Origin of the sequence: Chryseobacterium edaphi (assembly GCF_025628985.1) — a bacterium.
Classification (GTDB): Bacteria; Bacteroidota; Bacteroidia; order Flavobacteriales; family Weeksellaceae; genus Chryseobacterium; species Chryseobacterium edaphi.
In genome coordinates this window covers 57,672-115,342 of record NZ_JAOTEM010000006.1, presented here as the reverse complement: position 1 = coordinate 115,342, position 57,671 = coordinate 57,672, and the positions used below count along the sequence as shown (strand labels likewise).

Genomic DNA, 57,671 nt, shown 5'->3' with positions numbered 1-57,671 from the left:
GATTTGAAGATGAGCTCATATTGTATGTTTTAAATAATTAAAATCCCATTAGAGAAATTCCTATATAGAAATATAAAATTGCGATGGGAATATTGATGCAGATAATTAATGATGCTTTCATACAAATTTTAAATTGAGATGTATCAGCTAACCCATAAGTGATCAATCCTAGGATGAGTAATAGATTAATGATTGTTCCAAAAATTACAAGAAGATACCCAGCAACTGCGAATTGATCATTTTTAGAAATCAAATAACCGAAGAGACAGATGTTTCCCAATATGAATGGAATCCAAAAGAAGAATTTACCTATTGAAAGAATGTTTTCGTTTTTCATATTAATAGTTTTAAGCTTGAGTTAAAGTAAAAACCGCAATCTCCGGGCGCACCATAAATCTCACCTGAAACGAATGTCCTATTGCACGGTTAATGTAGAGCATTCTTCCGTCTCCCAGATCGATTTCGCCTGAGACATATTTTTTGTTATTGACAGGAAGAATAGGTGTAATCACTCCCGGAATTCTGCATTGTCCGCCGTGAGTATGTCCGCTGAGAATCCAGCCTTGGTAACCGTTCCAGACATCTTTATCACAAACATCGGGATTATGACAAAGGACAAGGTTGGCTTTTGAAGCATCATAATCTTTCATCACTTCCATCGGATCAAAGTTGGGTGACCAAAGATCATCGAAGCCGATTATATTCAAACCATGTGATTCTATTTGTTGATTTTTGAGCATCGTAACACCAGAATTTTCAAGAATTTCGCAAATCGTTTCTGAAGAACCAAGATCTTTCCAGTTTTTTCCGTAATCGTGATTTCCGAGAATTCCGAAAGTTCCCAACTTCCCGTAGATTGCTTTTTTCATTACCTTTCCAAGACTTTCGTGATCTTCCGGAGTTCCATGATTGACGAAATCTCCAGTGTAAACCACAAAATCAGGGTTAAATTGTTGCGCTTTCTGAAAAGATTCGATCAAAAAATTCCAGTCAAAACGGTTTCCGACATGCAAATCTGAAATCTGCATCAGAATTTTCCCGTCCAATTCTTCAGGTAAATTTTTGATGGGAAGTTTTTTTTCGACAAATTCTACCCAGAAAGGTTCAACTTGCCATGAATACAAAATGGGTAAAGCTCCGACCGCAGAGAGCTGTAATAGCCGCTTAAGGAAATGTTTTCTGGTCATTTAGTAAATCTATTTTAGTGAAATTTGAATTTTAAAATCTCGCAGATTTAAGGGATTAGGCAGATTCTTAATTTCCAGCGAAAGGAGTTCCGAATAGACCGACCGCTAATTCTACCCAAGTAAGAATAAGTAACAAAACAATTGCTGCACTTATCAAAATCTTATAAGTTTTGTTTTTGACAATTCTCTGGATCAAATCAATCAGAAAAGCAGTTCCAAATAATAGAACCGCAGCGATTCCAAAATCACTTGCCGACCAATCAAATTCCTTAGAAACAACATTTCCTATTAGTGGAATGCATAGTAAAACTGCAGGGGCAGCATAAATGAACGTCGTTTTTTGTTTTTGTGTCATCATAATTTTTATATTTTAATTTATTAAAGTACTTTGCAATTCAAAGTTAATTTTCAAAAAAATATAGTTTTATCTTCCTATTAATTTTTCTAATGCGTCTAAATGCTGTGTGAAAGCAATTCTTCCGGATTGCGTCACCCTGTACGAAGTCTTTGGTTTTTTTCCGACAAATTCTTTTTTAACTTCGATATAATTGGCTTTTTCCAAAGCATTGCTGTGACTTGCCATATTCCCATCTGTGATTTCCAGCAAACTTTTCATTTCAGAAAAATCAACCCAATCGTTCACCATAAGAACGGACATAATGCCCAATCTTACACGGCTTTCGAATTCTTTATTGAGTTGACTGATGTTAATCATTACAAGTTTGATTTGTTATACAGTTAATCAGTTTTTTAGTTATTTAAACTGATTAATTTTTTTGTTGAGTGTTTGTTGCTTTGTTATTATAATAATTTTTCATGTTTTTAGCATAACCGCTTATTAGTTTTGAAACTTCTTCACAGCACAATTCTAGTTCCAAATATTTTTCTAAACTGATATACGATAAATCTTTAGCCAAAATTAAATAGTATTTTACCTCTTCTAAAGAACCGTCTGAATGTGAAAGAAAATTCAATTTATTTGCTAACGTTTTCTTTTTAAATCCTTCAGCGATATTTGCAGGAACGGAAACTGCTGCTCTCCTAATCTGGCTCGTCAATGCATAAGTTTCTTCTTTCGGAAATTGAGAGGTTACCTTATAAATACATAAGACAAGTTCATGAGATTTTTGCCAAACAATCAAATATTTAAAAGAAATTATAGTACTCATATATTTTAAAAACTAACTAACTAACTAACTAACTAACTAACTAACTAACTAACTAACTAACTAACTAACTAACTAACTAACTAACTAACTAACTAACTAACTAACTAACTATTTATACTTCTTATGCATAATCAAACCATATACAATGTGCAAAACCCCAAAACCGATTGTCCATGCAACCAATCCCCATCCTAGAAAAAGGAAGGAAAGTAATCCCAAAACAATCTGACAATATCCTAAATATTTTATGTCTGTCAAAGTATATCTTTCTGCACTTACCAAGGCCAATCCGTAGAAAATCAATGTTGCAGGTGCTACCAAAACAAATAGATGATGATAAAGCAATACGAGACAAAATAATCCACCCGTTACCAAAGGAACTGCGAATGTTATTAAAAGCCTTTTCGTGGTTGCATCCCAGATTTTCAATCCTTTCTTTTTGCTTTTGTTGGCAGTAAGAATATATCCGCTTAAAATTGCAACTACCAAAATAACGGCTCCGATTAGAACAAGTTCACTCACCAGTTCTTTACCGAAAATATTTCTGTCGCCGTCAAAATAATCAATTCCTTCTCTTTGGAAAACAAAATAGACATAAACCGCTCCGATAATTGCAGCCAATCCCGCAACAACACCGGACAAACCACTTAATGAAATAAAACGTGAAGATCGCTCCATCATAGAACGGATGTGTAATAAGTCTTCGCGATAGTTTTTCGATTCCATATAAAAGAACTTTGAATTGCAAAGTTATATTTTATTTTCAAATAGCAAAACTTTTCTTCAAATAATTTGTTCAAATTGTTAACTTTAGAAAAAACATATATCATGGATAAAGAACTTTTGCGCTCAGAAATTTTCAGGCATTTAGATGGTGTTGTAACCGCTCCTGTTGTCATTTCATTCTTGAAAAAAGAAATTATAGCTTTCATTATTGAACGTAAAAACATTTCTCTGACTGAACTTACTGAAGAGTTTAAAGCAAATGAAGGCTACTTGAATGTAGCAATTCGGACATTGGCTTCGCAAGGTTTTTTAAATTATCAAGTAGAAAATCAGAAAGACGAAATTTTAGTTTCGACAAATAAAAACACTCAATTGCTTCAAAAATACAGTCCGCTTTATCTAAAAGTAATTCCTTTTCTGAAGCTCTCTACGGATATTAAAAATCAAATTACGCAAAATTCTTTCATTGAAGAATTTACACAATTGAGCGATTCCATCAGAAATAATTTTGGAATTCAATTTTCTGAAGATTTGGAAGAAAAAAATGTTCAGGAGCAAATTTTAAAACATATTGAAGGCTGCATGATTGGTCCGGTTATCGTTTATCTGGGAATGACAGGAATGTTTCACAAATATTTTATGGAAACTTCTTTTCAAGCAGCAGAATTTCATAAAAACTCAGAGAATTTTGAGGTGATTTTAGATTTTCTTACTTATTTAGGATGGTTTAAAAAAACCGGAGACAATTATAAATTTACCGAAACAGGAATTTATTTTGCCAAAAGAGCCGCATCTTACGGAGTTACAGTTTCCTATCTTCCGTTATTAAATAAAATGGATGAACTTCTGTTTGGAAATCCTTCAAAAATAAGAGAAATTTCGGAAGGTGAAGATGAAATTCATGTAGACAGAGCGATGAATGTTTGGGGAAGTGGCGGATCACATTCCAATTATTTTAAAGTGGCCAATGATTTTATCATTCAGATTTTTAACCAGCCTATTCATCTGCAACCGAAAGGAGTTCTTGATATGGGTTGCGGAAACGGAGCGTTTATTCAGCATATCTTTGAAACCATTGAAAGGTACACTTTGCGCGGGAAAATGCTTGAAGAACATCCCTTATTTTTAGTGGGTGCAGATTACAATCAGGCTGCGTTGAAAGTAACAAGAGCCAATCTCATCAACAATGACATTTGGGCGAAAGTAATTTGGGGAGATATTGGAAATCCTCAACAATTGGCAGAAGATTTAAAAGAAAATTATGAGATTGACCTTTCAGATTTACTGAATATCAGAACTTTCCTCGATCACAACAGAGTCTGGAAAGCTCCTGAAAACAGCCAGTCAGAAAGAATCAGCACTTCAACCGGAGCATTTGCGTATCGTGGAAAAAGACTTCCTAACAACCTCGTGGAAGAAAGTTTAAAAGAACATCTTGAACTTTGGCTTCCGTACATCAGAAAAAACGGACTTTTAATTATTGAACTCCATTCTTTAGACTCAAAACTTACGAGCCAAAATTTAGGGAAAACTCCTGCAACGGCTTATGAAGCGACGCACGGATTTTCGGATCAATATATTCTAGAAGTCGATGTTTTCAAAAAAATCTGCTTAGAAACTGGATTGAATATTGATAAGGAACTATTCAGAAAATTCCCGAATTCTGAGTTGGCAACTGTATCTATTAATTTACTTAAAAAATAAAAAACTTACCGCAAAAGAAACAAATGATTTAATTACAATTTAAGGTTCAAAAGTGAGCAAAATAAAACCTTTTCCATTTTGGGAACTCTCAAAATTGTTGTGGCTTCAGTGGTGAAAATTTAAATTAAAATGACATTCGAAACAATAGAAACCGACCGTTTAATTCTTCAAAAAATGGATTCAAAAACAATGAATCAAATTTTTGAAACGAAAAGCGAAAACGAGATTAAAAATATATTGGGTATTACAAGTGAAGAGGAATTCGCCCGACATAAAAAAATTTATCAGTATGGCTATGAGTCTTACAACCAAAAAATGATGAATTTCAAAATTATTCATAAACAGAGTTCACAGGTCATTGGGAATTGTGGTTTTCATACCTGGAATCCTCAACATTGTCGTGCGGAAATTGGTTATGATTTGAACTCTGATGAATTTAAAAATAAAGGTTATATGAAAGAAACGCTCAAAAAAGTAATCGAGTTTGGCTTTCGCGAAATGAAACTCAACAGAATTGAAGCCTTGATTGACGAAAACAACACGCCATCAAGAAAATTGCTAGATCATTTTGGCTTTACCAAAGAAGGAATTGTGCGTGGACATTATTTAGTTGATGGAATTTTTGAAGATTCTGTTTTATATTCTTTATTAAAATACGAATACGAAAGGAAATAGTGAAATCATTTTTATTCCAAAAAAACCATTCTGAAATCCAGAATGGCTTTTTTGTGATCTGATGTAGTTTGGTTTTTAGTTTTTAAGTTTAGTTCCAGAAATTTCAAATGGGAAACTTACTCTTTGTCCGCCGTCATCCAGATTCACCCATGTAGAACTAGCCACTACAAACTGCTGTGCATTGTTTACTTTGGATGCATCATGAGGGAACTGCGGGTAGAAATGAGTTCCGGTAGAAGTTTTGGAACCCCATTTGATCCAATAGGTTCCGGCGGTAAGATTAAGATCCGGCGCATTTATTTTCATTTTATAAATTTTTCTGGTCGTATTATCTGTCTGACCTTGAAGAATTCTGTACCACTTGGTTTCTTCGGATGAGGCGTATCGGTTGGAAGTTGTGTCGCCATAGACTTTCACAGCTCCTGCAACAGAAGGATCAGATGAATAAATTTCAAAATAAAACTCGCTTATCGGTAATGATGCACCAGAAAAACCGGTTTGGTACGCATAGAAATAAAAATTCTGTATGTTCCATTTTTCACCCGCAGGAACCTGAAAATCGTCTGCAAGCATACGATCAGTGATTGTTCCGTTTAATCCCCAAGTGCTTTGTGGCGCTTTTACTTCGCTCCAGTTATATCCTGCCGGAACACTTGTTCCTGCAACAGAAGTAGTTCCTGTACTCATCCCCGTCACAGCACTGTAAGTAAATGCTTCAGGTTGTGGTACAGCTTCGTCATCGTCATTTTTACAGCTAAAAACTAAAGTTGCGACTGTCATAAGACATAAAAAAAATCTTGCTTTCATAATAAAAAGTTTTATAAATTATTTGATTACAAAACTACTTTACCCGAAAGCAAGATCTTAAAGGGAAAACACCCTTTTTATACAGTGCCTTTTCCTTATTTTACTTTGCTCGCAATCTTTCTTTGATTGCCTCGATGTTTTTCTTTGCAGAATCTTCAAGGATCAAACTTGCACTCATGTGGATTCTTGCAGGCATCAATTCATTAAAATACTCTGTACCTTCCCAGGAAACTTTTTTGATTAAAGCTAAAGCGTCTTCACTTCTTGAAGCCAATGTACACAGGAACTTTTCAAGTTTTGAATCCATCTCAGTTATGTTTTCTGAAACTGAGTGATAGATATTATGTTGCTCTGCCCAATCTGCCGATCTGAAATCTGCATCGATTGCCATTGCAGAAAACTGAGATTTTCCGATTTTTCTTTCAACATAAGGTCCGATTACGAAAGGTCCGATTCCCAGATTGATTTCAGTTAAAGCTAAAGCCGAATCTTTGGTTGCAAAACAATAATCTGCTCCACAAGCCAATCCTACTCCACCTCCTGTTGTTTTTCCTTGAACTCTTACAACTACAATTTTGCCGCAGTTTCTCATAGCATTGAGAACTTTAGCAAAACCTCCGAAGAATTTTGTGGAAGCTTCAAGTTCTTCGATTGCTAACAATTCGTCGAAACTTGCACCTGCACAGAACGCTTTTTCGCCCTCACTTTTTACTAAGATCGCTTTTACTTCTTTTTTGGCACCTTCATCTAAAATGGTTTGAGCCAATTTTTCAAGAATTTCACCTGGAAGAGCATTGCTTTTTTGAGTTCCGAATGTGATCTCGGCAATATTGTTTTTAATTTCTGATGTTACAAAATCGTTCATTCTTTTTTTAAATATAGTTTGAGATTTATTTATTACAAAAATAGTTTAATCTGATTAATTACCGTTTATTTTACCGTTTATGATTTAATTAGAATAACGAGTTATTATTGAAATTTTTATTAAAATTGCATTAAAACAACATTAATTTAGTAAAAAACACTGACTATAATTTTGATGAAGCCGTTTATTTCTATAATTTTATAGATAAATCAAAAGTATATGAATCGTTTACAATGCGGATTTACATATACCTTTGATTATCAAACAACAACACTTCTTTATGAAGATTTTTTTCTACTCATCCATTTATCTAAGCTATGTTTTTCTTTTGATTGCCTCAATTTTTGGCATTCTGAAGTACAAAAAACTGCATACCTATGAAAAATGGTATGTTTACTATTTGATTTACACTTTTCTGATCGAAGCTTCTGTCACGATCTCAGTAGATTTTTTTGACGCAAAAGAGACAAACTCAATCTATCCCTTTTACATTGGCGGAATTTTTTCTATCCTGACTTTTTTATTTATTAAAAAATTAAATCTTCCAAAATTTTTATCGATACTTATTCCGATGCTTGGAATTTTATATCTGATCGTACAAGTTTTCCTGACAGACCTGAATCATGACCATGTAAAGGTGGTTTCCAATATCATAATTTTTGTGCTTGCCGGAATTTCTTTGCTTCAGGAAATTAGAAAAACAAATTCAGACGACCGTTTTATTGCCGTTGATGCCTTGATATTTTTGTATTATGCTGTTTCGGCTTTTATTTTTATCCTGCACAATCAGTTGGGAAATATGGTTGCAGAACACGCTTATCTTATTTGGGGAATCAATAATATGCTGACCTGCGTTTTATATACATCATTTATTTATACATTTTCAAAATTAAAGAAGTAAGCTTAAATATCGTTTTTTTTATTATTTTAATTATCGCTTTGGTCATAATTATGGCTTTCGTATTGTTGGCTTACAAGCTTTTTACAGACCGCATTATTAAAGAAAAAAACAGGCAGCACGAGTTAGAAATTCAGCATCAGAAAAATCTTGCTCTGGAAGGAACTCTCATACAGGAAGAAGAACGAAAAAGAATGGCCGTCTTGATACATGATGATATCGGAAACCGGCTTAATATTCTTTCTTTATGGATTCATAATCTAGACGCAGAAAACAAAGTAGCAGCTGAAAAAATCATTTCAAAGCAGATTTCCGAACTGATCGATTCGGCCAGAAGTATCTCTCACTCACTTTATCCTGTAAATCTTGAGAAGCTTGGACTCCTTTTATATATTGAAGAATTGATCACGAACCTCTCACAAACGATAAAAATAAATTTAAATGTAAATTCAGAATACCGGAAAAAAGATGTCTTTACTGAAGTTCAGCTTTACAGAATTATTCAGGAATTTACAACCAACGTAATCAAACATTCTACCGCAACAGAAATTACGATTTACATCAAAGATAATCCTGAAAATCTTGCAGTAATTATCAAAGATAACGGAAATGGCTTCATTTATGATGAGATGAACAGAGGAATGGGCATTAAAAATATAGAATCTCGCCTGCAATCGCTTGACGCCAATTATAAATGGAAAAATACAATCGGAAAAAGAACTCAACTCATTATTAAAATTCAGCAAAAAACAATCTCATGATTACCAATATTGCCATCGTAGACGACGAAGAGCTGATTCTGGAAGGTGTGAAAATGCTGCTTTCTATGGAGAAGAGCATTTCTGTAACCATCACATCCAATAATGGGAACGATTTTCTGGAAAATTTAACTAAAATTACTCGTGAAGAATTTCCTCACATTGCTTTGGTTGACATTCAGATGCAGCCAATGGACGGTTTTGAATTGGTAGAAATTCTGAGAGAAAAATATCCTGAACTAAAAATCATCATCCTTTCTTCCCATTACAAAAGCAGCGTTTTGGGATATATGGTGAAATTAGGAGTTTCTGCATTTCTTCCTAAAAATTCGAACAAAAAAACTTTTATAGAAGCTATAACTCAGGTTCATAAAAACGGTATTTATTTTACTACCGAAGATCACAATATGTTATTATCGTACCTCAATGACACTCAAAAAAACAAAGGGTTGTTTGAAACCGGAGATGAACTTTCTGACCGTGAAAAAGAAGTTGTGAAGCTAATCTGTAAAGAACTCACCAATCAGGAAATTGCCGAAAAACTTTCTCTCAGCCCAAGAACCATTGAAAGTCACCGTCAGAGAATTTTAGATAAAATCGGTGCCAAAAACACTGTCGGACTCGTTATTTTTGCAGTTGTGAACGGAATCTACGATCTTCCTTTGAAGCTTTAATTTAATTTGATCAAAATTAACATTACGTATAAATACTGAATGCCCAATTTGGTATTTTATACTGATCTTTTATCACGGTAAAAATTGTTTCTTTGTGATATGATTAAGTAAAACTAAGTGATGAGAGTAATGTTTAATCATAATTTGCAGATTAGAAATTGACGAAGATTTCCGGTCTGCCGACAAAACTATCAGCCATGAAAACTTAAGAAAATAGTTTTCATATTATGATTCTATGACATGAATGATTAAACCTTTGAACTCCCTCAAAGGTTTTTATTTTTTCTAAAGAAATTTATTTTTTCCCATAAAGTAACAAACGCTTAAAAGCATAAATTGCCGGGAATCTCCTGAAATGTTCGCCAATTCTTTTCTTGTATTCTGAAATGAACTTCTTTTTATCTTCTTCATTCAATCTTTCCAAATAAGGAATTAAGGCTGAACCCGAAATAAACTGAAAAAGCTTTTCAGCATCGTCTGCAATAATTGGATATATTCTTACAGAGATATTCAAATCTTTTAATCCTGCATCAAACATTATCTGAGCATATTCATCCGTACTCAAAACCGGTGACACTCGGTTCCAGTTTTGAAGTTGTGTTTTGAATGGCTCTTCCGAAGCGAGTTTAAATAAAATCTGATTCAGAGTATTGTCTGATTGTACCGGCATTTGTACGGCAAACTGTCCGTTCTCGCTCAACATTGATAATAATTTTGGAAACAAAATTTGATGATCATCTGACCATTGTAGAGCGGCATTGCTAAAAATCAAATCAAATTTTTCTTCTGATTTAATAACATCTTCAACAGCGATTTTATTAAAATGAAGTCTCGCATTCTGAAACTGATCGGCTTCAGCAAGCATTTCCGCAGAAGAATCTATTCCTAGAAAATCGGCATTTTCAAATCTTTCAGATAAGATGTGAGTTTGTTCGCCAGTTCCGCATCCAATATCGATTGCTTTTGTCAGATTTTCAGATGAAATTAAATTCATCAAATCAAAGAATGGCTGATAACGGATATTTTTAAATTGATTGTAGATTTCTGGATTCCAAGGCATGATTTAAATTTTAATTAATTGAATGATCAGATTTTTCAACGCTAAAATATATTTATCAACATACAAATCTTTTTCTTTCGATTTATATTGCTGAATATATCTTGGATGTTCCAAAACCGTCATTTTACCAAATAATTTTGCTTCAGAATTTAATTTAGAAATAAAATCCGCATTTTTCTTGCCGAGAACAAAAACTTCAGAAACATCAAGACCTAAACTGATATGTTTTCGTAATGATTCTATCATAAAATCTTTCACATCATTAAATAGCGACTTGTCATCATAATAATTGGCATTGACCCAATTGCCTTTTGATTTCCTGATAATTGCCAAAGGAAATGGTGAATTGATGTAAAAATTTTTGTAAAATAGATCAGCTCCGCCGTAAGCTGCGATCATATCGTATATAAAAACGGAAGAAATTTCGTGCGTGTGAGCAGATTTCATTGTTATTCCGCAAACGCTTTCAAGTCTTTTAGTATCGGTAAAAGGAACTCCAGTAACTCCTGCTCCGTGACGACTCGGATTGATACCGATCATGAATCTTCTCTGATGATAGTCGTCGTAATATTTCTGATAAAACTTCTGCATCACTTCTATCGTTTCAGGATTGTTTAGATAGGGATTCAGAACCAGAAAGTCTATGGGTAGCTTCCCTGAATAATGTAGATTCTTATTAAAGTCAACTACCTTATCAGCAAAGGTTTTTCGAAACATACTACTCTGTCTCGAATTCTTCTTCGGCTTTTAAATTTTTAACGAAGGTTTCGAAATCTTTAGCCAAAAAAGTTTTCTTAAAATCATTTTCCTGATCTACATGTACAATTTCCGGCTCACCATCTTTACCGCAGTTTGAATAGTCGAACAAAACCATATCATGTCCCGCTGAAGGGCAGTCTGCAAAATACACTCCGATTGCAGGGTATCCCCATTCGTCAATCATAAACTTGCTGCCTCGTTCGCCGCAAAGAGAATAAATTCTTTCTCTTCCAATTCCCATAATTCCCGTGATCGCAACATGGTCATCTGCCCAGGAATTTGCTTCATTAGTAGGAAAAATTGATTTATTTGCCAATCCCCCATTCTGCGATTTCATCAGTTGTATGTAAGAGCCCGGAAGTTTGTAACCAAGTTCTTTTTCAACAGAATCAATCATTTCATCATCAGGAATATCCCCAATATAATCTCTTGCAGAATAGCTGCACTCACTCCAAAAACCTTTGAAGTCGAAATCCTTAAAAAATTCTTTTTCCATAATATTTTGTTTAAAAAAGAAGCAATATAAACTTCCCCCCAAATATCAATAATTTATTTGATTAAATCACTCCAAATTGTTTAAAAGATGTGTGAATTATTTTAAAAAAAGTTTAATAATTTATTCAAGAAATAAAATCTGTATCTTCAGTTTAAGAGATAATTTTTTAAATCATTTTTCTAATGGTTTGTAATTTGAATATCCGGAATAGAAATTTTCATCGTTACCGTCAAATTTTCTCTCTTCAATTACTTTAAATTTTCCTGATGAATCTCTTTCTTCTACCAATATTTTATCTGAAACATCAACTCTTGCAAATTCAATTAAAGAATCTTTTTTGATTTTAAGAAATAGCGTTGTCGTAGATCCTGTCAGAATAAGAGAATTAACACAGTTCAATTTGGAATTAAAACTCAAATTGGGATAATCATCAGAATTTTTAATATGAATAAAATCCTTATTTTCAGGATTATAAATAAACAATGTCTTAATAACATTACCTCCTCTTGCTGCAATTCCGCTTTCATATAAGAAGTCTTTATATCCGTCGTTGTTAAAATCTGAAATTTCAGCGTCGATGCCAGTAACTCCATCTTTATCAAAATAAAACCTGTTAGTTTGTTTCCATACATTCCCAGTATTTTTTTGCTTTTTAAAATTCCAAACACTGTCTTGTTTATAAAAATTCAGAATAATCAGATTGTCTTCTGTACCGTCATTTCGAAAATTCTCAATCTCAACTTTGGTTTTTCCTTTCAAACCCACATTTAAGCTGTCAACAAACGTTTCTTCCGAGAAATAAGCATTTGTCTTTTGTTCATTGTTTTTCGTACAGGAAAAAACCACAAGCATAATTACAATAGAAATAACTAAAATCTTCATATTTAAATATACTAAAAATCCCTTTCAACAAAAGCTAAAAGGGAATGTAATTTTATCATTTAATTTTGAATTAAATCAATCCAAACTGCTCAAAATGATGCGTAAAATGCTTTCTCTGGAAAAGCTCCATCATCTCTTTATTTAAATGTCCGAATCGTGGATTATAATGTTCCGCAAAAGGATTTTCCTTGAAATAGACGGTAAACTCTTTCAGTGTTTCTACCAGCTGAGTTTTAGCTGCATCCAGATTTTTATTTTTATTCTGTGGAACTTCACCTTCTTTCCACAAAGGATATTGTGCTCCCGGACGGATCTTTTTGTCGGTGTACAGCCAATCCTGAAGTTTTTCTAATTTTTCTTCCGGAATTTCATCAAAATCGTCCGGCTTCAGATCGCCGAATCCATTTCTTAGGACCTCTTCCAAATGTTCAACCATCAATTGCGGGGTGAAATCTCCGAAAATGGGTTGCGTATTTTCAGTTAAAGCATTTAATTTTTTCTGAATATTCTGAACTTTAAAATCAATAAATGGAGAATGCTTTGCCACCAATGTTAAAATTGTCGCTACACAAACCACCTCATCTCTTTGGTTGACTACTTCAACCAACCATTTTACAACGCCTGAAGGAATATTTCTTCCTTTCACACCTCGGTTGATTTTTTCTTTTGCCGTTAAATAAACCGTAATCGTGTCTCCTGCATAAACCGGTTTGAAGAACGAACAGTTTTCCAATCCGTAATTGGCGATAACAGGACCTTTTTTGCCTGAAACAAACAATCCAGCTGCTGCAGAAAGAATGAAGTATCCGTGAGCTACCGTTTTATCGAAAATCGTTCCTGATAAACTTGTCGCATCTGTATGAGCGTAGAAATGATCCCACGAAACATTGGAGAAGTTCACAATATCTGCATCAGTAACCGTTCTTCCTGCTGTTTCCAGAGAATCTCCAACCTCAACTTCCTCAAAGTATTTCTGGAAAGGATGTTTGTCTGAATATTTTTTCTCAGCGCCTTGCTGATACACTTTTGTAATCGCCGTCAAAATATCCGGTGAACCCTGAATGGCTGTTTTTTGAAGGAAGAAATGAAGACCGTTCAGTCCGCCCATTTCCTCGCCACCACCGGCTCTTCCCGGACCTCCGTGCATCAAAGTCGGAAGCGGAGAACCGTGACCTGTGCTTTCTTTTGCATTATCTCTGTTTAACACGAAAATTCTTCCGTGCTGAGAAGCCATTTTCCATGAGGTTTCAGCTACGAATTTTTCGTCGTGAGAAACGATTGAACCTACCAAACTTCCTTTTCCTCTTTTAGCCAAAGCAGCCGCTTCATCCGCATCTTTGTAAGGCATCAGCGTAGAAACCGGACCGAAAGCTTCGACATCGTGAGAGATATTTTTGGTAAATGGAGAGTCATTTAAAAACAGTTTCGGAGACATAAATGCGCCATTGTCATAATCTGCATCTACAAGCTCATGCTTTCCGTCATAAATCAGTTCGTTTTCAGTTTTCAGAATATCTACTTTTCTTAAAACCTCGTCATACTGCTGTTTTCCAACCAAAGACCCCATTCTCGTTTCTCTGCTTAACGGATTTCCAATTTTTGTCTGGTCTAAAGCTTTTGACAAAGCATTCTGAACATCACCAATTAAGTTTTCAGGAACCAAAATTCTTCTGATTGCTGTACATTTCTGTCCGGCTTTAGTTGTCATTTCGGTACGAACTTCTTTGATGAATAAATCAAATTCCGGCGTTCCCGGTTTTGCATCCAATCCAAGGATTGAACAGTTCAGTGAATCGGCTTCCATATTGAAACGGACAGAATTTCCTGAAACGGATGGTAAAGATTTTAATTTTCTACCCGTCGTCGCGGAACCTGTGAACAGAACGGAATCTCCATCCTGAACATAATCAAGAATATTTCCGGGCTCACCGCAAACCAGTTGCAGCGCACCTTCTGGAAGAACGCCACTTTCGATCATATCCTGAAAAACAGCATTCGTCAAGTAAGAACCATAAGGCGAAGGCTTCACAATTGAAGGAACACCCGCCAACAAAGAAGTCGACAGTTTTTCCAACATTCCCCAAACCGGAAAATTGTATGCATTGATTTGTACAGAAACACCCTCACTTGGTGTTAAAATATGAGTTCCTAAGAAAGTTCCGTTAGCAGAAATTTTCTGAGTTTCCCCATCTACCCAAAACGGTGTATTTGGAAGCATTCTTTTTGCCAATCCTGAGTACGTGAAAAATGTTCCAAAACCACCTTCAATATCAACCCATGAATCTGCATGAGTTGCACCGGTTTTATAGGATAAATCATAATATTTTTTCTTTCTTTCCAAAAGATACAGCGCAACCTTTTTTAACATTTCCCCACGATCGTAGAACGTCATGGATGAAAGATTTTTATAGCCTACTGTTCTTCCATAATCGAGAGCCTGTTCAAAATTCAGCCCTTCTGTATCTGAAATGGCAACCTGCTCTCCCGTCACAGCGTTGTACAAAGGAATTCCGTTTCCGGTTCCTTCAACCCATTCGCCGTGAATATAGTTTTTTAATTTTTCCATAAAATATTTTATATTTTAATATTTAATTTTAGCTTCTTTATTCACTTTTGGATGCTTATCCAACAAATAAAGAATTCTGTCAGATTCAGAAAAAGGAATATTGTAGGTAATACAAGATTCTTTTAAATCAGTAAGATACTTCTTATACAATTGAATCTTCTTGGGTTTACTGAAAGGAATTTTTAAATTTTGTCCGTATAAAATTCTATAAACTCTTTGATCAATAATCTGAAAATAATTTGGACTAATAAATCGTAAAAATGTTGAAGCCATAGGTAGATCAAAACCTCTGGAATCTAATAATTGCATTAAAATATAGTCAGATAAGTTTTCATTATAACCTTTTCTTAACTCATTAATTTTTAAAATTAAATCATCATTAATTTCTGGAAATCTGTTTGTCTTCCAAAGAACAATTTCCAGAATCGTTTCGTATGTGAAATCATCTTTTTTAGCATCAAGCTTCTCAGTTAATTCTTTCTGATATTTAAAGTCAGGAAGTTCATCAAGAAGTTCCTGTAAATTTTCTAAATTTTCAATGTATTTAATTTCATTATTCTTCATAAAACATGAAATTATTTTATTTCCTGATACGGAAACAATTTCACCAAACCTTCATACAAACTTCTGTGAAGAATCGTTGCGTGATTGTCTAAATCCATCATTTTATATTCTACCTTCCAGTTTTTCTTGTTTGAATTCTGAAGAACAGTATAGAAATCTTCGGCATCTTTTACCATCACTTTATGCTCTCCTTTTCCGACAGAAACGTAGACAAATTTTTTGGTATCCTTAATTTTCGCTAATAGTTGCGGAGACTGCTTCAGAAGACTTTCATCATCCCACCACAAACTCGGACTAATGATAAAATAGTTATTGAACATTTCAGGTTTTTTTAGCAGAATTTCTGTTGCTAAAAGTCCACCCAAAGACTGTCCGAATATATAGGTTGTGTCAGTTTTAAACTGATTTTCGATATACGGTTTTAATTCTTTTTCAAGAAAGCCAATAAACTTGTCTGAATGTCCTGTTGTAGGATAATCTTTCTGTAAATCTTTTAAATCCGTATGAAAAGTGAAGTCTCTTTTTCTGTCTACATTTGCAATTCCTACCACAATCGTTTCCGGCATTGCGTACATCTGATTAAAGAACTGCACCAACCCTGTTACATGAATAAAATCTTCATTCATACTTCCATCCAAAAGATAAATGATAGGATAGGATTTTGTTTTGTCGAAATTCTGCGGAAGATAAATATTCAGAGTTCTTTCTTCTTTTAAGATTCCAGATTTTAATGTTCTGATTTCCCCAATCGTCAATGGTTTTACAGTTCCATTCTGGGCAGAAACCGTGAATTGGAATGTGAATAAAATGGCGGCGAAAAAGAGGAGTTTATTAATCATATTTAAATTGAGTGGTAAAAATTATTTCACATCATCCCAAATCCCATAATCAACAACCTTCGTAGGAATTTGCTGAACATATTCCGTAAAAGGTTCACACAGTTGAATCGCATCCTTCCCTTCTCTCGCCAATTCCTGATACAATTTTGTTCCTTCCGTTTTCCATTTAATCATTTCATCAGAAACATCACGGATAATTTTTGCCGGACTTCCAACGATCAATTTTCTCGCATCACATCTGAAATTTGCAGGAACAAAAGCCAATGCACCGATGATGCACTCCTCGCCGATAATGGCTTTGTCCATAACAACAGTATTCATTCCAACCAAACAGTTTCTACCGATATGTCCGGAATGAATAATCGCTCCGTGACCGATGTGTGCAGATTCTTCCAAAATGGTTTCAATCCCCGGAAAAACGTGAAGCGTACAGTTTTCCTGAACATTAGCACCGTCTTTCACAATAATTTTACCCCAGTCGCCACGAATCACCGCATTGGGACCGACATAAACCTCTTCGCCGATTTCCACATTTCCAATGATCACCGCCTGTGGATGAACGTAAGCAGAAGGTTTTATTATTGGACGAATTCCGTGATATGAGTAGATATTCATAAATTTTTAATTAAAATTTAAATCTAACGATGTATCAATGTATTAGTTTACCAATGTAACAATTTGAAAATCACTCTTCAATATTGTTACACTGTTACATTGATAAAGTGCTACATTATTAAAATTATACTTTTTCAATCACCATCGCATAACCCTGACCGACACCGATACAAAGCGTACACAACGCATATTTTTTATTTTGTTTCTGAAGTTCCAAAGCTGCAGAACCGATAATTCTTGCTCCGGAAACTCCAAGTGGATGACCGATAGCAATTGCGCCTCCGTTCGGATTTACTCTTGAATCATCATCTTTTAAACCTAAACTTCTGGTTACCGCCAGAGATTGAGCAGCAAAAGCTTCGTTTAATTCGATCACATCCATGTCGTCCAATGAAAGATCTAATCTTTTCAATAGTTTTTGAGTCGCTTCAACAGGTCCGATTCCCATGATTCTTGGCTCGACACCAGCAACTGATGATCCTAAGATCTTAGCTTTTGGTTTTAAACCATATTTTTTTACCGCTTCTTCGCTTACTAAAATTAAAGCTGCCGCTCCGTCGTTCATTCCAGAAGCATTTCCAGCCGTAACTGTTCCGCCGTCTTTTCTGAAAGCCGGACGAAGTTTTCCTAATCCTTCTATAGAAGAGGTCGGCTTGATAAATTCGTCTTTATCGAAAATTTTCACATCGCCTTTTCTTTGCGGAATTTCAACTTTTACAATTTCTTCCGCCAGTCTTCCGCTCTCCTGAGCTTTAGTCGCTTTTTGTTGAGACCAAAGGGCAAATTTGTCCTGATCTTCACGGCTGATGTTGTGCATTTCTGCCAAATTTTCAGCGGTGTCTCCCATCGTATCTACACCGTACATTTCTTTCATTTTGGGATTCACAAATCTCCATCCGAAAGTAGTGTCAAACATCTGACTGTCTCTCCCGAAAGCCGTACTTGGTTTTGACATCACATAAGGTGAACGCGTCATGTGCTCAACGCCACCTGCAATGTAAATTTCGCCTTCTCCGGAAGCGATCGAACGGAAAGCATTTGCCACCGCCGACATTCCTGAAGCGCATAGTCTGTTCACCGTTTCACCTCCGATTTTGTACGGAAGTCCGGCCAATAAAAGTCCCATTCTTGCTACGTTTCTGTTATCTTCTCCTGCTTGGTTTGCACATCCGAAAATAACATCTTCAATTTCCTCAACAGGAACTTCAGGGTTTCTAGCTACGATTTCTTTCAAAACGATTGCTGCCAAATCATCGGCTCTCACTTCTGACAATCCTCCGCCTAATTTTGAAATGGGAGTTCTGATGTAATCTATGATGTATACACTATTCATTTTTAGGATTTTTAAAATTTATTACTTCAATTGGTGTGATTATATCATTCTTTGGAGCAATACTTTGGAGCAACAACTCTTTTTGCATTTCTTCAATCTGTTGCAAATAAAGCATGTAAGACGTATCCATCTCTGTCTCTAATCTATCAAAACAAACAAATCTTATATCTGTCGCCTTTTGTATTTTTTCACAAGCAATAATAGGATCAACTCTTCTGTGTTCTAAGTTATATAATAGTATGTTGAAATTAATCAGCATGTCGTGAGGGTATAAGCTCTGTCTTGGACCAACGATATAGGAAATTTTTGTACAATTATAAAATAAATCATAAGCAACTTGGTTTAGTCCTCCTCTGCAACAAGATAACATAATAACGCAATCTTCATTCATACACATTGAAGAACATAGTTCAGCCCCAAATTCAAACCAGCTACAATTTATTTCACCAACAGAATCACAAAAACCGGTAGAATCACCATGAGAACTTATATAAATATAATCATATTGAATACCTTTATTAAGTGAATCAAATAACTCGTGATTATTTTTAGGACAATAATCGTGAACTTCTATTCCATATAATTGAGCTTGATTTTTTATAATATCACATTCCTCTTTTTCTCCAGGAACACCACATGCTCTTATGATTAATATTTTTTTCATATTATAAATCAACGACTTTTTTTCCAATTTTATAAACTGTCCCCACAAACTTTGCTACCAATTCATCATTCTGATTGGTAATTTTAATGTCGTAAATCGCTGTTTTTCTTGTATCATTTACCAAGATGCTTTCGGCTCTGAAAATATCGCCTTCTCTTCCTGCTTTTGTAAAGTTGATAACACAGTTTAATGCTACCGCGGCATCACCGGAATTGTTGGAAGAAAATGCCAATGCAGAATCTGCAAAAGCAAACGTAACTCCGCCGTGAACCGTTTTAAGCCCATTAATCATATCTTTTTTGATGGGCATTTCTATTAAACAATAATTTTCTTTGACTTCGATCAATTTGATATTCATCCATTGGGAAAAATAATCCTGATCGAACATATATTCTGCAACCTGTCTTGGATTCATATTTTTTATTTGAGAATTTGAAAATGAGAAAATGTGATAATCAATTTCAAATTATCTAATTTAATTTATGTAATAATGGGCTTTGTCTATATCTTTCCTCCTGATATTCTCCATAAAGATTTTCTAATATATCTGAAATTAAATCATAACCAAGTTCTTTTCCCCATTGCAAAAGACCTTTCGGATAATTTACACCTTTCTGCATTGCGAGTTCAAGATCTTCATCGCTCGCAATTCCTAATCTTTTAGCCTCTACAGCTTCGTTAATTAGCATTGCTATGATTCTGTGAAAGATATCATCATACAATAATTCGTCTTTCTTAGCAGTTGGTTTTACAGCTCCTTCACTGTAGTCATAGAAGCCTTTTCCTGTCTTTCTACCGTGGAGTTTTGCTTCAGACATTCTTTGCTGCAATAAAGATGGTTTGTATTTCGGATCATAGAAATAATCTTTGAAAACGGTTGTTGTTACTGAGAAATTTACATCAACACCAATTAAATCCATCAGTTCAAAAGGTCCCATTTTGAAATTTCCTAACGTTCTCATCGCTTCATCAACCTGTTCCGGAGTTGCGATATTTTCCTCAACAATTCTTAATGCTTCACCGTAATATGGACGAGCGATTCTGTTGACAATAAATCCGGGAATATCTTTAGCAATCACAGGAACTTTACCCCAATCTTTCATAAGATTATACATTTTTTCGGCTAAAGATTTTTCTGTGAGTAAAGAAGGAATAATTTCAACCAAAGGCATCAGAGGAGCCGGATTGAAAAAGTGAATTCCGATGAAACGCTCCGGTTTTTGCAGTTCTGCACCGAGAGAAGTGATGGAAATGGATGATGTATTAGAAGCAATCACACAGCTGTCAGAAACATGTTTCTCTAATTCCGTGAAAACTTTTGTTTTGATTTCTTTATTTTCAATGATGGCTTCGATAACGAGTTCGCAATCTTTGAAGTCCTTCAACTCTGTAGCAATGGAAATATTAGATAAAATTTCGACCATTTTTTCTGCTGAAATTTTTTGTTTATCCACCAATTTAGTCAATGTTTTTTCCAAACCTACGGTTGCCGTTTCTACCTGTTTTGCGTTGGCGTCATAAACCCAAATTTTGCATCCGTTGGTTGCGGCCACTTGTGCGATGCCAATTCCCATCGTTCCGGCACCTATAATTCCTACATTCGTCATAATGTAACAGTCTATCAATGTAACAATGTAACAATCTCTGTCATGCTACATTTATCAAAGCATTCCATTGGTAAACTGGTACATTGGTACATTGTTATATTAATTTTTATTTTCCTTTATAATCTGGTTTTCTCTTTTGCAAAAAAGCACTCACCCCTTCTTTAAAATCTTCTGTTTCTGCGGCTTCCTGTTGCAAATCACCTTCCAATTCCAATTGATCTTTCAATGAATTATTGTAAGAAGCGGCGAAAGCTTTTTTGGTTAATTTTAAACCAATGGTCGGCATATTCGAAACTTTTTCTAAAATTTCCATTGATTTTGAATTAAATTCTTCTTCAGTGAAAACCTCAGCAACCAAACCGTAAGATTTTGATTCTTCAGCAGATAATTTTTTGCCTGTAAATGCTAAATAATTCGCCAATTGCCTTCCTAATAATTTTGGTAAGAAATACGTTCCGCCTGTATCCGGGATCAATCCGATATTAGAGAATGCTTGTGCAAAATAAGCTTTATCATTCGCCAAAACGAAGTCGCAAATCAATGCCAACATCGCACCGGCTCCCACTGCAGGGCCGTTGACCAAAGCAACGACAGGTTTTTTGCAACGTGTAATTTCCAGCACCAGAGGATTGTAATAGTCGGTCACAATTCTTCTGATAATATCGTCATCGTGATGGTCATTTCCCTGAACGAAAGCATCGTCAAGATTCTGACCGGAACAAAAAGCTCTTCCTCTGCCAGAAATCGCCACACATCTTACTGTTGGGTCATTACTGCATTCCTTTACAAAATCTTTGAGGTCTGCCAAAGATGGCTTCGTTAAAGCATTCATTGTATCAGGCTGATTGAGGTAAGCGATTTTTAATTTTCCGTCAAAATGCGATTCAATATCGAGTTGTGTGTACATAGTTTTAATTTTTTAATTTGAAAATTAGTCAATTTGAAAATTCTGATTTCACTACTAATTTACTCATTTTCAAATTAGCACATTTTCAAATTGTTTAATGGCATTTAAAATAATCAAACGGCTCCAGACAGTCTAAACATTGGTAAGAAGCCTTACACAAAGTAGATCCGAATCTGCTGATCTGTTTTGAATTCATCGAGCCGCAGCGTGGACATTTTTTTGGTTTTCCTATGTGGTTTTCGTCGGCTCCTTTTTCGGGAGGCGTAATTCCGTAGACACGGAGTTTTTCTCTCGCTTCGTCCGTCAACCAGTCTGTCGTCCAGATCGGAAACATTTTGGTGACCACTTTTGCATCCCAACCGTTTTCCTTCATGATCTTGATGATATCTTCCTCAATGGTAAACATAGCGGGACAGGCAGAATAAGTTGGCGTAATCGTCACTTCACAAGAATTTTCGCTGGTAATTTTCGCTTCTCTTACAATACCTAATTCCACGATATTGATTACCGGAATTTCCGGATCGGGAACTAATTCTAATATTTCTAAAGGATTTTTCAATTTCAAATCTAACAATTTAACAGTGTATCAATGTAACAATCATCACTAGACTGTTAGATTGGTATATTGGTACATTTTTACTACCACGTACATCCCGGATATGCTCTCTGCATATACTGCAATTCGCAAAGGATAAATCCAAAGTATTCCGTGTGATAACCTGTTCTTGATTTTGGCTGCATGAAAGGATTGGCAGGATATTCCAAACCGAAATCTGCAAAATCTCTGGTGGTAATTGATACAAAATCTTCATACAAGGCATCAACATTCGGAGCGATGTTTAAAGCAATTAAATCATCTTCACCTTCTGTTTTTGCAAATAAACCTTTGGTGTATTCCCAGATATTTTCGATGGATCTTTCAAGACGCATTTTGCTTTCTTCAGTTCCGTGTCCGAAAATTTTCATCCATGACGCAGCGTGCGTGTAATGATATCTAACTTCTTTCAGAGATTTCTGAGCGATAGCAGATAGTTCTTCATTCGTAGAATTCGACAAAGCTTCATACATCAACTTTTGATACACTGCGAAAACATATACTTTCAAAATGGTCTGAGCATAATCTTCGTTGGGAAGTTCTGTCCAGTGTGCATTCAAATATTCGTGCTCGTATCTCAGGAAAGCCAAATCATCTTCACTTTTCCCGTTGTCGGCGACTCTCGAAGCGTACACGTAAAAGTTGTTGGCTTGACCAAGCTCATCCAAAGCAATGTTTGTCAAAGCGATATCTTCCTCCAGATAAGGACCTTCACCGCACCACGCAGACAGACGCTGTCCCATAATGAAACTGTCATCTGCTAGTTTTAATAAATAATTATATAATGGGTTCATTTTTTAATTTTTGTAAAATGTAAATGTCGGAAGTACAATGTACTTTTTACAGCCGACATTGTACAAATGAATTACATATTTTTTACATCGTTTGGTATGTCGTAGAACGTCGGGTGACGGTACAATTTGTCATCAGCCGGATCAAAGAAAGCTTCTTTGTCGATTCCTTCTGAAGTCACAATATATTTACTTGGAACTACCCAAACAGAAGTTCCTTCTTTTCTTCTTGTATAAACGTCTCTTGCATTCTGCAAAGCCATTTCTGCTGTTGGTGCCTGTACAATTCCAACGTGTTTGTGAGATAATCCCGGTTTAGTTTGAATAAACACTTCCCACATATCTAAATTTGCCATAAATAAAATTAAATTTAACAATGTATCAATGTACCAGTTTACCAATGAAATGCTTCGACAAGCTCAGCATGACAATGATTGTTACATTTTTACATCGGTATATTGTTATATTGAAATTTTTTTCTGTTTTTCCGCAAAAGCCTTCGCTGCTTCTTTTACCCAAAGGTTCTCCTGCTGTGCTTTTACTTTGGTCTGCAGTCTTTTTTTGTTTGCGGGACCGTTTCCTTTTAAGATTTCCATGAATTCATCCCATGGAAGTTCTCCGAAATCGTAATGCTGTCTTTCCTCGTTCCATTTTAAGTCTTTATCCGGAACGGTTAAGCCTAAAAATTCAGCCTGAGAAACCGTAACGTCGATAAATCTCTGACGTAGACTGTCGTTGCTTTCTCTTTTCACTCTGTAGTTCATCGAGATTTTAGAGTTGGGCGAACTGTCGTCATTCGGACCAAACATCATTAAAGCCGGCCACCAGAAACGGTTTAACGAAGCCTGAGCCATTTCTTTCTGCTGTTTTGTACCACGGCAAAGTGCCATCAAAATCTCGTAACCCTGTCTTTGGTGGAAAGATTCTTCTTTACAGATTTTCACCATCGCTCTTGAGTAAGGACCATAAGAATTCCCCATCAACATCACCTGATTCATAATCGCTGCTCCATCAACCAACCAACCGATGGCACCGATATCTGCCCAGCTTAAAGTTGGATAATTGAAGATACTTGAATATTTTGCTTTTCCTTCCAACATATCTTCGTAGGTAGCATCTCTGTCGGCTCTGATGGTTCCGTTTCCTAAAGTTTCGGTGGCAGAATAAAGGTATAAACCGTGACCTGCTTCATCCTGAACTTTAGCCAAAAGCGCCATTTTTCTTCTCAAAGAAGGTGCTCTTGAAACCCAATTGGCTTCCGGCAACATCCCGACAATCTCAGAATGTGCGTGCTGTGAAATCTGACGAACCAATAATTTTCTGTAATCATCAGGCATTACATCTTTCGGTTCTACTTTATTTTCGTCGTGTACGTATTGTACGAATTTTTCTAAGTTCATAATTTTTCCAATTTAACAATGTATCAGTCTAACAATGTACCAATGATTGTTACACTGGTAAATTGATATATTGTTACATTAATTTAATTACACATCATAATTTAGCATCACCACATTTGTTGTCGGGTGACACTGGCAAGTCAGAACAAAACCTCTGGCTACTTCGTCTTCGGTTAATGCGAAATTTTTCTCCATGAAGACTTCTCCTTCGAGAACTTCCGCTTTACACGTACAGCAAACTCCTCCTTTGCAGGCAAAAGGCACTGGAAGATTGTCTTTCAATGCTTTATCTAAGATACTCTCTTTTTTTGAATTTAGATGGAACGAATATTCATCATCATCGATAATCACCGTCACCATACTTTCAATATTGGCAATGGCCTTGAATTCATCGCTCATTTCCGCGGAATCTTCTTCGTCCGGAGCCGAGAAATATTCAAACAAAACCTGAATCGCAGGAACTTTTTTGTCTTTCTTTAAATAATCGGAAATCCCTTTAATCATCTCCGAAGGCCCACAAATAAAATAAGTAGCTTCCTTCACATCAATATCGGTATATCTTTCAAATAAATGATCTAGTTTTTCAGGAGAAATTCTTCCCTCAAAAATCGGGTCTACATGTTTTTCACGGCTTACCAGATAAACCACTTTCAGTCTACCGTTGAACTGCTCTACTAACTTATCGATCTCAGCTTTTTTCATCACATGATTCATGCTTCTGTTGCTGTAGAAAAGATATGCATTGGAATTCGGTTCCTGGTAAAGACTTTCCTTCAAATTAGAAAGAATCGGACTGATTCCGCTTCCTGCAGCCAATCCAACGTAGGTTTTTGTGTTGGTCGGATGATAAGAAGTATTAAAACCGCCCATCGGAGGCATCACTTCCAAAACCTCATCCATGTGCAGATGCTCATTGAAATATCCGGAAACTCTTCCGCCTTCCAAAAGCTTCACCAAAACTTCAAGCGTATTGCTTTTTTCGCTCGGCGCATTGCAGATAGAATAAGAACGGCGCTCTTCATTACCGTTAACCATCAGTTTAAAATTCAGATACTGCCCCTGTTTGAACCTGAATTTATCCTTCAGCTCCTCAGGAATTTCCAATGCCACATTCACCGCATCATTGGTATCTTTCTGAACTTTTACAGTTTTTAATTTATAAAATGAATTCATTTTGTCTTTAGTATTCTGTTAATTTTTCCACCTTCGCATTTCGGTAAGCTGTCCTGAGCGTGAATTTTCACTTTCGTGGTAATTCCTACTCTCTTTTTTATTTCGTTTTCGATGCTTTTCCCAAAATTTCCTGCGAAAATAAGATATTCATCTGAATTTATATTTAAATTTTCTGAGGTCACCAATTCATCATCAATTTCTACGTCGATGTCGAGTGCCACACACATCTGTTCTTTCTCAATTGGCGTCAGATAATAATTTGGAACCACGCCTTTTACATGAGAAAAAGCTTCCTCAATCTGACTTGGGTAAACATTTACGCCTCTTACAATCAGCATATCATCCGCCCTACCCAAAATCGGTTTCATTTTAACCATGGTTCGTTTGGCATTTTCGTCGTAGTACAGACTTGTGATATCATTCGTCCAGTAACGGAGAAGCGGCATCGCTTTTTTAGTTAAAGTAGTTATCACCAACACACCTTCTTCACCGTATGGAAGCGGTTCTCTGGTAACCGGATCTAAAATTTCAGGATAAAAATGATCTTCCCAAATGTAAGATCCACCTTTCTCCTCAAAATCTTCCATCGAAACTCCGGGACCGATAATTTCACTTAAACCATAAATATTGGTGGCGTGAACGCCCAGTCTTTCCTCGATGTGATGTCTTATAATTTCCGTCCAGGGTTCTGAACCTAGAACGGCATATTTTAAACTGATTTCGTCAGCAGAGATTCCTCTTTTTGCAAATTCATCAGCGATGGTTAGTGCGTAAGAAGGCGAGCAACAAAGAACTTCCGGCTGAAAATCGATAATGAGATCAACCTGTCTTGAAGTCATTCCTCCTGAAATCGGAAGAACGCTCATTCCTAATTTTTCTGCACCGTAATGCAGTCCGAGTCCACCAGTGAAAATTCCGTAACCGTAAGCGTTATGTAACTGCATTCCCGGTTTTGCTCCGGCGGCATTTAATGATCTGGCCACCACTTCGCTGAAAAGATCAACATCTTCTTCAGTATAGCCGACAACTGTCGGTTTTCCTGTTGTTCCGCTTGAACAGTGAATTCTCTGCAGTTCATTTTTCGGAACAGTAAATAATCCGAAAGGATAGTTATCTCTTAAATCCTGTTTGTAAGTGATAGGTAGTTTGGAAATATCTTCAATGGTCCTGATATCCTGATTGGAAATTCCCAATTCATCAAATTTTCCTTTATAAAAATCTGACTTCTCTTCAAGATAAATAATTAAATTCTTCAATCTTTCAGATTGTAGTTTTCTTAACTCATTAATTTCTAAATACTCAACATCAAACCTCATCACTAACTAACATTTGTTAGGAACAAAATTAATAAAGTTTTTCTACATGACCAAATTTTTATGGCTTCTGTCAGATTTTAAGTGACTTTCAATAGTTTTAGATTGTTGCTGAGGTTGAGATTAAGGCAAATCTTGCGTTGAGTTTGTTATTATTAAAGAAGAGTAGTAAAGAATCTAACATACATAAAATACTTGTACCGAGATTCCTCCGGAATGACAAACCAAATGCTTATTTTTTGAATTAAATAAATATAGATTCTTTCTTCGTCAGAATTACAAAGAAGTTTATTATTTATGATTCCCCAAAAGCCCAAAAAGAATTTTATCTCTGATTTCCTCTTTGATGTCAACAGAAGATTCTGTATTTCTTTTGAACCAGAAATAAGAGTTGTTCAAAGTATGAAGAATAAATCTCGTGGTGAAAGTTGGAGATTTCAGTTCCCAGTTTTCAGCGCTATAGATTTCAAGCAATAACTGCTCGACCTCCAGCTGATAGTTTTTTCTCATTTCAATAAACTCAGGAAGCCGTCCGTCTAAATGCTTCCACTCATTAGAATAAATGTGGGTCACATCACGGTTTTTGAGAACTACAGACAAATGTTTGTCTATAAACAGGTTTAATTTTTCTTTTGGAGGAAGATTGGTGTTTTTAATTTCCTGAAGCTGAGCGAAAAACTCGTGTGCAATTCCAAAACAAATCCATTCAAGAATCTCTTCCTTCGAACGGATGTGCGCATACAAAGAAGCCGCTTTGATATTAAGTTTTGTTGCCAAGTCTCTTACTGAGCTGCCCATATAACCTTTCTCTTTGAAAAGTTCTACCGCAACGTCTAATATTTTTTTCTGTTTTTCTTTAAGCTCCATGATCTGAGTGCAAAAGTAATTATTCTGTTTTAAATCTCAGTTCAACAGCTTCAAAATATTAAAAGGTCAAAATGTACATCTGAAATCTAAATTTAAAAGCACATATCGGAAAATTTGGCAATAAAACAAATTCCAACAATACAATATTCGGAAAATTTGTCTTGAAAATTTATAAATTCAACAATAGAATACTTTTTGCGATAAGCTAATCGAATTAAATGATTAAATAAGATTGAGAACATCAGAAATTAGAACAATCAGCTTTGACAATTAGCACTTATCAGATTCTTATGGTCTGAAATCTGATGTTTAAAATCTTAAAATAAATAAGTTTAAATTAAAGAATCAAAATACACATCATATGAACTTAAACCAATATACCGTAAAATCACAGGAAGCCATTCAGGCCGCTCAGCAGGTGGCAATGGAATTTGGTAACCAGCAAATAGAACCTCAACATCTTCTGGAAGGAATCTTTCAGGTCGATGAAAACATATCGCCTTTTTTACTCAAGAAATCTGAAGCAGATGCCACTTTGGTAAGAGAGCGAAACAGAGAAAATTTAGAAAGACTTCCGAAAGTACAGGGAGGAAATATTTATCTTTCAAATTCAGCCAACAAAGTTTTGTTGGATGCACCGAACATCGCTAAAAAAATGGGCGATGAATTCGTAACTATCGAGCACCTTTGGCTGTCACTTTTGGAAACCAATTCAGAAGTTTCAAAAACCCTGAAAGATATGGGTGTGACCAAAAGTCTTCTGGAAGGCGGAATCAAAGAATTAAGAAAAGGTTCGAAAGCGACTTCTGCAAGTTCGGAAGAGACGTATCAATCTTTAAATAAATATGCGAAAAACTTTAATGAACTCGCTGCAGAAGGAAAATTGGATCCGGTCATTGGCCGTGATGAAGAAATCAGAAGGGTTTTGCAGATTCTTTCGAGAAGAACGAAAAACAATCCAATTTTAATTGGAGAGCCTGGTGTTGGTAAAACGGCAATTGCAGAAGGAATCGCACACAGAATTATCAGCGGTGATATTCCTGAAAATTTGCAGGATAAAACTTTGTACTCTTTGGATATGGGCGCTTTGATTGCCGGCGCAAAATACAAAGGTGAATTTGAAGAACGTTTGAAATCGGTTGTAAATGAAGTCATAAAATCTGACGGACAAATTATTCTTTTCATCGATGAAATCCACACTTTGGTTGGAGCCGGAGGTGGAGAAGGCGCGATGGATGCAGCAAATATCCTGAAACCTGCTTTGGCTAGAGGAGAATTGAGAGCCATCGGTGCGACAACTTTGAATGAATATCAAAAATATTTTGAAAAAGATAAAGCCTTAGAAAGACGTTTCCAGAAAGTGATGGTAGAAGAACCGGATACGGAATCCGCGATTTCAATTTTGCGTGGAATTAAAGATAAATATGAAGCTCACCACAAAGTAAGAATCAAAGATGAAGCGATTATTGCGGCGGTAGAAATGTCTCAGCGGTATATTTCAGACCGGTTTTTACCGGACAAAGCAATTGATTTGATTGACGAAGCATCAGCGAAATTGAGGATGGAAATCAATTCGAAACCAGAAGAACTCGATGTTCTTGACAGAAAATTGATGCAGATGGAAATTGAATTGGCGGCCATTTCAAGAGAAGGAAGCCAGACGAAAATCGACCATTTAAAAGAAGATATTTCGAAAATTTCTGAGGAAAGAAACGAAATCAATGCAAAATGGCTGAAAGAAAAACAGAAGTCTGAGGATTTAACGTCAATTAAAAAAGATATTGAATCTCTGAAATTGGAAGCTGAGAGAGCCTCAAGAGCTGGAGATTACGCCAAAGTTGCAGAAATTCAGTACGGGAAAATCAAGGAGAAAGAAGATGCTTTGCAGAAACTCGAACTGGAGATGCAAAACCATCAGAATGAATTGATTAAGGAAGAGGTAACCGCAGATAACATATCAGAAGTGATTGGAAAATGGACAGGAATTCCTGTTACAAAGTTGCTCCAATCTGAAAGAGAAAAATTATTACATCTTGAAACTGAGCTTCATCACAGAGTGGTAGGTCAGGAAGAAGCAATTCAAGCGGTTGCTGATGCGATTAGACGAAACAGAGCAGGACTAAGCGACGAGAAAAAACCGATTGGTTCGTTCTTATTTTTAGGAACAACCGGAGTCGGTAAAACCGAACTTGCAAAAGCTTTAGCTGAGTTTTTATTTGACGATGAAAACAATATGACGAGAATTGATATGAGTGAATATCAGGAGCGTCATTCGGTGTCGAGATTGGTTGGTGCTCCTCCAGGATATGTTGGGTATGATGAAGGTGGTCAATTGACGGAAGCCGTGAGAAGAAGACCTTACTCAGTCGTGCTTTTGGATGAAATTGAAAAAGCGCATCCAGATGTTTTCAACACATTGCTGCAAGTTTTGGATGACGGAAGACTGACGGATAATAAAGGTAGAGTCGTGAATTTCAAAAATTCGATTATCATTATGACTTCGAATCTCGGTTCGCACATTATTCAGGAGAATTTTGAGAATATTACCGAAGAAAATCAGGATGAAATTGTGGACAAAACAAAAGTTCAGGTTTTTGATTTATTAAAACAAACGCTACGCCCGGAATTCCTGAACAGGATTGATGAAACGGTATTATTCCAGCCTTTAAGAAAAAAAGAAATCGGAAAAATCGTTCAGTATCAGTTGAGAGGTTTCAATGATTTGTTGCTGAAAAGAAACATCATTATGACGGCTACGCAAGATGCTTTGAATTATCTGACCAACAAAGGTTACGATCCGGTTTTCGGAGCGAGACCTTTGAAAAGAGTGATTCAGCAGGAAGTTTTGAATAAATTATCAAAAGAAATCCTTGCAGGAACCGTGAATGACGGCGATAGAATTACGCTGGATTATTTTGAGGAAACAGGTTTGGTTTTTAGACCTACAGAAAAATAAGTAGTTTTTTTTCATATATAATTATTTTTGTAGAAAATAACCGCAGACTTTGGTTTGCGGTTACTTTATTTTTAAAACTATCCGTAAAAACACGGTGTCTCTCATTGGGGAAAAACACATATGGTATTACAATTTTTTTTCAGTAATTTGTGGAACTAATTTTAAAAAACTAATCATGGGAACAGAACAAAATGACAATAGCCAAAGACAAAATCAATCCATTTCACCAAGTTCAATGTCTTGTGATACGATTCAGGAATTAGTAGATAATTATCACAACAATCAATTGGCGTTTATAACCGAAAACTTAGGATTTGAAGATGCCCACTCGATTTGGTTTGACCTTGAAACCATTAAAAATTTCATTGCAGAAATAGAGCTTCAAGCCCACTTGATCGATCCTACATGTCCTGACAAAGATTTGGGAATTCGTTTTTATTATGCAGCTTATCCTGAAACTCCAACCGATCCTATTCCTGAAGATTACGCTAAAAGACATACTTTGGTGATGGTTCCTACAAAAAAAGAGGAAGATGGTAGTGGACAAATGCTAAATTTTGATTTTAATCCTTTTGAATCTGATTCTGAAACAGATCCTGAAAATGCATTGGCATTAATAGGTGGACTTGGAAGAAATGCTTTAGCACAGAATCATGGAAAATTAACTCCTCCGGGAAACCCGATAGTCGAGTCCTACTAATAAAATTATGTATAACTTTTTACATTTACTTTCTGACAGCTTATTTGCAGCAGAAGCTATTGCTGCTATAACATCAATTGTGTATTACAAAAGTATAAAAGCAAGCCACTACCGCTACTTTTCAATATTTTTGATTGTAATCTTCTGCTGTGAAATAATTGGAGGATATGGAGAAAAAATTATCTCATTCTCAAATCCGATATTTTTCAATTATTTTGTTATTCCTTTAGAATTTTTATTCTTTTTCTGGCTTTATGCATATCAATCATTTAAAAATAAAAAATTATTTTACATTTTTGCAGTGATTTATGCACTCTCATTTATCCTTAATGAATTATACTTTATAAAAAATAAAAACATTTTTTCGTTCAATTATACCGTAGGAAGTTTTCTCCTCATGTTCTTAGTAATTATTGAGTACTATAAACAGATTAACTCCGATGATATTCTTAATTTTGCTAAAAATAAAATGTTTTATATCAATCTTGGTGTAACTTTGTTTTATATCGGATCACTTCCTTTTTGGGCATTTTATTTGCAGCTTTTAGAGCACCGAAAAATTTGGGATCTTTATCTTATATATTTCAGATTATCTGGAATTATCATGTATCTTTTATTTGCAAGTTCATTTATATGGGGGAAACGGAACTCTTAGCAACAATTATTTTATTCAATTTATTTTTTGCAATGTTTCTTATTGCAGTTATAATTTATATTAACAAATACAGACTGAGAAAAAAAGAGTATCTGAACGAAATTGAAATTAAAAATGAAATTCATCAAAGAGAACTTCTTGCTACTCAATTAGAAATTCAGCAGGCTACAATGCAGCAAATTGGTCGTGAACTTCATGATAATATCGGTCAGAAGCTTACTTTGGTCAGCCTTTATACTCAACAGATGCTCTACGAAAATAAAGTTCCTGAAGTAAGTGAAAGAATTGATCAGGTTTCACAAATCATCAATCAATCTCTGCAGGATTTACGAAGTCTATCTAAAACACTAACAGACGACAATATCAATCATAAAGAAATTACAACTTTAATTGAGGAAGAAGTCGATAACATTAATGCATTAAAAAAATGTCAAATTCATTTTGAACATGAAATGGAAAATCTTGAGTTAGATTTTGTTCACAAAAATGTGCTTCTCAGAATTACTCAGGAGTTTATTCAAAACAGCATCAAGCATTCTCAATGCAAAAATATTTTCATTAAACTTAAAACTAATGAACAAAATTTATGGGAACTGAATATCCAAGATGATGGTGTTGGTTTTGATACAGCAAAAACTCTGAGCAACGGAATCGGACTGACGAATATGAAGAACCGCGCAAAGATAATCGGAGCAGATTTCAGCTTTACAAGTGAAACAGATTCCGGAACCTCTCTCAATATTTCATTTAAAAATCAGGCATGAAAAAAACAATAGTAATCGTTGATGATCATCTGCTTATCGCAAAAGCTCTGGAAGGAATTATTGATAATTTTCAGGATTTTCAGGTGATCTATGTTGCAGAAAACGGACAGAATCTTATTGATAAATTTCAAAGCAATCATGAAATTCCCGATATTATTCTGATGGATATAAGTATGCCCATCATGGATGGATTTGAAAGCGTTTTATGGCTGAAAAAAAATCATCCAGATGTCAAAGTCATGGCTTTAAGTATGCAGGGCGATGACAACAGTGTGATCAAAATGATAAAAAACGGCGCCAAAGGCTATCTTTTGAAAAATACCCATCCAAGAGATCTCGAAACAGCTCTTATTAAACTGAAAGACGATGGTTTTTTCTATCCGGAATGGGCATCAAAAATCATTTTTTCTAATATCAACAATGATGGTATTAATGAGAAGGTGGTAAAAATTTCTGAAAGAGAAAAAGAATTTCTCACCTACACCGCTACAGAATTAAGCTACAAAGAAATTGCTGAGAAAATGGCTTGCAGTCCGAGAACCGTGGAAAGTTACAGAGATCAGCTTTGTGAAAAATTAGATTTGAAATCAAGAGTAGGATTAGCCGTTTTTGCTCTCAAAAATGGTTTTGCAAAATCTTAGAATTATTTTCATTTTTCAGGAAGTACAGAATTTTAAACATAAAAAAAGAAGCTTTTTCAGCTTCTTTTTTTTAATATTGTTTGAAAAATATATTCAATTTATTTTATACCTACTAATTCTACATCAAAGATGATAGTCGCTCCTGCAGGAATTGCACCTCCTGCTCCTTGATCTCCGTAAGCCAAATCTGAAGGGATGTAAAATCTGTATTTAGAACCTTTGCTCATCAATTGGATACCTTCCGTCCATCCTCTGATTACACTACCCAGATTAATATCCATTGGTGCTCCACCATTTTTGTCTGTAGAATCGAAAACCGTTCCGTCCATCAATTTTCCGGTATATTTCACCTGTACAACATCTGTTGCTTTTGGTTTTGTTTTACCGTCACCTTCCTGCAAAACCTCATACTGCAAACCTGAAGCTGTAGTTTTCACTTTTGGGTTGCTTTTATTTTTGGTAAGAAATTCCAAACCTTTTTTCTTGTTTTCAACTGCTTGTGCCATTGCTGCAGATTGCTTTTTTTCATTTTGCTTCTGCATAAAATTCTGCATGAAGGTATTCATTTCTTCCGCGGGCATCAATTTCTTTTTTCCTTCCATCTCTTCTTTGATAGCTTGAGCCAAAAGATCTGCATCTACCTTGAAACCTTCTTTTTTCATATTTTGAGCAATACTCAAACCTATATAATAAGAAGCTTTTTGGTCTTCCGTATATTTGCTGTCAACTTGTGCATCATTTTTCTGAGCACATGAAATACTAAATATGGCTATGCAAAATAATGCAATAGTCTGTTTTTTCATTTGAAAATTTTATTATTAAATTATTATCGAATTAATCGCTGCAAATCTATCATTAATTATAGAAATTTTCCTGCTCCAAAAGAATTTTATATTACAAATTTTTCAAATTATCCTCCGGCGTGTAATCCATAAATAGTCCACCATCTAAAAGAACAGACTTCACTTTCTTTTTTACTGAAACAGAAATCACTGCTTTTCTCTGATCACTTTCCCATATTTGAGGAGTAAAATGAGTTTTCTCAACCGATAGATCTTCATAAGTCACGACGGCATCAAAAGGAACTGCAAAACCTCCGATATTATCAATTTTCAGCATGAATTTACCTTTCTGCTGACTTGCGTTTGTGATTTTTAAATCAATATAATTATTGGTATAAAACCAGTTGTTAAAAAACCAATTCAGATTTTTCCCCGATCCTGAATTCATCGAATAAAAATAATCCCACGGAATCGGATGTTTCCCATTCCAGTTATCCATGTAATGATGCAGTGCTTTTTTAAACAAATCATCTCCCAGATAATCTTTTAATGCTAAATAAGACAGAGAAGATTTTACATAAGAATTGTTTCCGTAACCGGCTCCACTTACCTGCGTACTCATTGTAATGATTGGTTGATCCTGTTCGGTAGAAGGATCATTAATCCATTTTTTGACTCTGAAATTCTGATAGAATTTTTTGGCAGCTTCTTCACCGTTTTCGTCAATTCCTATTAAATATTCCAAAGTCGTTGCCCAACCTTCATCCATAAAAGCATAACGGGTTTCATTGATTCCCATGTAAAAAGGAAAATAAGTGTGTGCTATTTCGTGATCTGCAGTCAATCTCGCATCCTGCAAATCATCGGGAATACTTGTATCATTGATCATCATCGGATATTCCATATCGGCGTAACCCTGAATTGCCGTCATTGTAGGAAAAGGATATTCCACTCCCGGCCAGTTTTTTGAAAACCAGTCGAGATTATAACGCATCCATTCTACATAATGCTCAAAATCTTTTGCTCCGGCTTTATAACCTGCCTGAACGCTTGATCTCTTAGTTTTTAGCTGAACACTTGAGCCGTCCCATACATAATGATTGCTCAATGCAAAACAAAAATCTGTAATGTTATTGGCTTTAAATTTCCAGACATTCCATTGATTATTTTTGGTGACTTTGCCCGATTTCATTTCTGATTCGTTGGCAATATGAATGACCTTATCACTTTTTAATGAAGATTTAAATCTGTTTAAATATTCCGGCTGTAAAACTTCTTCAGGATTAAGAAATTCACCTGTCGACCAAACCACAAAATTTTTCGGAGCAGAAATCGCAAATGAATAATCATTAAAATCATTGTAAAACTCCTGTCTGTCGGAGTGCGGAAGCATATCCCAACCGTTGTAATCGTCATACACAGAAATTCTCGGGAAAGAATAAGCTACATAAAAAGTCTCAGAATCTATTTGACCTTCACGGCCACCTTGTACAGACAGAGGATATTCCCACTCAATTTTTGCCTCAGCTTTTGATTTCGATTTTAAAACTTTATTAAGTTTCACTTTTTCTACCGTTCCCCAAGTTTCGCTGTTGACATTATATATAGAACCGTCAACCATGAAAGATTTAATTTTTAAACCTGAGGATAAAAAATCTTTTGAAACAGAGCCTGATCTTGGAGATTCGGGTTTGTGCAGATTGTTGACGAAACGTATAGCTAATTCACCTAAGTCATTCGGACTGTTGTTGCTGTAAATAATTGTTTCTTTTCCAGAAACGATTTTCGTTTTAGCATCAACTTTTACTTCAACATTATAAATTCCTTTGTTCTGCCAGTAGTTTTTTCCCGGTGCTCCAGAAATATCACGAGTTCCATTTTCGTATGCTTTTTTAATATTTCTCGGCATGTATAATTCCTGAGCGGAAATTTGTACAGATAAAGCCATAATGGTCAATCCCAGAAGAAATCTATTCATATTAAATTTTTAAATAATGAATGTCAAAAATAGGGAAAATGTAATAAAGACTTTTGAAAGATTAAACAGGCAATTAAAATAAATTAGCTGAATGAAATTGTTCTCAAATTTACAAACCGAGCTGGTGAAAATCTACATTCTTCCTTGTTCATCAGCTTTCTTAATTGCCTTAGCATTTTTCACCGATTGATTTCCAAAATTAAATTTCACAGAAACAGAAACACTTTGTGTATCCCTGTAGTCGATGAAATAATTATCCTGATTGGCATATTTGGTACTCACCTTTTCACCGGATGTTCTGAAAATATCATTGAAAACAAGACTCGCCTCAAGCTTTTTGTCGAAAAACTTTTTATTCATCACCAAATAGGCAGATGACGAACTGGAAATTCTAAATGTACCCTGAATAGATGGCGAATTGTAACGATGACCCAACTCCAACTTCCAATCGCTGTTTTTGTCTAAAGTGAAACTTGTGGAAATATCAGAAACCCAGTTCCAGACCTTATTTTTATACAAAACATCATCAACGCCGATAAAATAATTTTCGTTATGCTCAAGGTTTTCAGACAAACTCAGACTCCACCAAGGTTTGATTTGAAAGTTTTTATATACACTTAAACCAAACGCCTGACCTTTCTCGATATTTGTAAAATTATAAATCAAATTATTGGTACTAGGCTCCTGATACGAGATTTCCATCGACGGAAAAATTTCTTTTCTGTAATAGAAATCCAAATTCCACTCTTTCCACGTGTAGGTAAAATTGAGGTTATGAATAATAGTGGCTTTCAATTTCGGGTCACCCTGAAAATAGGAGAACAAATTGTAATATGATTTCGCAGGATTGAGCCATGAATAAGAAGGTCTGCTGATGCGTTTTCCGTAAGATAATCCGAACTGCTGATTATTAGTGGTCGTGTATTGTGCGTAGAGTGTAGGAAATAATTTCCAGTAATTGTTTTTATTCACTTCAAAAGGCTCTGAAACTACTCCTTCCAAGTCGGTTTTTTCCGCACGCAATCCTGCTTTAAAATTCCATTTTCCAGGATTGTAGGCCAATGAAGTATAGAGTGCAAAATTGTGTTCTTTATAATCAAAAACATTGCTTTTATCTGATCTGTATTGCAATTCTCCGTTTTCAGTATCTGAAAAATCAAGTCGGCTGTTAGTTGTCACAAAACTGTATTTCCCGCCGGATTCTAGTTCCCACTTTTCATTTTTCCATTGATAATCTGCCTGTGTAGAGTAAAGTTTGACATCACTTTTATTATTGGTTACAAAATTATTTTTTGTGGGAGACTGGTTTACAAAATCAAGATAGGTTAAGACATCCTGATATTTCTGTGCATTGTTTCCGGCAAAATAATTCGTCCATGTTAACTTGCTTTTTGCATTTAGTTTCCGGTCTGCCTGAAAGCTTAGCGAATTATTGATACTTCTGGAATGATGATCATTAATGGTTGTATAATTCGATTCCACTTCATTTTGGTCGTTATAAATCAAAGTCGGCACATTGTAAGTTCCGTAAGATTTCGGACTAAAAAATCCCGAATAATTTAAACTCACATTCGTCAAACTGTCGATTTCATATTCCAGATTAAAATTAACTGTATTCTGGCTTGCGTTCTTATCTTTCCTGTTCATTGTACTGATCCATCGGGTCTGATCTTCGGCATAATTCACATAATCTGTACCTTCACGATAATAAGTTCCGCTGCCGAAATAATAGCTTCCCATTACCGAAAGTTTATTTTTTTTATAATACTGAGAAATTCCAGCCACGCCCTTTGCATACTGACTCTGAATATATTTTGAGCTCAGAACACCACGATATCCTTCAATTTTATTTTTTTTCATGACGATGTTGAGAACTGCGCTTCCCGAAGCTTCGTATTTTGCGGGCGGATTGGTGATAACTTCCACCGACTTCACTTCATCACCCTGAGTATTTTCCAGTAAATTTTTCAGTTCGTCGCCCGTGAGCATGACTCTTTTATCATTAATGGTTACGACGATACTCTGACTACCTTTGATGGCCAAAACATCATTTCCGGCGGTGACTCCCGGAGTTTTTTTGAGGATTTCCCAGGCATTCAGTGACGAAATATTGCTGTTTTCTACATTAAATTCTAAACGGTCTATTTTTCTTTTCACCAAAGGTTTCTGTTTGGTCATCACCACCTCCTGAATTTCCTGAATATCTTTTCTGAGGATAATCTGTAAACTTTCTTTTTGTTCATCCAAGTTCAGATTTTTTTCCAACTGCGCGTATTCCAAATCTTTGATGATTAATTTTACATTGTTCTCGGTGATGCCTTCCAATACAAAATTTCCATTTTCATTCGTGGTTACTGTTTTTAATAAAATATTCTGAGAATTGTAAACTTCTACAGAAACCAATGGCAACTTTTCTTTTTGAATGTTCGTAATCGTGCCTTCGATTTTACTTTTTTGCGAAAACAAAAGAGCCGGAAAGAATAATAAAATGAGAAATTTATACATGAGGATTTTTTTTAAGTTTAAACAGTCAGAAAATTCTTTTTCTTCTTGTACAAAAGTCTGCAATGCTCAAGAGAATTTAGGTTAATGGAAGGTTAACGAAAGGTTAATGTCTATTGAGGAAAAGATGAATGTTTTATCTTTGTTTTAATGATTTCGAAAAGTAAAAATCTTATTGCTCTGTTTGCCACTTTATTCCTTCTTCTTTTGGGAATCCAAGGGTATTTTATGTACAAAACCTACCAAGTAAAAGAGCGTGAAATTTACCGTACCGTACACAAAAGGCTGACCGATTACACTGATCGCTTAGAAGACAAGGGCGGAATGAGAAAAGTTCACGATGATGCAGTGCAAGCAATTTTAATTCAATTTAAAAACAAAGAAATTACCCATGATGAATTTCTGAATCTTTTCGATAAAAACAGAATTGCGACCGAAAGAGAATTCAGCCAATATGTAGACAATCAATTTAAAGATGAAGGTTATGAAGTTGCGGTAAAAATTGAGTATTCGTCCATTCTTTTTAATCCTACAAAAACAAATCTGATTACAAAACCCATCATTATCTACGAAACTGAAAAAAAGGTAAAAAAAGCCGGAATTTTAAATACCGGAACATGGGAAACCACATCAAAATCGACCGATGCTAATGATAAAACAGTGACCAGAAATGACAGTTTCTCGGTAAAAAGTACAACAGGATATGAAATTTTAAATATAAAAACAGTTGTTTTCAGAGAATTGACTTTGCTTATTTTATGTTGTATCGCTTTGCTTGCAAGTGTCTTAATTTTATATATTTTCACAATTAAAAACCTTATCAAACAACAAAAACAGATTGAAGTTCTACATACAATAGTTGATAATATTTCGCACGAATTCAAAACGCCAATTGCTACTTTAAAAATCGCTTCAAAAACTCTGAAAAAGAATCTCAATGAGGAAACTTTACCCTTAATTGACCGACAAATTATCCGTTTAGAAAATCTGTTATTACAACTTCACAAAGATGAAAATACAGCCGAAACAATTTTTATACAACCAGAAGATTGGGATTTTTTTATCCAGGATTTAGCCTTTACGTATCCTGAGAATAAATTTAAATTTCTAAATGACATTAAAAAAGAGCTGCCTTTTGATAAAAATTTAATGGAAACCATCATTAAAAATCTCTGCGAAAACAGCGTGAAATATGGAGCTTCTGAAATCGAAATCCATATTACTGACCAAGAAAAACAATTGGAAATAAACATTTCCGATGATGGTGAAGGCATTGCGAAGAACGAAGTAAAAAGTATTTTTGAGAAATTCTACAGAATACAATCCAACAACATTCACAACACGAAAGGTTTAGGATTAGGACTTTATTTTGTCCAGAAAATCGTTTCAAAATATCATGGAAAAATAGATGTAAAAAGTGAAGTAAAAGTCGGAACACAATTTAAAATAAAATTGTCTTATGAATACTAAAATTCTTTTGGTAGAAGATGATTCAGACTTTGGGATGATTCTGAAACAATATCTGGAATTGGAAGATTTTGAGGTTGTCTGGTTTAAGAATCCCGAAGATGTTGTAACTGTTTTAGCTTCAGATTTTCCGTATCAGTTCGGGATTTTAGACATTATGATGCCTAAAATGGATGGCTTTTCGCTCGCAAAAGTCATTTTAAAACAGAAACCACAGTTTCCACTCCTTTTTTTAACGGCTAAAAATCAAAAAATAGACCGTCTGACAGGTCTGAAAATTGGTGCAGACGATTATTTGGCAAAGCCTTGCGATCCTGAAGAATTAATTTTAAGAATTAAAAATATTCTGAAAAGAACGACAGCCCATTCTCCTGATCTTCAGCAAAAAATCGGAGATTATATCTTAGATTCAGACAAACTGTTACTCATTCATCCCAAAGGAAATATCCGACTGACCATCCGTGAAAAAGATCTTTTAATTTATCTCTTGCAGCACAATAATCAGATGATTAAGCGTGATGCTATTCTTGATAATTTATGGGAAACTAACGATTATTTTACAGGAAGAAGTCTTGATGTTTTCATCAGCAAACTCAGAAAATACCTGAATCATGACCCAACCATAAAAATTCTGTCAGTAAGAGGCATTGGCTTCGAAATTAATTTTCCAGAAAGGTAAAATTTGTAAAAAAATAAGCTTCATCCAACTGAAAAAAGCCTATTTTCTATTTTTTTATTACATTAAATTTAAAACTGCAAATCTGCTAAAACAGGAAAATGATCTGAGGGATACAGCAGATTTTCTCGTCTGTCGTTTATGTGTCTGTGAGATTTTATTTTAAAACCTTTCACAAAAATATAATCGATTCTGTCTTTTGGAACTTCATTGACGTTGAAACCCGTAAATGTTCCAACCGGACCATAGTGTTTCTTTTCAGCATTGTAAAAAGTATCTTCTAAATTTTGAGAAAGAATTTTTACAGGTTCGGAATCTTCTGTTAAATTAAAATCTCCTGTTAAAACTAAAGGCAAATTTTTAGGATTCAGCTCTTTTGCTTTTTTCAAGATTAATTCAGAAGATTTTACTCTTGCCACATTTCCGATGTGATCAAAATGAATATTCATTGCCAGAAATTCTTTCTGAGATTCTCTATCCTTAAAAATTGCATAGGTACAGATTCTATTCAACGCTGCATCCCAACCTTTTGACGGTTTTTCGGGAGTTTCAGAAAGCCAGAATGTTCCTGATTTTACAATCTGAAGTTTTTTGGTGTCATAAAATATCGCAGAAAATTCACCTTTTTCTTTTCCGTCATCTCTTCCGACTCCAACATAATCGTAATTCTTTAAACTTATTTTAATATCTTTCATCTGCTCGGGAAGCGCTTCCTGAACACCGAAAAAATCTGGATGATAATAAGTGAGCAACTCTGCGACATCCTGTTTTCTGTTTGGCCAAGCGTTTTCTTTATCGGAATCTACATTGAGTCTAATGTTAAAACTCATCACTTTAAGATCCTGAGAGAAACTTAATGCGAAAAACATCAGCAATACGATTGAAAATCTGAAATTCATTATTATTTCATTTAAATTAAAAAACAAAAATAAAACTTCTGAATTAGAGAAAAGCTATGAATATGAAAGTTTCCTGTTAAATTAAATTCATAAAAAACTCCGGAAATTTCCCGGAGTAAATGTTTTGTTGAAAGATTTAAATTGTCAAAGTTTATTCTTTGATAAATTTAAATTCTCTACCGCCCTGAGTAAAACTCATCGTCTTTTTATCTTTGCTAAACACTAATGAAATTTGTGCCTGCTCGAAGGTGAAAGTACTGTTTCCAATATATTCTAAAGGAAATTCCTGTTGACCTGCAGCCTGACCAAAAAGTTGATTGTCTTTTTCTTTGAAGGTAAGTTTTAGATTAATTTCTTTATTTCCGTATGTTCCTGTAAAATCTTTCACATTGATTTTCTCCACAGCTTTTGCATCTGCCGAAGAAGAAGACCATGAGTTATTTTTAGGATTTACATCAGGAATTTCAGATTTCGGATCGATTTTTACCTCAGAGATTTCTTTTGTAGAATTTAATTTGAATGTCCATTCCGTATTTCTCTTCCAGATTTCTACGGGTAATTTTATGGTTTGATCACTTCCGTCTTTAAATTTAACCTGAATCGTTGTCGGCATTGGCAATTGACCAATATTTTCAACGGTAATCTGTGCTCCGCTTTCAAAATCTGCGTTAATATATTTTACGTTTTTCACTGCCTGATCGATTTTCCATTTGTTGATAAACCAACCTCTCCAGAACCAATTCAGTTCTTCTCCCGAAACATTTTCCATGGTATGGAAAAAATCCCACGGTGTTGGATGTTTGAACGCCCAACGATCAATATAAGTTCTGAAAGCTTTATCAAATTTTTCAGGCCCAAGAATCGATTCTCTCAAAATTCCCAATCCCATTCCCGGTTTAAAATATGCTAAAACGCCGATGCTGTTCTCCTTCATATTATCGGGACCCACCATGATTGGTTCGAAACCGTCATTCATGATATAACTTCCCATTTGAGCGACATTCTTTTTAGAATAATATTCGCCTTTATTAAAGGCTTCGGTAGACAATTCGTTGATAAAAGTGTTGAAACCTTCATCCATCCAAGCAAAAAGTCTTTCGTTTGAACCTACGATCATTGGAAACCAGTTGTGTCCGAATTCGTGATCGGTAACGCCCCAAAGTTCTTCACCTTTAGAATCCATATGACAGAAAACGATTCCCGGATATTCCATTCCGCCTTCGTTTCCGGCAACATTGGTTGCTGCAGGATAAGTATACTCATACCATTTTCCCGAATAATGCTCGATAGCAGCTTTTGTATATTCTGTAGATCTTCCCCACGCTTTTTCACCTGCACTTTCAGAAGGATAAGCAGAGATTGCCAACGATTTTTTACCGCTCGGAAGATTGATTTTTGCTGCATCCAAAATGAACGCCGGAGAAGAAGCCCACGCAAAATCTCTGGTCTGACTGATTTTAAACTTCCAGGTTTTTGTTCCTGATGCATTATTTTTCCCAATCTCAGATTCAGGTCTGATCATAACGGTTTTGTCAGAATTTTTTGCTTGTGACCATCTGTTGTTTTCCTCTTTTGAATACACTTCTTTTTCATTTAAAAGTTCTCCTGAAGCAACAACATAATGATTAGCTGGAACGGTAATATTTGCGGTAATATCTCCATATTCCAGATAAAACTCTGAAGCTCCCAGATAAGGCATCGTGTTCCAACCCAAAACATCATCGTAAACGCACATTCTCGGATACCATTGTGCTATAGTAAAGATCTTCCCGTTTTTTGTATCCTGAACTCCCATTCTGTCTGAACCATATTGTGGAGACAAAAATGTATATTCAATTTTAATTTTGGCAACACCACCTTTCGCTTTTAACTCTTGCGGAAGATCGATCTGCATTCTTGTATCAGTAATGGTATATTTCACATCTTTACCATCAAGTTTTACAGATTTAATCTTATATCCGCCATCGAAAGTCTCACCTTTTGCACCGTTTCTGCTTCCAGAAAGCGGCACTAAAGCATTTCCACGGGAATCTTTCTCAAATAAGTTCTGATCCAACTGCAACCATAGGAAACTCATTTTATCAGGACTGTTGTTAGTATAAGTAATTTCCGCGGTTCCGGTTATTTCATTCTTTACATCATTCAGACTCACATTCAGATTGTAGTCCGCAGAATTCTGCCAATAAGCGTGTCCCGGTTGTCCGCTTGCAGAACGAGTTTCAGTACCTGTCTGAGAATAAAAAAATGGTTTAAAAGCTTCTACATAATCATATTTGGGAGCTTCCTGAGCGGAGACAGAATTTGTAAAAAGCATTACTGCTAACGTAGAAATAATGGTGGGAAATTTAAAATTCATTAAAAATATTTTTTGATTGGTAAAAAAAAACCTGAAATTGTTACAACTCCAGGAATCTAATTTAGTTATTTTATTTAATTTGATTTTTTAGCTTTAATCATCGCTTCCAGAGCATCCCACATTTCCTGAGGAATATCTTCCAGCATATTAAATTCTCCTGCTCCCTGTAGCCATTCTCCACCATCTATCGTAACGACTTCGCCATTGACAAAAGAAGAAAAATCGGAAACCAAGTAAGCAGCAAGATTTGCCAGCTCCTGATGTTCTCCCACTCTTTTCAACGGATTTTTTTTAGCCAAATCAAACTGATCTTTCATATCTCCCGGAAGTAATCTGTCCCAAGCTCCTTTCGTCGGAAAAGGTCCCGGTGCAATTGCATTAAATCTAATATTATATTTTCCCCATTCAACCGCCAAAGATCTTGTCATTGCCAAAACTCCGGCTTTTGCACAAGCAGAAGGCACGACGTATGCAGAACCCGTCCAAGCATAAGTTGTGACGATATTTAAAACAGTTCCCGGAGTTTTTGAATCAATCCAGTGTTTCCCGATGGAAAGTGTACAGTTTTTTGTTCCTTTCAAAACAATATCTAAAATAGAATCAAAAGCAGAATGCGTTAATCTTTCTGTTGGCGAAATGAAGTTTCCTGCTGCGTTATTCAGTAAAATATCAATTCTTCCGAACTCTTTTAAAGTCGCTTCTTTCATTGCTTCTACCTCATCCCAGTTTCTCACATCACAGGCAACGCAAAGCACTCTTCCTCCAGTTTGATCTTCCAACTCTTTTGCTGTTCCATAAAGTTTCTCTAAATTTCTTGAAGTGATCACCACTTTCGCACCCAATTGAAGAAAATATTTGGTCATTGCTTTTCCAAGACCGCTTCCGCCACCGGTTACAATGGCAACTTTACCTTTCAGGGCATCTTCGCGCAACATGGGTTGAGTATATTGATACATATATTTATTTTTTCTAAAAATAATAAATAAAAAACGGATGAGGCTTAAAATTTCCTTATAAATAATGTTACAAATACTATTCTTTAATTCAGATCATGAAATGCTAGAATTTAAATCAAAAAAAACAGCCAATAAATTAATATTGACTGCTCTTTTTATCTATTTAAATTTAATTATGATGCAACAACTGTTCCTTTGAAAGAAAGAGTTTTAGGGGTTTTGCTGTCGCTTGTAGTAACGTTTACAGTTTTTACAAAAGCACCTGCATTTGCTGCATTGTAGCTAGCTTCAACAAATCCTGTTTTTCCTGGTTTGATTGGCTCTTTTGTATAATTTGCAGTTGTACATCCGCAAGATGGAGCAACGTTCTCAATGATAATAGGCTTTTTAGAAGTATTTTTAAATTCAAATCTGATCAATTTTGGTTTTCCCTGAGGAATGTTTCCTACATCGATAGATTCTGACTTCCATGCAACTGCATCTGCAAGTACTTTTACTAAAGAAGTTCCTTCAACCGGAAATACATTAGCGTAAAATGGAGAAAATGCCATAACTGCTAATAAAGCTGTAATTTTTAAATTTTTCATGAATATAATTTTAATGTTTAACAAAATATAAAGAAACCTATTGTTTCCTTTTTGATAATTCAAAGGTAAAGCCGTTTGAACAAACAATTTGTTAACCGCTATCAAACATTTGTTAATGAGTTGTTAATAATCAAAGAATAATAGATATTTTTGGATAATATTGCTCCTGTAAATGGAAATAAAGAAACTCAACATCATTATTACTCTTGGCCTTGTTGCTATCATCGGAATTCTGGTAGCACAACTTTTATGGACAAGACAAGCGTATAATCTTGAGGACAAAAAATTTAATCAAAAGGTAAATATTGCCTTGATGGAAGTTGTCGACAAAATGTCTGAAGGAAAAACCTCTTTTACAGAAAATCCGGTGCAGATTGTCGCCAATGATTATTATGTTGTTAATATTAACAACGAATTTGATCCGACTGTTCTTGAATATTATCTGAAAACAGAATTTACGAGATTTCAAATCAATACAGATTATGTTTACGCTTTGTACAATTGCAACAGCGATCAGATGATCTACGGAAAATACATGACAAGTCATCAGGAAGAGCCAAGTGAAAAGGTAATTCACTTTCCTAAACATAAAAATCTGACGTATTATTTTTCCATTCGTTTTCCTGACAAAACAACTTATCTTATTAGCTCATTGCGTTTTTGGTATCTGCTTACGTTTGCGCTCATTATCATTTTGCTGGTGTATGTCTATTCTATTTATACGATTATTCAACAGAAAAAATTCTCAGAACTGCAACGGGATTTCATTAATAATATGACGCATGAGTTTAAAACCCCACTATCGTCAATTCTTCTTGCTACAGAATCTCTTAACAAACAGGAAATAGTAAAGCAAAATTCTAAACTTCAAACCTATACATCGATTATTATTGACCAGAGTCACAAGCTCAACAATCATATTGAAAAGATTTTGAATATTGCCAAAAATGATTCAGCCGGACTTTCATTAAAAACAGAAAAAATACTGCTTTTACAATTTGTTGAAGAAATTGCCGAGAATATGAGGCAGAAAAATGAAAATCTTGAAATCGACATTAATATTGAACCGAATAGTTCTGTGATTGCAGATCAATTTCACTTTACCAACATCATTTACAATATTTTAGATAATTCGATTAAATATTGTGAAACCAAACCTCATATTAACATTTCATCAGAAAAAGATTCAAAAGGATTATATTTAAAGTTTAAAGACAACGGAATGGGGATTCCTGCTAAAAATATTCCTTATATATTTGATAAATTTTACAGGGTGAATACTAATAAAAGTGATGAAATCAACGGTTTTGGATTAGGACTTTTTTATGTAAAAAAAATCGTTCAGCAGCATCACTGGAAAATATCTGTGGAGAACAATAAAAACGCAGGAATCACCACCACTCTGTTTTTCCCATTTTAAATTAATCAATGTAATAATGGAGAAATCTAAAATTTTATATGCTGAAGATGACAAAACCATAGCTTTCCTGATTCAGGACAGCCTCGAAGCATATTATGAAATTGAACATTTTGGTGATGGAAAATCTGCACTTGAAGCCTTTGACTGTAAAGATTTTGACATTTGTCTTTTAGATATCATGATGCCCGAAATGAACGGATTTGATCTTGCTGAAGAAATTCGTCGTAAAAACTCAGAGATTCCCATCATTTTTATTTCCGCTAAAGCTTTAAAAGAAGACCGAATCAAAGGTTTGAAAATCGGAGCCGATGATTATTTGGTAAAACCTTTCAGCATCGAAGAACTGATTCTGAAAATTGAAGTTTTCCTGAAACGCTCTAAGAAAACAGAATCTTCATCACCAAAATATACTGTCGGGAAATATCATTTCGATCTTAAAAACTATACTTTACAAGATTCAGAAAGCACGACAACACTTACTCAGAGAGAATCTGAATTGCTGTTATACTTCATCCGTCATAAAAATACAGTTTTAAAAAGACAGGATATTCTGAAAGCAATCTGGGGCGATGATGATTATTTTATGGGAAGAAGTCTGGATGTTTTCATTTCAAGATTGCGAAAGGTTTTTGCAAACGAAGAAAATATCGCCATCGAAAATATTCACGGAATCGGATTTCGTTTTTCTGAAAAATAATAATATTTACCGTTTAGATTTTATTAAAACTTTGCGATAAACAATTATCTTTTGATTTTAATTAAATTTATCGTTTTCAAAATCTATCCTTCATGAAAAATTCGGGAATTTCATTTTTTCTTATCGCAATATTTTTTGGTCTAAATTTTAAAGCTCAACAATTTGAAAAATTAGTTCAGTATGTCAATCCGTTAATCGGAACCGAAAAAATGGGACACACTTATCCCGGAGCAACTGCACCTTTTGGAGCTGTTCAGCTCAGTCCGGAAACCGACACCATTTCTTATGAACTCAACGGAAAATATAATGGTGAAGTGTATAAATATTGTGCAGGATACCGCTATGAAGACAAAACGATTGTGGGTTTCAGTTCAACACACTTCAGCGGAACAGGACATTCTGATTTGGGTGATTTTTTGATCATGCCGACAGTTGGGAAATTACAATTGAATCCCGGAACTGCAACAAATCCTGAAAGTGGCTACAGAAGCAGATTCTCCCATCAAAATGAAAAAGCAGAAGCCGGATATTACAAAGTAAAATTGGATGATCACAATATTTTAGCTGAATTAACCGCAACTACAAGAGTTGGAGTTCATCGTTATACTTTCCCGAAGTCTGATCAGGCACATATAATTTTAGATTTGATGGCGGGAATTTACAACTATGACGGTAAAAATATTTGGACTTACGTTCGTGTAGAAAACGGAAATACAATTACTGGTTATCGACAGACAAACGGTTGGGCAAGAACGAGAACAGTTTATTTTGCAATGAGATTTTCAAAGCCATTTAAATCTTACGGTCAAAAAAATTATGATGGAAAACAGGTTTACAATGGGTTTTGGAGAAAATTTGACCAGACCAAAAACTTCCCTGAAATAGCAGGAAAAAATCTGAAAATGTATTTTGATTTTGATACAAACGAAAATGAAGCGATCGAAGTTAAATTGGCGATTTCCCCTGTAAGTCAAGCCAATGCGTTAGAAAATTTAGAAAAAGAAACCGGAAATTTATCCTTCGATCAAGTGAGAGCACAAACTCAGGAAATCTGGAATAAAGAATTAAATAAAATCGTTGTAAAAGGTTCTGAAACGGAAAAAACAAACTTTTACACGGCGATGTATCACACTTTTATCAGTCCAACTACTTATACAGACGTCAACGGAGAGTATAAAGGTTTAGATCAAAACATTCACAAAGCGGAAGGATTTACGAACTATACAACCTTCTCAATCTGGGATACTTATCGTGCTTTACATCCGTTTTTCAATATCATCCAACCGAAACGAAATAATGATATGGTAAAATCGATGATGGCTCATTACAATCAGTTTTCAATGAAAATGTTACCAATTTGGTCACATTATGCGAATGACAATTGGTGCATGAGCGGTTATCACAGTGTAAGTGTGGTTGCGGATGCAATCATTAAAGGGAATTATGACGGTGATGCAAAAGCAGCTTTGAAAGCCTGTGTAGAAACCGCCAACAAAAGAGATTACGAAGGCATTGGATTGTACATTGACAAAGGATATATTCCCGCAGAAAAAAGTGGAACTTCGGTTTCAAATACATTGGAATACGCTTATGATGATTGGGCGATTGCTCAATTGGCAAAACATTTGGGTGAGACAGAGATTTATAATCAATTTATCAAACGTTCCGAAAACTGGAAAAATAATTTCGATAAATCCATCGGATTTATGCGTCCCCGTTTAGCAGACGGAAGTTTCAAAAAAGATTTTAATGCATTGAGTACACATGGACAAGGTTTTATCGAAGGAAATTCCTGGAACTACAGTTTCTTCGTCCCTCAAAATCCGGATGAATTAATTCAACTAATGGGCGGAAAGAAAAAATTCGCTTCAAAATTGGACGAATTGTTCACCATGCATTTGCCGGACGAGTTTTTTGCAGATACAGAAGATATTACAAAAGAAGGAATTATCGGTGGATACGTTCACGGAAACGAACCGGCTCATCACGTTGCTTATTTTTATAACTGGGCAGGACAACCGTGGAAAACGCAGGCGCAGATCAGAAGGATTTTAGAAATGCAGTACAAAGCAACTCCCGATGGATTGGGCGGAAATGATGATGCAGGACAAATGAGCGCGTGGTACATTTTGAGTTCGCTTGGCTTTTACCCGGTTGCTCCCGGTTCGGAAGACTATGCGATTGGAAGTCCGGCAATTGACAATGCAGTTTTAAATTTGGAAAACGGAAAAACTTTTGAAGTAGAAGCCATTAATCAAAGTCCGAAGAATGTATATGTTGAAAAAATTCTTTTGAATGGAAAGGAAATTAAGAATTTCACTTTGAAACATTCTGAGATTATGAATGGTGGAAAATTGACTTTTTATATGAGTTCTAAATCGAAAAAATAAACATACGGTTTGTCATTCTGAAAGAATCTAAATTAGATATCTACTCTGTTGAGATTCCTCCGGAATGACAAAAATTGGATATAAAACCTCTTGCAGATGATTAAATATAAGGATAAGCCCATTTTCATCTTTAAAAATAAATCTTAAAAAACATCTTCTCTGATATTTCTTTTGTGTGTACTGCCCCATTCCGAAAGCGACATGATAACCGTTTTGAGAGTTTTGCTGTAATCGGTCGAAATATATTCTACAACAACAGGAGTTTGCTCAGCATGAACAATTCTTTTAACAAAACCGTTTAATTCCAAATCTTTCAACTCGTTTGAAAGTACTCTCGCAGATATTCCCGCTACGATTCTTTGAAGCTCATTGAATCGAATACTTCCGTGTTCCTGCAAAGCAATAATAATTTTCAGCTTCCATTTTCCTCCGATCACATAAAGCGCATCTTCCACCGACGAAAGACTTTGAGAACATCTTTGAGAAGTAAAAGATCCTTCAGAATCAACACAATTTTCCATAATTCCATATTCTTAACTAACCCGAAGGTTACTACTAACCTTTTGTATACTACTAACTTTTCACAAGCAAATGTACATAATTTTGTCAAAGAATTTAAAATTTAAAATATGAAACAAATTTTGCACATCATCTCAAGTCCGAGAATAGAAGTATCTGCAAGCAGAAAATTAGGAAAAAGTGTCGTTGAAAAGATTCAGGAAAAATATCCTGACAGTATTATAAAAAAACGTGATTTGACAAAGAATCTCGTTCCAATTTTGGAAGATGTACACATTAATTCTTTTTTCACTCCGGCTGAAAGTCGTTCTCCTGAACAAGAAGAAATTAATCATTATTCCGAAGGCTTAATTTCAGAGTTACAAGAAGCAGACATTATTGTGATAGAATCTCCGATGTATAATTTTTCGGTTCCCGCTACACTAAGAGCTTATTTTGATCAAACTTCAAGAGCTGGATATACTTTTTCGTACAGCGAAAAAGGTCCTGAAGGTTTGCTGAAAAACAAGAAGTTGTATATAGCATTTACTTCAGGAAATATTTATTCCGAAGGTCCTTATCAGGTTTACGATTCTAATGTTCCTTATATCAAGAATGTTTTTAGCTTCTATGGAGTTACAGATGTTACCGTTTTTCGTGCAGAAGGTTTGTCAATTCCGGGAATTATGGAACACTCTTTAGAAAAAGGAATTGAAAGTATTGTGATTGATTGATTGATTTAAAATTGTTAGATAATTTTCTCCCGCTGATTTAGCAAATTTTGCAGATGATTGAATTTTTACAACCTGCTTGATTTGCATAATCTGCGAGAAATAAAAAGACTGCAAATTTGCAGTCTTTCATTTTATTCCTGAACTTCAAAAAGCAATCGCTCACCGAATTTTTCTTCATTAATTTTCCCATTGTCGTAAACCAAGTTTCCGTTGACAAAAGTGTGAGTAACTTTAGAATGGAAATTCGTTCCTTCCAACGGACTCCAACCACATTTGTACAGAATATTTTCTTTTTCTACCGTCCAGTTTTCATTTAAATCAACCAAAACCAAATCGGCTTTATAACCTTCTCTCACAAAACCCCTTTTTTCAACTCTGAAGAGAATCGCAGGATTATGAGCCATTTTTTCAACGATTTTTTCTAAAGATATTTTTCCGTTGATGTAATTTTCCAGCATCACGACCAACGAATGCTGAACTAAAGGTGCTCCGGAAGGACATTTTGTGTAGACATTCTGTTTTTCTTCCCAAGTATGAGGAGCGTGATCTGTTGCGATTACATCAATTCTGTCGTCTAAAAGCGCTTCCCAAAGTCCGTCTTTATCTTTCTGCATTTTTACAGCAGGATTCCATTTTATTAATCCGCCTTTTGTATCGTAGTCTTCGTTGGTAAAAGTCAGGTGATGAACACAAACTTCTGCTGTAATTTTTTTATCTTTTAATGGAATATCATTTCTGAAAAGTTCCATTTCTTTTGCCGTTGACAAATGAAAAACGTGAAGTCTTGCTCCTGTTTTTTTAGCTAATTCAATCGCTTTTGAAGAAGACTTATAACAAGCTTCCTCGCTTCTGATCAAATGATGAAATTTCACAGGAATGTCTTCACCGTATTGATCCATATATTTTTGAGTATTTGCTTTAATTGTCGCTTCATCTTCGCAATGAACGGCAATCAGCATTTTTGTATTACTGAAAATATTCTCAAGAGTTTCAGGATTGTCGACCAACATATTTCCTGTGGAAGAACCTAAGAACAATTTAATTCCGGGAACATTTCTTGGGTTTGTTTTTAAAACTTCCTCTAAATTATCATTTGTTCCGCCCATCATAAAACCGTAATTGGCATAAGCTTTTTGAGAGCCAATTTCGTACTTATCCGCCAATAATTCCTGCGTTACCGCATTAGGAACTGTGTTGGGCTGATCAATAAAACTTGTAATTCCGCCCGCAATTGCAGCTTTCGATTCGGTTTCGATATCACCTTTATGAGTCAGACCTGGATCACGGAAATGAACCTGATCATCAATTACTCCCGGCAAAAGATATTTCCCTGAACCATCTATAATCTGATCTGCATCTTCAGAAATATTGGAATCTATTTTAGAAATCAAATCATTTTCGATGAGAATATCACTTTCAACAATTTGTCCCTCATTGACGATTTTTACGTTTTTTATAAGAATTTTCATGATACTTTTTTAGAACTTGAGATTTATATTGCACAAATTTAATATTTTCATCAATGATTTTTAAACATCAATCAGAAAATTGTGAATTCTAATATTTACATTTGCACTTTAAAAAAATTAATTTGTACAAGAAATTATTTGGACAAACCGCTGTTTATGGGTTGAGTTCGGTCTTGGTAAGGATTTTTCCTTTCCTGATTGCGCCGATTGTTACCAAAGCATTCGGACCGTCTGCTTCGTCACCTTTTGTTGATTGGTATTCTATTGCGGGTGTCATTACCGTTTTTTTGACTCACGGAATGGAAACTTCTTTTTTCCGTTTTGCTCAGGAAGGTGATATCGATAAAAAAACTTTGATCTCTACTTCTGCGCTTAGCATTTTAGGAATCGGCTTTATATATTTGATTTTAGGATATGTTTTCAGACAGGATCTTGCCAACGCATTTGAAACTCCTGATCAGGTCAATTATCTTGTAATTTTTCTCTTTATCCTTTCATTTGATGCTTTTGCTACAATTCCTTCGGCAGTTTTAAGGCTGGAAGGAAAACCTGTAACCTATATGCTATCTAAAGTTATAGGATCATTGGTTTATTATTTCTTAGTTGTATTTTTTATTAAATGGCTTCCTCACTATCCAAATGGAATTTTTGGAATTAAATATGATCCTGAAATCGGTGTCGGTTATGTTTTTATCGCCAATTTAGTTCAGAGCATCATCACTTTAGCAATAGTCGGAAAAGAATTTGTGAATTTTAGTATCCGAAAATTTGATTTTAATCTCTGGAAAAGAATCATGAATTATTCCTGGCCCGTAATGATCGCAGGACTTGCAGGAATTATCAACCAGACTTTAGATCGACAGTTTTTGAAATATTTGCTTCCAAAAGAAGAGGCAAAACATCAGATTGGGGTTTATGGGGCTGTTTATAAAATCGCAACTTTCATTACCGTTTTCCGTCAAGCTTACCAATTGGGAATTGAACCTTACTTTTTCTCAAGTTTTAAAGACAAAAGCAATCACAAAACCTACGCAGTTTTGATGGATGTATTTGTCATCTGCAATTGTTTAATCTATATCGGTTTAATGGTGAATCTGCAGTGGATTTCAGAAAGATATTTAAAAAACCCTCTTTATTTTGAAGGAATCGAAATCATTCCTTTTGTGATGCTTGGTGCTTTATTTTTAGGAATTTATCTAAATCTTTCAATTTGGTACAAATTATCTGATCAAACGAGAGTTGGTTTATACATCTCATTAATCGGAGCGGCAATTACAATATTTATCAACTTCACTTTCATTCCTGAATACGGATATTGGGCAAGTGCTTTTGCAGCATTAATAACATATACGAGTATGATGGTAATCTCCTATATTTGGGGAAAAATACAATATCCTATTCATTATAATATAAAAAAAATCGCCGTCTATTTAGTATTGTCGATTACTATATCTATGATCTCATTTTATTGTTTCAGACACAATTATTTAATAGGAAACGGAATGTTTATCTTATTCATCGCATTTCTAGTGTTTAACGAAAAAACGATGATCAATAAAATTCTCAGAAAATCATAATTTTAAACTAAACTATAATTAAACAATATAAATACATATGAAAATCATTGTTCCAATGGCTGGGCGCGGTTCCAGATTACGTCCACATACTTTGACTGTTCCAAAACCTTTAATTCCTATCGCCGGAAAACCAATTGTACAAAGATTGGTAGAAGATATTGCGAAAGTTGCCGGAGAAGAAATTGAAGAAGTTGCCTTTATCATTGGCGATTTCGGTGATGAAGTTGAGAAATCTCTTCTTCTGATCGCTGAAAGATTAGGCGCAAAAGGAAGCATTTATCATCAGGAAGAAGCTTTGGGAACTGCACACGCAATAAAATGCGCAGAGCAATCAATGACCGGAAATGTGGTTGTTGCCTTTGCTGATACACTTTTCAGAGCAGATTTTACGTTAGACACCAATTCAGATGGTGTAATTTGGGTGAAAAAAGTAGAAGACCCTTCGGCTTTTGGTGTTGTTAAATTAGATGATTACGGTTTCATTACAGACTTTGTAGAAAAACCTCAGACTTTTGTTTCTGATCTCGCAATTATCGGGATTTATTACTTTAATTCAGGTGAAAAACTGATGTCTGAAATCAATCATATCATGGATAATGATATTAAATTTGGAGGCGAATATCAACTGACAACTGCATTAGAAAACTTACGTCAGAAAGGTGCTAAATTCTCACTAGGAAAGGTTGATGACTGGATGGATTGTGGAAACAAAAATGCAACTGTCGAAACTAACAGTAAAATTTTAGCTTACGAAAAAGAAGAAATGTCTCACTTCACATCTACTTCTACCATAGAAAATTCATTAATCATTCCTCCATGCTTTATTGGTGAAAATGTGAAAATTATGAATTCTAAAATTGGTCCGGGAGTTTCTGTCGGTAATAACACGGTGATTATCAATTCAAATATTGAAAACTCTTTGATCCAGGAAAATACAAAAATTAACCACGGAAACCTTTCCAACTCAATGATCGGGAATTCTGCACAATATTTTGGTGTTGCCAGGGAAATTTCTTTGGGAGATTATTCTGTTTTGGATTTCCTTAATAAAGATTAATTTTATCAAAAAATAAATTGACTTACGACCACACAAAATGTTTTGTGTGGTTTGGCGTTAATATTGTAAAGTATTTATATAAAAGAATTTATGAGAAAATGGATCTCGTTATTGTTGGTCACAATGGTTATACTTTCATGTAAGACCAAAAAAAATACGATGCAAAACGCTTCTGAAAATGACAGCATTAAAGTTGAAAATTCTGACAATAATCCGATTGATGCCGGAAAAAATATTCAGGACAGACTGACTTTCTATGAGAACATATATATTCATCCGAAGTTTGATCAGATAAAAATCAATAGCAAAATTACAGCCGACAACATTAGAGTTAGTCCATTGGATGCAACTATCTATATCGAAAGTGATAAAAAAATATGGTCAAATATTAATTTTCTTTTTTTCAACGCAGCAAGAGCAATCATAACTCCAGAAGGAATCAAAGCTGTTGATAAATACAATAAAAATTTCATAGATTCAGATTTCGAATATTTAAATAATTTACTAAATATCAATTTTATAGATTACAAAACTCTAGAAAAACTTCTGATGGGAAGAACATTTCTTTTGATTAGTAATAAAAATTCAAATATTACAAAAAATGCAGAAGGTTATCAGTTGTCGTCAATTACAAATCAAAAAATTATAACCAACGGCGTTGAACGAGAATACAAACTCAATATGCGATATTCGAATGATTACAATTTAATTTATGTTAAATTGCAAGATGTAAAATCCGATGACGCTGTAGAAATCGTATATGATCAGTGGGAAAGTTTTGACAATAATCTCAGATTGCCGCAAAGTGTTAAAATAATTATAAAAGGTTCAAAAACGAGTCAGATTTTACTTGAAAACACGAAATTTGGCTTTACTAAAATGGAAACTCCTTATTCAGTTCCAGCCAATTATAAGAAAATTGAGATTAAATGATTAAAAAATTTAGCTTTTTAATAGGAATTTTGCTGTTCTCAGTGCACTTTGGGCAAAAGAAAGAGCAGTTGCAGCAACAAAATGCCGAGCTTAAAAAACAAATTGCAAAAATAAATGCTGACTTAGCCAAAACAAGAAATGAGTCTAAACTTTCGATCTCATATCTTACAAGCGTTAATCAGAAATTAGCTTTAAGAGAAAAGGTTTATAACAATACTCAAAAAGAAAAAAGATTTATTGAAGACGAAATTTATCTTCGTCAGCTTGAGATCAACAGACAAAATCGTGAATTGGCAGTATTAAGAAAAAACTATGCTCAGGTTTTGGTCAATGCATATAAAAATAAAGGAGTACAGAATAAAGTAACATTTATTCTTTCTTCAAAAGGTTTTGGGGAGGCACTTAGAAGAGTACAATATTTAAAACAATATTCTGATTATCAGGATAAAAAAGCAGCAGAAATAACAAATGCAGCTGTTGAATTAAAAAAATCTGTCGAGCAAAAAAGAAGATCAGCCAATGAAAAAGAAAATTTATTGGTAAATCAACAGAAAGATTTAACCACAATTAATGTTGAAAAAGCTCAGAAAGAGCAGTTGGTCAATGAGTTTAAAAAGAACGAAACCAAACTTGCAGGAGAATTGAGACAGAAACAAACCCAGTCAAAAGCTCTTGAAGGACAGATTAGATCAATTATTGCCGAGGAAATTCGTAGAGCAAAAGCGGAAGAAGAATCCCGTAAAAAAGCTGAAGCAGAAAAGATTCGTCTGGCAAAAATAGCTGCTGATAGAGAAAAAGCTAGAATTGATGCAGAAAATAAGGCAAGAGCTGAAGCATTAGAAAGAGAAAGAAAAATAGCTGAAGCTGAAGCTAAAAAAGCTGCCGATTTTGCCGCAAAAAGAGCTGAAGATGAGAGAAAAAGAAATGAAGAAGCAGCACGTAGTGAGGCAAATTCTAAAGATGAAGCAAGAAAAATTGCAGCTAAAAAAGCTTCAGATGAAGCTGCGTTAAGATCACGAGAAGCAGCAAATAAACTAGCCGCAGCAAAAGCCGCTGAAGCAGCTTTAGAAAAGAAGACAGACG

At 34.9% G+C, this 57,671-nt stretch carries 58 protein-coding genes (2 of these 58 cut by a window edge); 20 read left to right on the top strand and 38 right to left on the bottom strand.

Annotated elements, in window-relative coordinates; genetic code table 11:
* The 7 genes from NZ698_RS18335 to NZ698_RS18305 all read right to left on the bottom strand — a co-directional run.
* Positions 1–19, bottom strand: the beginning of a protein-coding gene (locus NZ698_RS18335) for a hypothetical protein (protein WP_263004695.1). Its footprint begins 368 nt before the window's first position; only the first 19 of its 387 coding nucleotides appear in the window; it begins with the start codon at positions 17–19; its stop codon lies beyond the left edge, outside the window.
* Between the two features lie 18 nt (positions 20–37).
* The gene (locus NZ698_RS18330; protein WP_263004694.1) at positions 38–337 is read right to left on the bottom strand and encodes a hypothetical protein; all 300 of its coding nucleotides are present in this window, start codon (positions 335–337) and stop codon (positions 38–40) included.
* Between the two features lie 10 nt (positions 338–347).
* Positions 348–1,187 carry a metallophosphoesterase gene (locus NZ698_RS18325; protein WP_263004693.1) on the bottom strand — a complete coding sequence of 280 codons (840 nt, stop codon included), beginning with the start codon at positions 1,185–1,187 and terminating at the stop codon, positions 348–350.
* Between the two features lie 67 nt (positions 1,188–1,254).
* Positions 1,255–1,545, bottom strand: coding sequence for a hypothetical protein (locus NZ698_RS18320; RefSeq protein WP_263004692.1), 291 nt, complete (start codon positions 1,543–1,545; stop codon positions 1,255–1,257).
* A 66-nt stretch (positions 1,546–1,611) separates the two neighbouring features.
* A complete protein-coding gene (locus tag NZ698_RS18315; RefSeq protein ID WP_219242073.1) occupies positions 1,612–1,902 on the bottom strand; it encodes a winged helix-turn-helix domain-containing protein in 291 nt (96 codons plus the stop codon).
* Positions 1,903–1,954: 52 nt separating this feature from the next.
* Positions 1,955–2,356 carry a four helix bundle protein gene (locus NZ698_RS18310; protein ID WP_303649286.1) on the bottom strand — a complete coding sequence of 134 codons (402 nt, stop codon included), beginning with the start codon at positions 2,354–2,356 and terminating at the stop codon, positions 1,955–1,957.
* Between the two features lie 108 nt (positions 2,357–2,464).
* Positions 2,465–3,082 (bottom strand): hypothetical protein, encoded by a 618-nt coding sequence (locus tag NZ698_RS18305; RefSeq protein WP_263004691.1) that lies wholly within the window; start codon positions 3,080–3,082, stop codon positions 2,465–2,467.
* 102 nt (positions 3,083–3,184) lie between these two features.
* Between NZ698_RS18305 and NZ698_RS18300 the strand changes: the two genes are divergently transcribed.
* Complete coding sequence (locus tag NZ698_RS18300) at positions 3,185–4,786, top strand: class I SAM-dependent methyltransferase (RefSeq protein ID WP_263004690.1); 1,602 nt, start codon at positions 3,185–3,187, stop codon at positions 4,784–4,786.
* Between the two features lie 129 nt (positions 4,787–4,915).
* On the top strand, positions 4,916–5,461 hold the full coding sequence (locus NZ698_RS18295) for a GNAT family N-acetyltransferase (protein ID WP_263004689.1): 546 nt from the start codon (positions 4,916–4,918) through the stop codon (positions 5,459–5,461).
* A 75-nt stretch (positions 5,462–5,536) separates the two neighbouring features.
* Here NZ698_RS18295 and NZ698_RS18290 read toward each other — a convergent pair whose 3' ends face one another.
* Positions 5,537–6,268, bottom strand: a complete 732-nt coding sequence (locus tag NZ698_RS18290; RefSeq protein WP_263004688.1) for a hypothetical protein — start codon at positions 6,266–6,268, stop codon at positions 5,537–5,539.
* A 100-nt stretch (positions 6,269–6,368) separates the two neighbouring features.
* Positions 6,369–7,133 carry an enoyl-CoA hydratase/isomerase family protein gene (locus tag NZ698_RS18285; protein ID WP_263004687.1) on the bottom strand — a complete coding sequence of 255 codons (765 nt, stop codon included), beginning with the start codon at positions 7,131–7,133 and terminating at the stop codon, positions 6,369–6,371.
* 280 nt (positions 7,134–7,413) lie between these two features.
* Between NZ698_RS18285 and NZ698_RS18280 the strand changes: the two genes are divergently transcribed.
* From NZ698_RS18280 to NZ698_RS18270, 3 genes are read left to right on the top strand one after another with little or no spacing between them, the layout of a single operon-like run.
* On the top strand, positions 7,414–8,034 hold the full coding sequence (locus NZ698_RS18280) for a hypothetical protein (RefSeq protein WP_263004686.1): 621 nt from the start codon (positions 7,414–7,416) through the stop codon (positions 8,032–8,034).
* A gap of 50 nt (positions 8,035–8,084) precedes the next feature.
* On the top strand, positions 8,085–8,792 hold the full coding sequence (locus NZ698_RS18275) for a sensor histidine kinase (RefSeq protein WP_263004685.1): 708 nt from the start codon (positions 8,085–8,087) through the stop codon (positions 8,790–8,792).
* A complete protein-coding gene (locus NZ698_RS18270) occupies positions 8,789–9,463 on the top strand; it encodes a response regulator transcription factor (protein ID WP_263004684.1) in 675 nt (224 codons plus the stop codon). Before NZ698_RS18275 ends, NZ698_RS18270 begins: the two co-directional genes overlap by 4 nt.
* A gap of 295 nt (positions 9,464–9,758) precedes the next feature.
* On the opposite strand, the gene NZ698_RS18265 is transcribed toward NZ698_RS18270, so the two are convergent.
* The 20 genes from NZ698_RS18265 to NZ698_RS18170 form a co-directional block, all read right to left on the bottom strand.
* Positions 9,759–10,523 (bottom strand): methyltransferase domain-containing protein, encoded by a 765-nt coding sequence (locus NZ698_RS18265; protein ID WP_263004683.1) that lies wholly within the window; start codon positions 10,521–10,523, stop codon positions 9,759–9,761.
* 3 nt (positions 10,524–10,526) lie between these two features.
* Complete coding sequence (locus NZ698_RS18260; protein WP_263004682.1) at positions 10,527–11,240, bottom strand: SMUG2 DNA glycosylase family protein; 714 nt, start codon at positions 11,238–11,240, stop codon at positions 10,527–10,529.
* 1 nt (position 11,241) lies between these two features.
* The gene (locus NZ698_RS18255; RefSeq protein ID WP_263004681.1) at positions 11,242–11,778 is read right to left on the bottom strand and encodes an SMI1/KNR4 family protein; all 537 of its coding nucleotides are present in this window, start codon (positions 11,776–11,778) and stop codon (positions 11,242–11,244) included.
* A gap of 171 nt (positions 11,779–11,949) precedes the next feature.
* Complete coding sequence (locus NZ698_RS18250) at positions 11,950–12,660, bottom strand: XAC2610-related protein (RefSeq protein WP_263004680.1); 711 nt, start codon at positions 12,658–12,660, stop codon at positions 11,950–11,952.
* Positions 12,661–12,730: 70 nt separating this feature from the next.
* On the bottom strand, positions 12,731–15,226 hold the full coding sequence (paaZ, locus tag NZ698_RS18245) for a phenylacetic acid degradation bifunctional protein PaaZ (RefSeq protein ID WP_263004679.1): 2,496 nt from the start codon (positions 15,224–15,226) through the stop codon (positions 12,731–12,733).
* 15 nt (positions 15,227–15,241) lie between these two features.
* Positions 15,242–15,790: a hypothetical protein gene (locus NZ698_RS18240; RefSeq protein ID WP_263004678.1), complete on the bottom strand. Its 549-nt coding sequence runs from the start codon at positions 15,788–15,790 to the stop codon at positions 15,242–15,244.
* An 11-nt stretch (positions 15,791–15,801) separates the two neighbouring features.
* Positions 15,802–16,629 (bottom strand): alpha/beta hydrolase, encoded by an 828-nt coding sequence (locus NZ698_RS18235; RefSeq protein WP_263004677.1) that lies wholly within the window; start codon positions 16,627–16,629, stop codon positions 15,802–15,804.
* A gap of 21 nt (positions 16,630–16,650) precedes the next feature.
* Positions 16,651–17,244 carry an acyltransferase gene (locus NZ698_RS18230; protein ID WP_263004676.1) on the bottom strand — a complete coding sequence of 198 codons (594 nt, stop codon included), beginning with the start codon at positions 17,242–17,244 and terminating at the stop codon, positions 16,651–16,653.
* Positions 17,245–17,368: 124 nt separating this feature from the next.
* The gene (gene pcaF / locus NZ698_RS18225) at positions 17,369–18,577 is read right to left on the bottom strand and encodes a 3-oxoadipyl-CoA thiolase (protein ID WP_263004675.1); all 1,209 of its coding nucleotides are present in this window, start codon (positions 18,575–18,577) and stop codon (positions 17,369–17,371) included.
* Positions 18,570–19,241: a hypothetical protein gene (locus NZ698_RS18220; RefSeq protein WP_263004674.1), complete on the bottom strand. Its 672-nt coding sequence runs from the start codon at positions 19,239–19,241 to the stop codon at positions 18,570–18,572. Before NZ698_RS18220 ends, pcaF begins: the two co-directional genes overlap by 8 nt.
* A 1-nt stretch (position 19,242) precedes the next feature.
* Positions 19,243–19,656, bottom strand: a complete 414-nt coding sequence (locus tag NZ698_RS18215) for a PaaI family thioesterase (RefSeq protein ID WP_263004673.1) — start codon at positions 19,654–19,656, stop codon at positions 19,243–19,245.
* Between the two features lie 55 nt (positions 19,657–19,711).
* Positions 19,712–20,848: a 3-hydroxyacyl-CoA dehydrogenase NAD-binding domain-containing protein gene (locus NZ698_RS18210; RefSeq protein WP_263004721.1), complete on the bottom strand. Its 1,137-nt coding sequence runs from the start codon at positions 20,846–20,848 to the stop codon at positions 19,712–19,714.
* Between the two features lie 106 nt (positions 20,849–20,954).
* On the bottom strand, positions 20,955–21,755 hold the full coding sequence (locus NZ698_RS18205; RefSeq protein ID WP_263004672.1) for an enoyl-CoA hydratase/isomerase family protein: 801 nt from the start codon (positions 21,753–21,755) through the stop codon (positions 20,955–20,957).
* Between the two features lie 94 nt (positions 21,756–21,849).
* A complete protein-coding gene (paaD, locus tag NZ698_RS18200) occupies positions 21,850–22,314 on the bottom strand; it encodes a 1,2-phenylacetyl-CoA epoxidase subunit PaaD (RefSeq protein WP_263004671.1) in 465 nt (154 codons plus the stop codon).
* Between the two features lie 80 nt (positions 22,315–22,394).
* Positions 22,395–23,144 (bottom strand): 1,2-phenylacetyl-CoA epoxidase subunit PaaC, encoded by a 750-nt coding sequence (paaC, locus tag NZ698_RS18195; protein WP_263004670.1) that lies wholly within the window; start codon positions 23,142–23,144, stop codon positions 22,395–22,397.
* A 71-nt stretch (positions 23,145–23,215) separates the two neighbouring features.
* Positions 23,216–23,497, bottom strand: coding sequence for a 1,2-phenylacetyl-CoA epoxidase subunit PaaB (gene paaB / locus NZ698_RS18190; RefSeq protein WP_034679196.1), 282 nt, complete (start codon positions 23,495–23,497; stop codon positions 23,216–23,218).
* A 105-nt stretch (positions 23,498–23,602) separates the two neighbouring features.
* A complete protein-coding gene (gene paaA / locus NZ698_RS18185; RefSeq protein WP_263004669.1) occupies positions 23,603–24,541 on the bottom strand; it encodes a 1,2-phenylacetyl-CoA epoxidase subunit PaaA in 939 nt (312 codons plus the stop codon).
* Between the two features lie 87 nt (positions 24,542–24,628).
* Positions 24,629–25,714, bottom strand: a complete 1,086-nt coding sequence (locus tag NZ698_RS18180; RefSeq protein WP_263004668.1) for a 2Fe-2S iron-sulfur cluster-binding protein — start codon at positions 25,712–25,714, stop codon at positions 24,629–24,631.
* A complete protein-coding gene (locus NZ698_RS18175) occupies positions 25,711–27,030 on the bottom strand; it encodes a phenylacetate--CoA ligase family protein (RefSeq protein WP_263004720.1) in 1,320 nt (439 codons plus the stop codon). Before NZ698_RS18175 ends, NZ698_RS18180 begins: the two co-directional genes overlap by 4 nt.
* Before the next feature lie 288 nt (positions 27,031–27,318).
* Entirely contained in the window at positions 27,319–27,894 is a 576-nt protein-coding gene (locus tag NZ698_RS18170) for a TetR/AcrR family transcriptional regulator (protein ID WP_263004667.1), read from the bottom strand.
* A gap of 361 nt (positions 27,895–28,255) precedes the next feature.
* Here NZ698_RS18170 and clpB point away from each other — a divergent pair, with 361 nt between their 5' ends.
* From clpB to NZ698_RS18145, 5 genes are all read left to right on the top strand, one after another.
* Complete coding sequence (clpB, locus tag NZ698_RS18165; protein ID WP_263004666.1) at positions 28,256–30,850, top strand: ATP-dependent chaperone ClpB; 2,595 nt, start codon at positions 28,256–28,258, stop codon at positions 30,848–30,850.
* 175 nt (positions 30,851–31,025) lie between these two features.
* A complete protein-coding gene (locus tag NZ698_RS18160; RefSeq protein ID WP_263004665.1) occupies positions 31,026–31,550 on the top strand; it encodes a hypothetical protein in 525 nt (174 codons plus the stop codon).
* Positions 31,551–31,557: 7 nt separating this feature from the next.
* Entirely contained in the window at positions 31,558–32,205 is a 648-nt protein-coding gene (locus NZ698_RS18155; protein ID WP_263004664.1) for a hypothetical protein, read from the top strand.
* Positions 32,184–32,969 (top strand): sensor histidine kinase, encoded by a 786-nt coding sequence (locus NZ698_RS18150; RefSeq protein ID WP_263004663.1) that lies wholly within the window; start codon positions 32,184–32,186, stop codon positions 32,967–32,969. The genes NZ698_RS18155 and NZ698_RS18150 overlap by 22 nt, the downstream gene beginning before the upstream one ends.
* Positions 32,966–33,610, top strand: coding sequence for a response regulator transcription factor (locus NZ698_RS18145; protein ID WP_263004662.1), 645 nt, complete (start codon positions 32,966–32,968; stop codon positions 33,608–33,610). The genes NZ698_RS18150 and NZ698_RS18145 overlap by 4 nt, the downstream gene beginning before the upstream one ends.
* A gap of 98 nt (positions 33,611–33,708) precedes the next feature.
* Here the strand turns inward: NZ698_RS18145 and bamJ are convergent, their stop codons facing one another.
* The 3 genes from bamJ to NZ698_RS18130 all read right to left on the bottom strand — a co-directional run bounded on the left by bamJ (position 33,709) and on the right by NZ698_RS18130 (position 38,875).
* Positions 33,709–34,413, bottom strand: a complete 705-nt coding sequence (gene bamJ, locus NZ698_RS18140) for a BamJ family beta-barrel-assembly machinery protein (RefSeq protein ID WP_263004661.1) — start codon at positions 34,411–34,413, stop codon at positions 33,709–33,711.
* 91 nt (positions 34,414–34,504) lie between these two features.
* Complete coding sequence (locus NZ698_RS18135; RefSeq protein WP_263004660.1) at positions 34,505–36,370, bottom strand: M1 family metallopeptidase; 1,866 nt, start codon at positions 36,368–36,370, stop codon at positions 34,505–34,507.
* Positions 36,371–36,502: 132 nt separating this feature from the next.
* A complete protein-coding gene (locus NZ698_RS18130) occupies positions 36,503–38,875 on the bottom strand; it encodes an outer membrane beta-barrel family protein (RefSeq protein ID WP_263004659.1) in 2,373 nt (790 codons plus the stop codon).
* A 225-nt stretch (positions 38,876–39,100) separates the two neighbouring features.
* Here NZ698_RS18130 and NZ698_RS18125 point away from each other — a divergent pair, with 225 nt between their 5' ends.
* Complete coding sequence (locus tag NZ698_RS18125) at positions 39,101–40,342, top strand: sensor histidine kinase (protein WP_263004658.1); 1,242 nt, start codon at positions 39,101–39,103, stop codon at positions 40,340–40,342.
* Positions 40,332–41,018, top strand: a complete 687-nt coding sequence (locus tag NZ698_RS18120) for a response regulator transcription factor (RefSeq protein WP_263004657.1) — start codon at positions 40,332–40,334, stop codon at positions 41,016–41,018. Before NZ698_RS18125 ends, NZ698_RS18120 begins: the two co-directional genes overlap by 11 nt.
* A 68-nt stretch (positions 41,019–41,086) precedes the next feature.
* On the opposite strand, the gene NZ698_RS18115 is transcribed toward NZ698_RS18120, so the two are convergent.
* The 4 genes from NZ698_RS18115 to NZ698_RS18100 all read right to left on the bottom strand — a co-directional run bounded on the left by NZ698_RS18115 (position 41,087) and on the right by NZ698_RS18100 (position 45,813).
* Positions 41,087–41,914, bottom strand: a complete 828-nt coding sequence (locus tag NZ698_RS18115) for an endonuclease/exonuclease/phosphatase family protein (RefSeq protein ID WP_263004656.1) — start codon at positions 41,912–41,914, stop codon at positions 41,087–41,089.
* A 151-nt stretch (positions 41,915–42,065) separates the two neighbouring features.
* Complete coding sequence (locus tag NZ698_RS18110; protein WP_263004655.1) at positions 42,066–44,270, bottom strand: M1 family metallopeptidase; 2,205 nt, start codon at positions 44,268–44,270, stop codon at positions 42,066–42,068.
* 74 nt (positions 44,271–44,344) lie between these two features.
* Entirely contained in the window at positions 44,345–45,226 is an 882-nt protein-coding gene (locus NZ698_RS18105; RefSeq protein ID WP_263004654.1) for an SDR family oxidoreductase, read from the bottom strand.
* Between the two features lie 173 nt (positions 45,227–45,399).
* Complete coding sequence (locus tag NZ698_RS18100) at positions 45,400–45,813, bottom strand: DUF1573 domain-containing protein (RefSeq protein ID WP_263004653.1); 414 nt, start codon at positions 45,811–45,813, stop codon at positions 45,400–45,402.
* Between the two features lie 172 nt (positions 45,814–45,985).
* On the opposite strand from NZ698_RS18100, the gene NZ698_RS18095 reads away from it, so the two are divergent.
* The 3 genes from NZ698_RS18095 to NZ698_RS18085 all read left to right on the top strand — a co-directional run bounded on the left by NZ698_RS18095 (position 45,986) and on the right by NZ698_RS18085 (position 50,320).
* Positions 45,986–47,233, top strand: a complete 1,248-nt coding sequence (locus tag NZ698_RS18095) for a sensor histidine kinase (RefSeq protein WP_263004652.1) — start codon at positions 45,986–45,988, stop codon at positions 47,231–47,233.
* Positions 47,234–47,249: 16 nt separating this feature from the next.
* Positions 47,250–47,930 (top strand): response regulator transcription factor, encoded by a 681-nt coding sequence (locus NZ698_RS18090; RefSeq protein ID WP_263004651.1) that lies wholly within the window; start codon positions 47,250–47,252, stop codon positions 47,928–47,930.
* Positions 47,931–48,022: 92 nt separating this feature from the next.
* On the top strand, positions 48,023–50,320 hold the full coding sequence (locus NZ698_RS18085) for a GH92 family glycosyl hydrolase (protein ID WP_263004650.1): 2,298 nt from the start codon (positions 48,023–48,025) through the stop codon (positions 50,318–50,320).
* 143 nt (positions 50,321–50,463) lie between these two features.
* Here the strand turns inward: NZ698_RS18085 and NZ698_RS18080 are convergent, their stop codons facing one another.
* Positions 50,464–50,841 carry a winged helix-turn-helix transcriptional regulator gene (locus NZ698_RS18080; protein WP_263004649.1) on the bottom strand — a complete coding sequence of 126 codons (378 nt, stop codon included), beginning with the start codon at positions 50,839–50,841 and terminating at the stop codon, positions 50,464–50,466.
* 108 nt (positions 50,842–50,949) lie between these two features.
* Here NZ698_RS18080 and NZ698_RS18075 point away from each other — a divergent pair, with 108 nt between their 5' ends.
* On the top strand, positions 50,950–51,552 hold the full coding sequence (locus NZ698_RS18075; protein ID WP_263004648.1) for an FMN-dependent NADH-azoreductase: 603 nt from the start codon (positions 50,950–50,952) through the stop codon (positions 51,550–51,552).
* A 131-nt stretch (positions 51,553–51,683) separates the two neighbouring features.
* Here NZ698_RS18075 and NZ698_RS18070 read toward each other — a convergent pair whose 3' ends face one another.
* The gene (locus NZ698_RS18070; RefSeq protein WP_263004647.1) at positions 51,684–53,021 is read right to left on the bottom strand and encodes a dihydroorotase; all 1,338 of its coding nucleotides are present in this window, start codon (positions 53,019–53,021) and stop codon (positions 51,684–51,686) included.
* A gap of 122 nt (positions 53,022–53,143) precedes the next feature.
* On the opposite strand from NZ698_RS18070, the gene NZ698_RS18065 reads away from it, so the two are divergent.
* The 4 genes from NZ698_RS18065 to NZ698_RS18050 form a co-directional block, all read left to right on the top strand.
* Entirely contained in the window at positions 53,144–54,598 is a 1,455-nt protein-coding gene (locus NZ698_RS18065) for a lipopolysaccharide biosynthesis protein (RefSeq protein ID WP_263004646.1), read from the top strand.
* 37 nt (positions 54,599–54,635) lie between these two features.
* Positions 54,636–55,655 carry a sugar phosphate nucleotidyltransferase gene (locus NZ698_RS18060; protein WP_263004645.1) on the top strand — a complete coding sequence of 340 codons (1,020 nt, stop codon included), beginning with the start codon at positions 54,636–54,638 and terminating at the stop codon, positions 55,653–55,655.
* Positions 55,656–55,745: 90 nt separating this feature from the next.
* The gene (gene lolB1 / locus NZ698_RS18055) at positions 55,746–56,588 is read left to right on the top strand and encodes a lipoprotein insertase outer membrane protein LolB1 (protein WP_263004644.1); all 843 of its coding nucleotides are present in this window, start codon (positions 55,746–55,748) and stop codon (positions 56,586–56,588) included.
* On the top strand, positions 56,585–57,671 hold the 5' portion of the coding sequence (locus NZ698_RS18050) for a murein hydrolase activator EnvC family protein (RefSeq protein WP_263004643.1). 467 nt of this gene lie beyond the right edge of the window; the window shows 1,087 of its 1,554 coding nt (coding positions 1–1,087); its start codon is at positions 56,585–56,587; its stop codon lies off the right edge, out of view. The genes lolB1 and NZ698_RS18050 overlap by 4 nt, the downstream gene beginning before the upstream one ends.

Coding starts and splice junctions, on each gene's coding strand:
- NZ698_RS18330 (WP_263004694.1), bottom strand. CDS start 337: ATGAAAAACGAAAACATTCTTTCAATAGGTAAATTCTTCTTTTGGATT.
- NZ698_RS18325 (WP_263004693.1), bottom strand. CDS start 1,187: ATGACCAGAAAACATTTCCTTAAGCGGCTATTACAGCTCTCTGCGGTC.
- NZ698_RS18320 (WP_263004692.1), bottom strand. CDS start 1,545: ATGATGACACAAAAACAAAAAACGACGTTCATTTATGCTGCCCCTGCA.
- NZ698_RS18315 (WP_219242073.1), bottom strand. CDS start 1,902: ATGATTAACATCAGTCAACTCAATAAAGAATTCGAAAGCCGTGTAAGA.
- NZ698_RS18310 (WP_303649286.1), bottom strand. CDS start 2,356: ATGAGTACTATAATTTCTTTTAAATATTTGATTGTTTGGCAAAAATCT.
- NZ698_RS18305 (WP_263004691.1), bottom strand. CDS start 3,082: ATGGAATCGAAAAACTATCGCGAAGACTTATTACACATCCGTTCTATG.
- NZ698_RS18300 (WP_263004690.1), top strand. CDS start 3,185: ATGGATAAAGAACTTTTGCGCTCAGAAATTTTCAGGCATTTAGATGGT.
- NZ698_RS18295 (WP_263004689.1), top strand. CDS start 4,916: ATGACATTCGAAACAATAGAAACCGACCGTTTAATTCTTCAAAAAATG.
- NZ698_RS18290 (WP_263004688.1), bottom strand. CDS start 6,268: ATGAAAGCAAGATTTTTTTTATGTCTTATGACAGTCGCAACTTTAGTT.
- NZ698_RS18285 (WP_263004687.1), bottom strand. CDS start 7,133: ATGAACGATTTTGTAACATCAGAAATTAAAAACAATATTGCCGAGATC.
- NZ698_RS18280 (WP_263004686.1), top strand. CDS start 7,414: ATGAAGATTTTTTTCTACTCATCCATTTATCTAAGCTATGTTTTTCTT.
- NZ698_RS18275 (WP_263004685.1), top strand. CDS start 8,085: ATGGCTTTCGTATTGTTGGCTTACAAGCTTTTTACAGACCGCATTATT.
- NZ698_RS18270 (WP_263004684.1), top strand. CDS start 8,789: ATGATTACCAATATTGCCATCGTAGACGACGAAGAGCTGATTCTGGAA.
- NZ698_RS18265 (WP_263004683.1), bottom strand. CDS start 10,523: ATGCCTTGGAATCCAGAAATCTACAATCAATTTAAAAATATCCGTTAT.
- NZ698_RS18260 (WP_263004682.1), bottom strand. CDS start 11,240: ATGTTTCGAAAAACCTTTGCTGATAAGGTAGTTGACTTTAATAAGAAT.
- NZ698_RS18255 (WP_263004681.1), bottom strand. CDS start 11,778: ATGGAAAAAGAATTTTTTAAGGATTTCGACTTCAAAGGTTTTTGGAGT.
- NZ698_RS18250 (WP_263004680.1), bottom strand. CDS start 12,660: ATGAAGATTTTAGTTATTTCTATTGTAATTATGCTTGTGGTTTTTTCC.
- paaZ (WP_263004679.1), bottom strand. CDS start 15,226: ATGGAAAAATTAAAAAACTATATTCACGGCGAATGGGTTGAAGGAACC.
- NZ698_RS18240 (WP_263004678.1), bottom strand. CDS start 15,790: ATGAAGAATAATGAAATTAAATACATTGAAAATTTAGAAAATTTACAG.
- NZ698_RS18235 (WP_263004677.1), bottom strand. CDS start 16,629: ATGATTAATAAACTCCTCTTTTTCGCCGCCATTTTATTCACATTCCAA.
- NZ698_RS18230 (WP_263004676.1), bottom strand. CDS start 17,244: ATGAATATCTACTCATATCACGGAATTCGTCCAATAATAAAACCTTCT.
- pcaF (WP_263004675.1), bottom strand. CDS start 18,577: ATGAATAGTGTATACATCATAGATTACATCAGAACTCCCATTTCAAAA.
- NZ698_RS18220 (WP_263004674.1), bottom strand. CDS start 19,241: ATGAAAAAAATATTAATCATAAGAGCATGTGGTGTTCCTGGAGAAAAA.
- NZ698_RS18215 (WP_263004673.1), bottom strand. CDS start 19,656: ATGAATCCAAGACAGGTTGCAGAATATATGTTCGATCAGGATTATTTT.
- NZ698_RS18210 (WP_263004721.1), bottom strand. CDS start 20,848: ATGACGAATGTAGGAATTATAGGTGCCGGAACGATGGGAATTGGCATC.
- NZ698_RS18205 (WP_263004672.1), bottom strand. CDS start 21,755: ATGTACACACAACTCGATATTGAATCGCATTTTGACGGAAAATTAAAA.
- paaC (WP_263004670.1), bottom strand. CDS start 23,144: ATGAACCCATTATATAATTATTTATTAAAACTAGCAGATGACAGTTTC.
- paaB (WP_034679196.1), bottom strand. CDS start 23,497: ATGGCAAATTTAGATATGTGGGAAGTGTTTATTCAAACTAAACCGGGA.
- paaA (WP_263004669.1), bottom strand. CDS start 24,541: ATGAACTTAGAAAAATTCGTACAATACGTACACGACGAAAATAAAGTA.
- NZ698_RS18180 (WP_263004668.1), bottom strand. CDS start 25,714: ATGAATTCATTTTATAAATTAAAAACTGTAAAAGTTCAGAAAGATACC.
- NZ698_RS18175 (WP_263004720.1), bottom strand. CDS start 27,030: ATGAGGTTTGATGTTGAGTATTTAGAAATTAATGAGTTAAGAAAACTA.
- NZ698_RS18170 (WP_263004667.1), bottom strand. CDS start 27,894: ATGGAGCTTAAAGAAAAACAGAAAAAAATATTAGACGTTGCGGTAGAA.
- clpB (WP_263004666.1), top strand. CDS start 28,256: ATGAACTTAAACCAATATACCGTAAAATCACAGGAAGCCATTCAGGCC.
- NZ698_RS18160 (WP_263004665.1), top strand. CDS start 31,026: ATGGGAACAGAACAAAATGACAATAGCCAAAGACAAAATCAATCCATT.
- NZ698_RS18155 (WP_263004664.1), top strand. CDS start 31,558: ATGTATAACTTTTTACATTTACTTTCTGACAGCTTATTTGCAGCAGAA.
- NZ698_RS18150 (WP_263004663.1), top strand. CDS start 32,184: ATGGGGGAAACGGAACTCTTAGCAACAATTATTTTATTCAATTTATTT.
- NZ698_RS18145 (WP_263004662.1), top strand. CDS start 32,966: ATGAAAAAAACAATAGTAATCGTTGATGATCATCTGCTTATCGCAAAA.
- bamJ (WP_263004661.1), bottom strand. CDS start 34,413: ATGAAAAAACAGACTATTGCATTATTTTGCATAGCCATATTTAGTATT.
- NZ698_RS18135 (WP_263004660.1), bottom strand. CDS start 36,370: ATGAATAGATTTCTTCTGGGATTGACCATTATGGCTTTATCTGTACAA.
- NZ698_RS18130 (WP_263004659.1), bottom strand. CDS start 38,875: ATGTATAAATTTCTCATTTTATTATTCTTTCCGGCTCTTTTGTTTTCG.
- NZ698_RS18125 (WP_263004658.1), top strand. CDS start 39,101: ATGTACAAAACCTACCAAGTAAAAGAGCGTGAAATTTACCGTACCGTA.
- NZ698_RS18120 (WP_263004657.1), top strand. CDS start 40,332: ATGAATACTAAAATTCTTTTGGTAGAAGATGATTCAGACTTTGGGATG.
- NZ698_RS18115 (WP_263004656.1), bottom strand. CDS start 41,914: ATGAATTTCAGATTTTCAATCGTATTGCTGATGTTTTTCGCATTAAGT.
- NZ698_RS18110 (WP_263004655.1), bottom strand. CDS start 44,270: ATGAATTTTAAATTTCCCACCATTATTTCTACGTTAGCAGTAATGCTT.
- NZ698_RS18105 (WP_263004654.1), bottom strand. CDS start 45,226: ATGTATCAATATACTCAACCCATGTTGCGCGAAGATGCCCTGAAAGGT.
- NZ698_RS18100 (WP_263004653.1), bottom strand. CDS start 45,813: ATGAAAAATTTAAAAATTACAGCTTTATTAGCAGTTATGGCATTTTCT.
- NZ698_RS18095 (WP_263004652.1), top strand. CDS start 45,986: ATGGAAATAAAGAAACTCAACATCATTATTACTCTTGGCCTTGTTGCT.
- NZ698_RS18090 (WP_263004651.1), top strand. CDS start 47,250: ATGGAGAAATCTAAAATTTTATATGCTGAAGATGACAAAACCATAGCT.
- NZ698_RS18085 (WP_263004650.1), top strand. CDS start 48,023: ATGAAAAATTCGGGAATTTCATTTTTTCTTATCGCAATATTTTTTGGT.
- NZ698_RS18080 (WP_263004649.1), bottom strand. CDS start 50,841: ATGGAAAATTGTGTTGATTCTGAAGGATCTTTTACTTCTCAAAGATGT.
- NZ698_RS18075 (WP_263004648.1), top strand. CDS start 50,950: ATGAAACAAATTTTGCACATCATCTCAAGTCCGAGAATAGAAGTATCT.
- NZ698_RS18070 (WP_263004647.1), bottom strand. CDS start 53,021: ATGAAAATTCTTATAAAAAACGTAAAAATCGTCAATGAGGGACAAATT.
- NZ698_RS18060 (WP_263004645.1), top strand. CDS start 54,636: ATGAAAATCATTGTTCCAATGGCTGGGCGCGGTTCCAGATTACGTCCA.
- lolB1 (WP_263004644.1), top strand. CDS start 55,746: ATGAGAAAATGGATCTCGTTATTGTTGGTCACAATGGTTATACTTTCA.